Genomic DNA, 54,315 nt, shown 5'->3' on the forward strand with positions numbered 1-54,315 from the left:
CGCGGGCAGCCCGGCCCCGTTCGCCGACGGCAACCCGGCCATGGTCCACTACGCCGACCTGCGCAAACTGGTACTGCCCGCGCCGAAGGGCGCCACGGCTGATCCGGCGCTCGCGGGCGACCACGGATGGGTGAAGCCGGAGGTGTTCCTCGCGGAATACGCGAGCAAGGACGACCGGGACAGTCTCCAGGGAGAGCTCATCGACCGCGGCCTGAGGCATGTCGCCGCGCGCGGCTGGACCATGCCGGACGGCACCCGGACCCGGATCTACCTGCTCCAGTTCGAGACCGGCCTGATCGCCGGCCAGGTCCAGAGGGACGAGTTCTCCGGCTACGACGACCCGTCTCACGTCCTGCGCGGGGCGCCCTACAACAAGAGGGACGACTCGTTCCCCGACGCCGGCACCCTGGGGCACAGCGAGCTGAACGCCTACGCGGAACAGAAGCCGTACGGCGCCGAGCAGGTCCGGCAGGCCTATATCAACTCCGGCGACGTCGTGGGGATCGTCGTGCAGTCCCGCAAGGGCGGCGCGAAGGAGATCCCGTTCCAGCAGACGGTGGTCCTGCAGGTGCAGCTGCTCGACTGAGATTGCGGGGGCCGGAAGGGTGAGCTCCTGACGGCCCACCTCGTCAAGAGCGTCGGCGCCCGGCCGCGTAAGCTGGGCCCCGGCCCTGTCGTATGCCCACCCTCGCTCAAGGAGCACCCGTGGAGATCTTCTTCGAAACCCTGCTGGTCCTGGTCTGCGTCGGCGTGCTCGCCTTCGCCGGTCTGACCGTGAAGAAGCTGTACCAGGGCCAGCGCTGAACCACCTCTAGGAAGTTTCCCTCATGATCGAGATCCCGTCCGACCTGCACAAGGACCTGGTCCCGCTCGCCTTTCTGCTGGGCAACTGGGCCGGTGCGGGCGTGCACGACTTCCCCGGCTCGCAGAAGTGCAACTTCGGGCAGGAGGTCAGCTTCACCCACGACGGCCGGGACTTCCTGGAGTACCACTCGCACACCTGGGTGCTGGACCAGGACGGCAACAAGGTCCGCCCGCTGGAGTCGGAGTCCGGCTTCTGGCGGATCGACGCCGACCGCAAGGTCGAGGTGACGATGACCCGCGACGACGGTGTCATCGAGATCTGGTACGGCGAGATGGCCGACAAGAAGCCGCAGATCGACCTGGTCACGGACGCCGTCGCCCGGACGGCCGCCTCGCAGGCGTACAGCGGTGGCAAGCGGCTGTACGGGTATGTGAAGAGCGACCTGATGTGGGTCGGCGAGAAGCAGACCCCCGAGGTCGAGCTGCGCCCCTACATGTCGGCCCACCTGAAGAAGGTCGTCACCCCGGAGGACGTCGAGCGCTGGGCCAAGGCCCTGCCCGACGACATGCCCGACGACGGCATCGCCTTCTTCAGGTGAGCCGGACGTGAGCCGGCCGGTGCCCCGCCGGAAGGCGTACGGCGCCTAGGAATCCGTGGGACCCACCCGGCCCAGGAGTTCACCCGCGAGACCTCCGATGAGACCTTCTTCCGGGTCCATCTCGTCTTCGGCAGCCTTTCTTTGAGCCTCGGCGTGCCTGCTGGGTCTGCTGTGCCTGCTGTCAGCGGCAGGCGCAGGCAGGTCGGCCGTAGGGGCCGACCGGTCGGCCGTGGGGCCGGGCCGGTCGGCGACGGGTCCGGGCCGGGTCGCCGCGGATGCGCCGCTCATGCCGATCGCGGCGAGCAGGATCGGGGTGGTGATCGCGATGGCCAGGGCTCTGCGTGCGCGCATGGCTTCCTCCTCAGCTGGGACAACGAGTCGCGGCCAAGCTACCCCGGCATTCCCCCCGAATAACCGCTTATCGAACCAACCGCACGTACGGCAGAAAAACTGTCAGATTATCCCTTGAACTCAAGGCGCCCAGGCGAGTCCGGACCCGTCGGTCCTAGACTTGGCCACGTGGTGAGCACCGACTGGAAGAGCGACCTCAGGCAGCGCGGCTACCGGCTGACGCCGCAGCGCCAGCTTGTCCTCGAAGCCGTCGACACCCTTGAGCACGCGACCCCCGACGACATCCTCGGCGAAGTGAGGAAGACGGCGTCGGGGGTCAACATTTCCACGGTCTACCGGACGCTGGAGCTGCTGGAGGAGCTGGGCCTGGTCAGCCACGCCCACCTCGGGCACGGTGCGCCGACGTACCACCTCGCCGACCGCCACCACCATCTGCACCTGGTGTGCCGCGACTGCGAGAACGTGATCGAGGCCGACGTGGACGTGGCCGCCGAGTTCACCGCCAAGCTGCGGCAGCGGTTCGGGTTCGACACCGACATGAAGCACTTCGCGATCTTCGGCCGGTGTAAGGACTGTTCGCTGAAGAGTTCAACTACCACGTCGTAGGCTGGCGGTATGAAGAGCCCTCTGCTGTCCCTGCCCGGCGCCGTCCCCGCCGAGGGTGTGGACGAAGGTGTCGCCGCCCACTACGGCGACCTGTTCCGCGAGCAGCGCGCCCTCGCCGACGGCACCGGTTTCGTCGACCTGTCCCATCGGGGTGTCGTCACCGTCAGCGGTGAGGACCGGCTGAGCTGGCTGCACCTCCTGCTCACCCAGCACGTCAGCGAGCTGCCGCCCGGTGAGGCCACCGAGGCGCTGATCCTCTCCGCGCACGGGCACATCGAGCACGCGCTGTACCTGGTGGACGACGGCACGACCGTCTGGGCGCACGTGGAGCCCGGTACGCAGGACGCGCTGATCGCCTACCTGGAGTCGATGAAGTTCTTCTACCGCGTGGAGGTCGCCGACCGGACGGCCGACTTCGCGGTGGTCCACCTGCCCGCCGGGTCCATCGCCGAGGTGCCGGAGGGCGTCGTCGTACGCGAGACGCCGTACGGCCGTGATCTCTTCCTGCCGCGCGAGGATCTGGAGTCCTTCGCGGCCGCGCACGGGCCCGCCGCCGGCCTCCTCGCCCATGAGGCGCTGCGCGTCGAGCAGCACCGGCCCCGGCTCGGCTTCGAGACCGACCACCGGACGATCCCGCACGAGCTCGGCTGGATCGGCACGGCGGTGCACCTCCAGAAGGGCTGCTACCGGGGCCAGGAGACGGTCGCCCGCGTCCAGAACCTGGGCAAGCCGCCGCGCCGGCTGGTCTTCCTCCACCTGGACGGCAGCGACGTCCATCTGCCGGTGCCGGGCACGGAGATCCGGCTCGCGGACGAGGGCCCGGAGGGCCGCAAGATCGGCTTCGTGACGACGTCGGTACGCCACCACGAGCTGGGGCCGGTGGCACTGGCCCTGGTCAAGCGGAACGTGCCGCTCGATGCGCGGCTCCTGGCCGGAGAGACGGCGGCGGCGCAGGAGGTCGTGGTCGAGCCCTAGCCGGGGCGTGTCTCCTGGGTGCGCCGACCGCGCCCTAGATCTCCAGCAGCACCGTGAACGGGCCGTCGTTCGTCAAGGACACCCGCATCCTCGCGCCGAACCGCCCCGTCGCCACCGTCGCGCCCAGCGCCCGCAGCTGGGCCACCACCTCGTCGACCAGCGGCTCGGCGACATCGCCCGGCGCCGCCGCGTTCCAGGTCGGGCGGCGCCCCTTGCGGGCGTCGCCGTACAGCGTGAACTGGCTGATGACGAGCAGCGGGGCGTCGATGTCGCTGCACGACTTCTCGTCCTGCAGCATGCGGATCGACCAGAGCTTGCGGGCCAGCTGCGCCGCCTTCTCCTTGGTGTCCTCATGGGTCACCCCGACCAGGACGCACAGCCCCTCGCCCTCGATCGAGCCGACCGTCTCTCCGTCCACGACGACGCTCGCGCCGTCCACCCTCTGCACCACCGCACGCATGCGAACCATCATGCCGGGTGCCCGGTACGCGGACACAGAGCGCCCATCATAGATCCCTTATGGATCCCTTAACGCCCATCTGGGGCCGTTCGGGGGCACTCGGTCACATAGTGGCCAGTTGGGGTGGCACGATGCTTCCACACGCCGGTCGAGGGGACGGTCAGAAGCACATGAGCACACCGAGTATCAGCGGGCCGGTGGGGACACAGGGGACGTACCGGCCGCCGGCCCAGCGCGCCGACACCCCGCCGGCGCCACCGGCCCCGGCGGGCACCGCGCTGCCCGCCGAGCCGCCCGAGCCCGAACTGGCCCGGCTGAGCCTGCCCGAACTGCGCACCCTGCGCCGCGACGCCCAGCGCGACGAGGCGGACCTCAGCTATGTGCGGCGGTTGCTGCAGGGGCGGATCGACATCCTGCGCGCGGAGCTGTGCCGGCGCGGCCGCGCGTCCCTGCCGGCGCCCGCGGACGCCTCCGTGGTCGACCGGCTCCCGGAGATCCTCAAGGACGCCCCGGCCCGGCACCGCTCCTCGGCCCGCCATGTCACGCTCGGCACCCCGCACAACGAGGAGTACCGGCAGCTGGCCGCCGAGATGCTCGCCGAGGTCGAGCTGTCGGACCTCCAGGCGCGAACGGATCTCGAACTGACCACGGCCATGGGGCGCCTGGTCCGCTACGAGCAGGAGGTCTCCGAGCGCCGTCAGCGCCTGCAGCGCACGACCGACGACTGCAGCGCGGAGATCGCCCGCCGGTACCGGGAGGGCGAGGCGCAGGTGGACGACCTGCTGATCTGATCCGCTCCGAGCCGCTCCGGCGGGAAAACGGGAGGACGCCCGGTGGGTGGGTCACCTACCGTGGCCCCATGAGCGACGTCCGGATCGTCACCGAGGCCGACTTCGAGGACTGGCAGCGCGCGCTGGCCACCGGCTTCACCCGCCCACCGGTCCTGGCGCGCGAGCAACTCGACGCCCGGCGGCGGCTGTTCCGGCCGGGGCGCTGGCGGGGTGCCGTCGACGGCGACCGGTGGGTGGCCACCTTCCGTTCCTTCCCTCAGGAGCTGACCGCGGTGGGCGGCGGCCTGGTGCCCGCCGACGCCATCTCCGGCGTCACTGTGTCCCCCACCCACCGCCGCCGTGGGCTGCTCAGCCGCATGATGGCGCAGGACCTGGCGGCGGCGAAGGAGCGCGGTGACGTCGTCGCCACGCTGATCGCGGCCGAGTACCCGATCTACGGGCGGTACGGCTTCGGTCCGGCCACCTGGTCGACCGAGTGGACGATCGAGGTGCCCCGTGCGGGCCTCGACCCGCGCTGGTCGGGCCCCAAAGACGGCGGCCGGATCGATCTGGTGGACGGCGAGGACGTGCGCAAGCTGGGTCCGGAGCTGTTCGAGCGGTTCCGTCGCGCCCAGCCCGGCGCGATCGACCGGGACGAGCTGTGGTGGCAGGTGGCCACCGGTGTGGTCCGCATCCACGCCGACTGGACCGAGCCGTTCCACGCCGTCTACCGCGCGGCCTCCGGCGAGGTCGAGGGCCTGGTGACGTACACGTGCGACGACAGGTGGGACGGCAAGCAGCCCGACCAGACCGCCACCGTGCGGGGGCTCATCGCCACCACGCCGGCCGCCGAGCGCGCCCTGTGGCACTACCTGTGCTCGATCGACTGGATCACGAAGGTCAGGACCGGCTTCCGCGGCCCCGACGACCTGCTTCCCCTCCACCTCCCGGACCCGCGCGCGGCCCGGGTCACCGGGCACGGGGACTGGCTGTGGGTGCGGATCCTGGACGTCGTACGGGCCCTGGAGGCGCGGACGTACGAGGGGTCGGGGGTGCTCGTCCTTCACGTCGTGGACGGCGCCGGGACGGCCGGCGGACGGTTCCGGCTGGAGGCCTCGCCGGAGGGGGCGTCCTGTGTGCCGACGGGCACCGGGAGCGCCGATCTGACGCTGGACATCGGCGACCTGGCCTCGGTCTGGCTCGGTGGTGAGTCGCTGCTGCGGCTCGCGGCGCTCGGCCGGGTCCAGGAAGAACGAGAGGGCGCCGCCCGGAAGGCCGACGCCCTGTTCCGCTCGCCCGGGCTTCCCTGGTGCCCGGACATGTTCTGAAGTCTCCTCTCTCTTCGGCGACACCGACTGTGCATCCGTAGCGAGCTGTTCAGTTGTGGCTGTGCTGACGGTGTTCAGTTGTGGCTGTGCGATGACGTGTTCAGTTGTGACTGTGCGCTTTCGTCGGCCGTCCCCTGTCCGGGCTCCCGGCTCCCCTCCGGAAGGGAGCCCGGTCGGCCAACCACCGGGAAGCTTGACCATGTCATGCAAGTTGGCAGCCAACTTCACTGTACTTATCTCCGTTGGGAAGCGGCTCATAACCAGCTGTCGACGAACTGCCGCAACTTGGCGGGAAGTTGTAGTGTTTGTCCGTGGACCTGGAGCACGCCTCCGCCAGTGGACGGACGAGGCCACAGCGGCCCCACACGTCCCATCGCGACATCGCCGACGAACTGCGCAGCCGGATCAGGACCGGTGTGCTGCGGCCGGGCCAGCGCATGCCCACGCAGGCGGAGCTGGCCGTGGAGTTCGGCGTCGAACGCGGCGCCGTGCGCCAGGCCCTGCGCATCCTGCAGTCGGAGCACCTGCTCACCGGCGTTTCCAAGGGCAGCCCGGCCATCGTGGCGGCGGTGCCGGGGCCGGCCCGGCTGCCGGCCGGACCGGGGGCGCCGCCGCAGCCCACGACGGTCGGCCTCGCACCCCGGATAGCGCAGGCCTTCGCCGCCCCCCACGTGCGGATCGACGCGCTCTGCCTGACCTCGGTCTCGCTCACGCTGGCCGTCGGCGAGCCGCTCAGACAGATCCACGCGGGACGGCTGGAACCGGCCAAGATCGACGTGCGGGTGCTGCTGCCCAGCCGTGACATCGACCTCGCCTTCCCGACCCCGGTGGCCGCCGACGACCACGGCCTGCTGCACCGGCGCTGGCTGGCCCAGCGCAACGCGCAGGGCATGGTGCTGCGGCAGAACCTGCTGGCCCTGCGCACCACGCACGGCGTCGACGTCCGGGTCTCCTTCCGTGCCCTGCCGTTCACCCCGCCGGTCAAGCTGTACCTGCTCAACGGCTCCGAGGCGCTGTTCGCGTACTACACGCTGAAGCGCCGCGAGCGGGAGATCGAGCACGAGCACCTGGAGCTGTACGACGCCGACGGCACGCGCTCGATGCTGTTCGCCTTCGAGCGGCGTGCCGGGCGGCGGGACGCCGCGTTCGTGGAGCAGTCGCGGCGGTGGTTCGACGCGCTCTGGGAGACGATCAGTTCGGATCTGCTGCTGCATTCATAGGGCCGGTCCCCGGCGGGTCACAGCGCCGGGCCCGCGAGGAGCACGGCGAGCAGGACGGCGCCGGCGGAGGTGGCCTTGTGGCTCCTGGTCTCGATGCCGCCCGTGAACAGCAGCATGCCCACGGCGCCGACGACGCCGTACTTCCACTGGACCAGTTGCTCGATGAGGAAAGCGAGGGCAGGCACGGCGGTTCCCCCTAACGAAGATTGGCCAACTCGAAAAAGTTGGCAACCAACTCCACCTAAGTTGTCCCCACTTGGTCCCAGCTCATAAACAACTTCCGGGTAACTCCCCAAAGATGGATCAAAGTTGTAGCGTTTGGTCGTGACTCAGGAGCATGTGGCAGTGAACGGCGGCAGGAGGCTCACGCCCCAGGAGATCGCCGGCACCCTGCGCGAGCGGATCCGCACCGGCGAGCTGCAGCCCGGCGAGCGGCTGCCCACCCAGGCCGAGCTGGCCGGGGAGTTCGGCGTCGAGCGGGGCGCCGTACGCCAGGCGCTGCGGGTGCTCCAGGAGGACGGGCTGCTCGCCGACGTGAGCAAGGGCAGCCCCCCGCGGGTCGCCGAACCGGCGCCCGCACAGGGGGAGCCGCAGCCGACCATGGTGGCGCTCGCGCCCCGGCTGACCGAGGCGTTCTCGGCGCCGCACGTGCGCATCGACGCCGTCTGCCTGACCGCGCAGAGCCTGATCCCCGCGCTCGGCGAGCCGCTGCGCCTGGTGCACGAGGGCCGGCTGCACCCCGAGCGGATCGACGCCCGCGTCCTGCTGCCGTCCCGCGACATCAACCTGGCCTTCCCGGTCTCGGTCGACGCCGGCAGCGAGGAGGACGACGCCGTCCACCAGCGCTGGCTGGCCATGCGCAACGCCCAGGGCCAGGTGCTGCAGTACAACCTCCAGGCGCTGCGCAGCACCCACGACATCGACGTGCATGTCACCTTCCGGGCGCTGCCGTTCACCCCTCCGGTCAAGCTGTACCTGCTCAACGGGGTGGAGGCGCTGTTCGCGCACTACATGATCGCGCGACGGGAGGAGCCCACCGAGAGCGGGACGCTTCAGATGTGGGACACCCTCGGCTCGGAGTCCCTGCTGTTCTCCTTCGAGCAGCGGGCCGGACAGCGGGACGCGGCGTTCGTGGAGCAATCGCAGAAGTGGTTCGACGCCCTCTGGGAAACCATCACCACGGACCTGACACTCTCCTAGTGACTTCTGATGCGACGCAGACTGAGACGACGCAGACCGAACAGAGCGCGAACGAGATCGAGAAGCTCCGTGATCTGATCGAAAATGCCCGGGTGGTCCTGTGGGACTTCGACGGACCGATCTGCCGTCTGTTCGCGCGGCACACGGCGGAACGGGTGGCGGCCGAGCTGGTGGAGTGGCTGGCCGGGCGCGGGCTGCACAACCTGCTCAGCGACTCCGAGCGCGACTCGCTGGACCCGCACGAGGTGCTGCGTGCCGTGGACCTCCGGCACCCCGGCAGCGACCTCGTGACCGAGCTGGAGGAACGTCTCACCCAGGAGGAGCTGCGCGCCGCCGGCTCCGCGTATCCCACCCCGTACGCCGACCCGCTGATACGCACCTGGACCGCGGTGGGCGCCCGCCTGGCCATCACCTCCAACAACTCCCCCAGAGTGGTCCGCGCCTACCTGCGGGACCGCGGTCTCACCGCCTGCTTCGCCCCTCACATCTACGGCCGCACGACCGAGCTGCACCTCCTCAAGCCCGATCCGCACTGCCTCAACCGGGCCCTGGCCGCGATGGGCTCCGCCCCCTCGGCGGCCCTGATGATCGGCGACTCGCCCTCCGACCTCGCCGCCGCCAACGTCGCCGGCGTGCCGTTTCTCGGCTACGCGCGTAACGAACGCAAGGGCAAGCTCTTGCGGGAGGCCGGGGCCGGGTGCGTGGTCGCGTCGCTGGAGCCGCTGCTGCGGACCCTGCGGGGCTGGTGACCGCCCGGAGTCTGCCGCCGGCGCGCGGGAGGTACGTACCGCGTGTGACGGGGGAGCGGGAGGACCGGGCCGGCGGCCGCGCGTTTCTCCGGGTCGCGGAGGAGCTGCGGGCGCGGATGGCCGACGGCAACTACCGTTCGGGATCTCCCGGGACACCGTGCAGCGGGCCCTGCGGGTGCTGCTCGGCGAGGGCTGGACCGAGTCCCGGCAGGGCAGGGGCACGCGGGTGGCGAGAAACCAGCGCATCCAGTCGTCGGTGCCCCGGGCGAGCCGGTCCCGGCGCGGGCTGACCCTGGGCCCGCTCAAGCCGGCTCGGGCCGTTGTCGCCCGCAGTGCGAGATGCCACACGTACCCCCCGTGCGCGCCGTCGGTGCGGGAGGGTGATGCCCGCTGGGCCGCACCCGCACACCAACGGCGCGGCGCAGACGCCCAGTTGAGCCCGGCGCCCAGTTGTCCGGCGGCTGGTTGACCCCGGCGGCCGCCAGGGACCTCGCGGCCTCGATGACCGGGGCGTGCGTGTGCACGACCGCGTCCGCGCCCCGGCTTCTCATCTGCCGGGCGCGTTCCGCCGACGGGGTGTGGCCGAGGAAGGCGGTGCCCGCGGCCCGGGCGGTCTGCAGGTCGGTGAGCTGGTCGCCGATGAGCAGGGCCTCGGCCGCCGGCAGGCGCAGGATCTCCAGGGCGCGGTGCACCGAGTACGGGTCGGGCTTCATGTGCCGCAGTTCCTGCGGATCCCGGCCCACCACGGCCTCGAACCTCGACCGCAGGCCGTTGTTCTCGAGGAACTCCCGCACCAGTCCCGCGGAGTTGTTGCTGACGATCACCAGTCGCAGCCCGAGTCCGGCCAGCGCGTCCACGAGACGTACGACGCCCCGGGTCGGCTCGGCCGCCTTGACCGCGGCGTACTCGTACCGGGTGACGATGGCCTCGGCCTCGGCCGGCGCGCGAGGGTCGCGGGGGTGGGCGGCCGGCCGGTCGGACATGTTTCCGAGAAGCCGGAGGATGCCGTGGGAGTCGTCGCACTCCTCGACATCCCGGTCCAGGCCGCCCCAGATCCCGCGTACGACGTCCTTGATCTCGTGTGCGACGGGCGCGGTGGACTCGTCGCCGAACAGGTCGGTGACCGGTCCGTCGAAGTCGAGCAGCACGGCGCGGGCGGCCACGCTGCCAGCACCGCAGGTCATGCGGGAGCGCGGGCGCGGGGCGCCGTGCGGGGCACAAGTGTGCGTCCGGTAGCTGTCCAGGGCGACCCGGTTCGATCAGTCGACGGCGTCTGACACGATGCACGCCCGTGGAAGGAGTAGCGTGCTGCCACTTCCGCACCCTCCAGCGGTGGCAAGGCGAGAGAAACGGGCAATGTCCCCCCAATCAGCTTCGGTTGCTCGACTGCACGCGGTCGAGGTGAGCGGCGACGAGAGTCTGGTCGAGGGCCCGCTCCACGGGTATCACCACGAGACGTATGTCTTCCCGCTGCTCGGTGAGGCGGGCCGGGTGCAGCCGGGGCGGTGGAAGTGCCGGGAGCCGCGGCCCGATCTGCTGTGGTTCGACCGGCGCTGCTTCGTCTCGGAGGAGCAGCTGCTGCAGGATCTCCAGGGGCGGATCCGCGGCATTCCCGAGATCGCCGAGGTCGGCGGCATCAGCCTGATGCGTTTCATCGAGGGCCGCACGCTCGGCTCCCTCCACACCTCCGGCATGCCCGTTCCGGACGTCTACCACCGTCAGATCGTCGAGCTCTTCCGGCAGCTGGCCGCCGTGGAGCCCACGGGTCTTCGGGCGGCGCGCCGGTGCGATCCGGAGGACCGCCCGGACGACGGCGACACCGAGGGCTTCCTCCAGCGGCTCGTCCATTTCACCGAGCACCGGGTCTACCGGCACAACCTCGACCGGTTCGAGGGGCTGTTCGGCGAGCTGGGTGTGGCCGACGACGCCTTCGCCCACCTGCGCAAGCACGTCTCCGGCCTCACCCGGCGGCCGTTCTGCCTGCTCCACGCCGACCTGCACCGCGAGAACTTCATCGTGGACGCCGAACAACGCCTGTGGACCATCGACTGGGAACTCGCCATGGTCGGTGATCCGCTCTACGAGCTGGCGACCCATCTCCATCTGATGCGCTACCCGGCAGGGCAGGCGCGCAGGGTGGCCGAGCTGTGGCACACCACCGTGGAGGAGGTGCGTCACGGCAGCGGGAACGGCTGGCACGACGATCTGCCGCTGCTGCTCGGCTACAAGCGGGCCCAGTCCGTCATCACCGATGTCATCCGCTGCGCCCTGATGCTGGGTGCCGCACCGGACGTCGGGTGGCGGCGGATGGCTTCCGCGGCGCTGAAGCTGCGCCGCGTCCTCGCCCTGGCCGCCGTACCGCTGGGCCTCGACCCGGTACCGGGTCCGCACCGGATCGCGGCGGCGCTGATGCGCTGGTGCCGCGAGCACGGCACCCGCCCGGAAGCCGTCCTCTGACCGGAAATGCTGCGTACCCTCGCCCCATGGGTGAGATGGGCCTGCGTGAGCGCAAGAAGCAGAAGATGTACCAGGACGTGTCGGACGTCGCCGTGCGGCTGTTCCTGGAGCGGGGCTTCGACGCGGTGTCCGTGGCCGAGGTCGCGGCGGCGGCCGGGATCTCCAAGCCGACGCTCTTCCGGTACTTCCCGGCGAAGGAGGACCTGGTCCTGCACCGGATCGCGGACCACGAGACGGAGGCCGCGCGGGTCGTGGCCGGGGCGGCCGACCCGGTGGACGCCCTGCGCCGGCACTTCCTCGCCGGTCTTGAGCGGCGCGATCCGGTCACCGGGCTGAACGACCACCCCCAGGTGCTCGCCTTCCACACCCTGCTCTACGGCACCCCGGCCCTGGTGGCGCGGGCGCACTCCCATCTGGAGCGGTCGGAGGCGGCGCTCGCCGAGGCGCTCGGCGGCGGGCTGGACGCGCGGCTGGCCGCCGGGCAGATCATCGCCGTACAGCGCATCCTCGCCCAGGAGAACTGGCGGCGGGTCGCGGCGGGGGAGCCCATCGCGGTGGTGGCACCGGACGCCGCACGGGCGGCCGAGCGGGCGTTCCGGCGGCTGGGGGAGGGGCTGACGGAGCTCCGGCGCACGGCCGTGACCGGGGACCGGAAGCATTCGTGAGACTGGGTTAAAAATGTAACTCGGTTACGTTATGGCGGTATGCTGGCGGCATGACGTCACTCGACCCCGCCCTCACGGACGCCCTGCACACCGAGCGCGCCTACCACGACACCTGCCGTACCGCCCTCGCCGCGATGGTCGAGGGCGCCGCCGAACAGGTCGTCACCGGCGAGGACGTCTCCGCCTCCGGAGCCGACGCCGAGGTCCTCGGCCACCGGTTGCGCAGCCAGGCCAAGGCGCTGCGCGAACTGCCGCCCGGCCCCCTCTTCTTCGGCCGCCTGGACTTCACCGGCAGCGACCCGGAGCACGGCGGGCAGAGCTACCACCTGGGGCGCCTGCGCATCACCGAGAACCCCGCCGCCCCACCGCTCGTCGTCGACTGGCGGGCCCCCGTCTCCCGCGCCTTCTACCAGGCGAGCGCCCGCGACCCGCGCGGCGTCGAGGTACGGCGCCGGTTCGGCTGGGCGCCGGGCAGCCGGGGCGGGTCCGCCGACCTCACCGGGCTGGAGGACGAGTACCTGGGCCGTGGCGAGTCCCGGACCGGCGACATCCTCGCCCGCGAGATCGAGCGGCCCCGCGTCGGACCCATGCGGGACATCGCCGCCACCATCCAGCCCGAACAGGACGACCTCGTGCGCGCCGCCCTCGCCGACTCGGTGTGCGTGCAGGGCGCGCCCGGCACCGGCAAGACCGCCGTCGGCCTGCACCGCGCCGCGTACCTGCTGTACACGCATCCCAAGCGGCTCCAGCGCGCCGGACTGCTGATCCTCGGCCCCAACCGCACGTTCCTGCACTACATCGCCGAGGTGCTGCCCTCGCTCGGCGAGACCGGCGTACGGCAGTCGACACTCCTGGAGGAGATCGCCCGGCACCCGGTCACCGGCACCGACCCCGCGGACACGGCGGCGCTCAAGCACGACGCCCGCATGGCCGAGGTGCTGCGCCGGGCGCTGTACGGCAGGGTCACCAGCGACGGCGTGACCGACCTCGCCGTGAAGGACGGCTCCAGCCGGTGGCGGGTGCCCGCCGGGGAACTGGCCGCCATCCTCGAGGTGGTGCGCACCGAGGAGCCGCCGTACGCCATCGGCCGCGAGCGGGTGCGCACCCGGGTCGTACAGCGGCTGCGCGAGCGGGCCGAACGGCGCTCCGGGGTGCTGCCCGCCTCCTGGGTGCGCCGCATCGAACGGGCCGGCCCGCTCACCGAGCACCTCGACCTCGTCTGGCCCAAGGTCCGCCCCGAGGAGGTGCTGGCCCGACTCCTCACCGACCCAAGGGAGTTGGCCCGGTCGGCCGACGGCCTGCTGGACCCGGACGAGCAGGCGGCGCTCCTGTGGTCCCGCCCGCCCCGCTCGTACAAGTCGGCCCGCTGGTCGGCCGCCGACCTGGTCCTGCTGGACGAGCTCTCCGGCCTGATCGAGCACCCGGAGGGGTACGGCCACATCGTCGTCGACGAGGCACAGGACCTCTCGCCCATGGAGTGCCGGGCCATCGCCCGCCGCGCCGCCTTCGGCTCACTGACCGTCCTCGGCGACCTCGCCCAGGGCACCACCGTGTGGGCCGCCCGCGACTGGTCCGTCCAGCTGCGCCACCTCGGCCGGCCGGACGCGGCCGTGGTCCCGCTGACCACCGGCTTCCGGGTGCCCGCGGCCGTCGTGGACCTGGCCAACCGCCTGCTGCCCCGCCTGGGCGTGTCGGTACCCCCGGCCCACTCCCTGCGCGCGGACGGCGAGTTGAGGATGCGCCCGACCGACGACGTGCCGGGCACGGCCGTGACCGCGGTGCGCGAGGCGCTGGCCCACGAGGGCTCGGTGGGCGTGGTGGCGGCCGACGCGGACCTGGACGCCGTGCGATCGGCCCTCACCGCGGCGGGCCTGGACCCGGCCGGCCCGGACGCGCTGGGCGCCCGCCTGACCCTGGTCCCCGCGAGCATGGTCAAGGGCCTGGAGTACGACCATGTCGTGGCGGTGGAACCGGCGGCGGTGGCGGAGGCGGAGGAGCGCGGCGCGCACCGCCTGTACGTGGTCCTGACCCGGGCGGTCTCCCGCCTGGACGTGGTCCACGCCCGCCCGCTCCCCTTCTGACGGGGGACAGCGTGCACGCACGGTGAGCTGCCGGTGCCTCGAAGCCGCGTCGGCTGCGACTTCCCAGGGGCGCGGGGAACTGCGCGACCAGCCCACCACGCACCGGCACCCGGGAGACGATCCTCGGCTCAACGGCGCTTCCCCCTCACGCCCCCACGTACTCGGCCAGGTGCTCGCCGGTCAGGGTCGAGCGCGCCGCGACCAGGTCCGCCGGGGTGCCCTCGAAGACGACGCGGCCGCCGTCGTGGCCGGCGCCGGGGCCGAGGTCGATGATCCAGTCGGCGTGGGCCATGACCGCCTGGTGGTGTTCGACCACGATGACCGACTTGCCGGAGTCGACCAGGCGGTCCAGCAGGGCGAGGAGCTGTTCCACGTCGGCCAGGTGGAGGCCTGTCGTCGGCTCGTCGAGGACGTAGACGCCGCCCTTGTCGGCCATGTGCGTGGCCAGCTTCAGGCGCTGGCGCTCGCCGCCGGAGAGGGTGGTGAGCGGCTGGCCCAGGGTGAGGTAGCCGAGGCCGACGTCGGACATGCGGTCGAGGATCCTGTGGGCCGCCGGGATGTGCGCCTCGCCCGCGGCGAAGAACTCCTCCGCCTCGGTCACCGACATCGCCAGCACCTCCGCGATGTCCCGCCCGCCGAAGGTGTACTCCAGGACGGAGGCCTGGAACCGTTTGCCCTCGCACTCCTCGCACGTCGTGGCGACACCCGCCATCATCGCCAGGTCGGTGTAGATGACACCGGCGCCGTTGCAGGTGGGACAGGCGCCCTCGGAGTTGGCGCTGAACAGCGCCGGCTTGACGCCGTTGGCCTTGGCGAACGCCTTGCGGATCGGCTCCAGCAGCCCGGTGTACGTCGCCGGGTTGCTGCGCCGCGAACCGCGGATCGGAGTCTGGTCGATGGACACGACGTCCGCGCCGGCCGGCATCGACCCGTGCACCAGCGAGCTCTTGCCGGAGCCGGCCACCCCGGTGACGACACAGAGGACGCCCAGCGGGATGTCCACGTCCACGTGCTGCAGGTTGTGCGTCGTCGCGCCCCTGATCTCCAGGGCCCCTGCCGGCTTGCGCACCGTGTCCTTGACCGCCGCCCGGTCGTCCAGGTGCCGGCCGGTCAGGGTGCCGCTGGCCCGCAGCCCCTCCAGCGTGCCCTCGAAGCAGACGGTGCCGCCCGCCGTACCGGCGCCGGGACCGAGGTCGACCACATGGTCGGCGATCGCGATCGCCTCCGGCTTGTGCTCCACGACCAGCACGGTGTTGCCCTTGTCGCGCAGGCGCAGCAGCAGCTCGTTCATCCGCTGGATGTCGTGCGGGTGCAGGCCGATGGTCGGTTCGTCGAAGACGTACGTCACGTCGGTCAGCGACGAGCCGAGGTGGCGGATCATCTTCACGCGCTGGGCCTCGCCGCCCGACAGCGTGCCCGCCGGCCGGTCGAGCGAGAGATAGCCGAGGCCGATCTCCACGAACGAGTCGAGGGTGTGCCGCAGGGAGGCCAGGAGCGGCGCCACCGTCGGCTCGGCCAGCCCCCGCACCCAGTCGGCCAGGTCGCTGATCTGCATCGCGCAGGCGTCGGCGATGCTGACGCCGTCGATCTTCGAGGACCGGGCCGCCGCGGTGAGCCGGGTGCCCTCGCACTCGGGGCAGACGGTGAAGGTGACCGCACGGTCCACGAACGCCCGGATGTGCGGCTGCATGCCCTCCTTGTCCTTGGCGAGCATCGACTTCTGGATCCGCGGGATCAGACCCTCGTAGGTCATGTTGATGCCCGCGATCTTCATCCGGGTCGGCTCGCGGTGGAGGAAGTCGTGCAGCTCCCGCTTGGTGAAGGCGCGGATCGGCTTGTCCGGGTCGTACAGGCCGGACTCGGTGTAGAGGCGGTAGTTCCAGCCGCCCGTCTTGTAGCCGGGGATGGTGAGCGCGCCCTCGTTGAGGGAGAGGGAGTCGTCGTAGAGCTGGGTGAGGTCGAGGTCGGTGACCGTGCCCCGGCCCTCGCAGCGCGGGCACATGCCGCCGGTGATGCTGAAGCTGCGCCGCTCCTTCACCTGCTGCCCGCCGCGCTCCACGGTGACCGCACCGGCACCGCTGATGGAGGCGACGTTGAAGGAGTACGCCTTGGGCGAGCCGATGTGCGGCGTGCCGAGCCGGCTGAACAGGATGCGCAGCATGGCGTTGGCGTCGGTGGCGGTGCCGACCGTGGAGCGGGGGTCGGCGCCCATCCGCTGCTGGTCCACGATGATCGCGGTGGTGATCCCGTCGAGGACGTCGACCTCGGGGCGCGCGAGCGTCGGCATGAAGCCCTGTACGAACGCGCTGTACGTCTCGTTGATCAGCCGCTGGGACTCCGCGGCGATCGTGTCGAACACCAGCGAGCTCTTGCCGGAGCCCGACACGCCGGTGAACACGGTCAGCCGGCGCTTGGGCAGCTCCACGCTGACGTCCTTGAGGTTGTTCTCCCGGGCGCCGTGCACACGGATCAGGTCGTGGCTGTCGGCTGCGTGCGGTGCGGTGGCGTCGTCCATGCCGGTCACGGTAGCGGGGCCGGTCCGCCCGGCGCTTCTCCAATCCTGACGACAGTCGCGACGACCCGACGACCCGACGAGCCGGGTGTCACACCCGGGAGCCCGGCGGTGTCTTCATGGCGAACCGGTCAGCACATGAGGAGGACACCATGACGCTCCGCATACCGAAGGCGGAACTGCCCGCAGAGCTGAGCAAGGCCGTGATCGAGCAGTTCGGCACCGTGCCCGAACCCCTCCAGGCCACCTGGCACAACCCCGAGGTCGCCGAGGCGGGCCAGGAGATGGGGGCCCGGGTGAACGCGTGGGATGTGGCCGACGAGAACCTGAAGTCGTTCGCGCACATGGCCGTCGCCGCACTGGTCGGCTGCAGCTGGTGCCTCGACATCAACTACTTCCAGGTGCAGAACAAGAACCTGGACCTGACCAAGGCCAGCCAGGTGCCGCGCTGGCGGGAGTCGGACGTCTTCACCCCGCTGGAGCGGGACGTGATGGAGTACGCCGAGGCGATGTCGGCCACGCCGCCCACCGTCACCGACGAACTGTCCGCGCGCCTGCTCGACCGGCTCGGCGTGGCGGCGCTGGTCGAGATCACCGCGTCGATCGCCTTCGCCAACTTCGCGACCAGGAACAACACGGCTCTCGGGGTCAGGTCCCAGGGCTTTTCGGACGCCTGTGAGATCCCCCTGGCCACCCGTGCGGAGAAGCCGGCCTCATGACCGAGGATCCCTTCGTCGCCCACCGCGGCCTGCTCTTCACGGTCGCCTACGAGATGCTCGGCTCGGCGGCCGACGCCGAGGACGTGCTGCAGGAGTCCTGGCTGCGGTGGGCCGGCGTCGAACAGGCCGACGTGCGCGACGCGCGGGCGTACGTGGTCCGGATCGTCACCCGGCAGGCGCTCAACCGGCTGCGCAGCCTGTCGCGCAGCCGCGAGGAGTACGTCGGCGAGTGGCTGCCGGAACCGCTGCTGACCAGCCCCGATGTCGCCGAGGACATCGAACTCGCGGAGAGCGTGTCGATCGCGATGCTGACGGTCCTGGAAACCCTCGGGCCCACCGAGCGGGCGGTGTTCGTGCTCCGCGAGGTGTTCGAGCTGTCGTACGGGGAGATCGGCGAGGCGGTCGGGAAGACAGCGGCCACGGTACGGCAGATCGCGCGGCGCGCCCGCGAGCACGTGGCGGCCCGGCGGCCGCGCGTCAGGGTGAGCCGCTCCGAGCAGCAGGCCGTGGTGGACCGCTTCCTGGCCGCACTGCGCACCGGGCAGCTGGGGGAGCTGCTGGAGATCATGGCGCCGGACGTGGTCATGGTCACCGACGGGGGCGGGGTGGTGGCCGCCGCCACGACGCCGTTCCACGGTGCCGCCGTGGTCGCGGACGTGCTCGCGCGCGCACACCGGCTGGTGGACACGCTGGAGACGACGGCGGTGTGGCTCAACGGCGCCCCGGCCGGCCGCGTCGACTTCGACGGCGAGCCCAGCGCGGTGAGCCTCACGGTGGAGGACGGCCGGATCACCCGGATCCACGTGGTGCGCAACCCGCACAAGCTGACCCGCCTGGACGAGCCGGCCGCTCTCACCCGGTGAGCGGGCTCAGGCCGGGTGAGCCGGACGGGAATCGCCTGTGGTGAGGTGCCGCGTGTCGTTGAGCAGCTGCACCGACGCGGCGCCGTCCGCCCGGTAGGCCACCGCCGAGAGCGAGGCCGCCGCCAGTTCCATCCGGAACAGCGACTCGGGCGGTGCGCCCAGTGCCAGCCGTACGAGGGTCCGCAGCGGGACGACGTGCGAGACGACCAGCACGGTCTGCCCGGCGTGCTGGGCCAGGAGCCGGTCGCGTGCCGCGGACACCCGCCCGGCGACCGACTCCAGCGGTTCACCGCCCCCGGTGGGCGGGACCCCGGGGGACGCCAGCCACGCGGCCAGGTCGTCGGGGTGGCGTTCGCGGACCTGGGCGAAGGTCAGCCCCTCCCAGGCGCCGAAGTCCGCCTCCCGCAGCTCGGGGTCGATGCGGGGGTGCAGGCCGAGCCGGGCGGCGACCGTCCGGGCCGTTTCCCGGCAGCGGCGCAGCGGCGAGGTGACGACCGCCCGCACGCCGCCCTGGGCGGCCAGCAGGTCTGCCGCCGCGCGGGCCTGTCGCCGTCCGGCCTGCGACAGGCCCAGGTCCGTGCCGCCGCTTCCGGAGATCCGTTTCTGGGCCGTCAGCGGTGTTTCGCCGTGCCGCAGCAGCAGGAGCGTGGTCGGTGTGCCCGTGCCGGTGGGCCGGCCCGAGGGGGCCACCGCTGCGGCCCCCTCGGTCGTGTTCGTCGCCCGGTTCACCGCCGGCTACTTCTGCGGTGCGGCGAAGTGGTCCCGAACGGAGTCGGTCTGCTTCGCCATCATGGCGATGATCGCCTCGACGACCTCGGGTTCGGCGTCGTCGGCGATCACGAGTTCCCGCGACCAGTCGAAGAAGCTGCGGCCCGGCTCGTTGGTGATCGGCCGGACCCGGATGGTGGCGGCGTAGCTGTCGACGCCCATGGTCGGGGCGACGGCCCGGTAGGTGGAGGAGCGGTCCACCTCGTTGCGTCCGGCGACCTCCTGCTGGACGAGTCCTTCGTTGAACACGAGGGTGAAGTCGTAGCGCGCCGGGACCCGGTCGGCCGAACCGCCCTCGGCCCAGCCGACGTTCTTCACCGCCGGCCCGGACACGATCCTCACGACCTGCATGGGGTCGCGGACGACGGACCAGACGAGGTCGGGGTCGGCGTCGAGAACCGTCGAGTGGTACATGCTGTGTTTCCGCTTGATCTCCACCTGGGGAGCTCCTTGTCAGTAGTCGACGCGGTCGGCCTTGGCCACCCACGCGTCGAACGGTGCGGTCCGGTTGGGCAGGTCCAGCCGTTCGACGGCCATCGGCCACATCGAGGCGGGCTTCTTCTCGAACAGGTCGTAGAACCTGCGGTCGTCGAACCCGGCCACCGCGGCGTCGTGCCGGTCGGCGGCGAACACGACCCGGTCCACGCGCGCCCAGAGCGCGGCGGAAAGACACATCGGGCACGGCTCGCACGAGGTGACGAGGGTGTAGCCCTGCAGCATGAACACGCCGAGTTCCTGGCAGGCGGCGCGTATGGCGCTGACTTCGGCGTGCGCGACCGGGTCCAGGGTCGAGGTGACCCGGTTGTTGCCGGTCGCGATGATCTCGCCGTCCTTGGCGATCAGCGCGCCGAACGGGCCGCCGCCGTTGGCCACGCTGGTGGTGGCCAGCTGGATCGCCTCTGCCAGCCAGGCCTTCTCGAGCTCCTGGACGCCGGTCTCTTGGGTGTACGCGGTCATGACTGCTCCTTCTGGGGAGGGTGGGTGTGGGTGTGGCGGGCCGGGGGCGGGTGCGGCCGCCCCCGGCAGGGGTCGGCCTGTGGGGTCAGGCGACGGCTGTGACCTCCGTCTTGCCGACGAGGTGGTTGCCGAGCATCATGTGGTCGATCTCGGTGGACAGGAAGCAGTTGACGGCGTCGGCGGGGCTGCACACGATCGGTTCGCCCGCGACGTTGAACGAGGTGTTGATCAGGCACGGGACCCCGGTCAGGGCGGTGAAGCGGCGCAGCAGCGCGGCGAGCCGGGGGGTGGCGGAGTCGGTGACGGTCTGCACCCGGGAGGTGCCGTCGACGTGGGTGGCCCCGGGGATGACGTCCCGGTACTCGGGTCGTACGGGGAAGACGAACGTCATGTGGGGCGAGCTGGTCTTGCGGCCCATCTCGAAGACCAGGGACGCGTCCGCTTCGAGGACGAGCGGTGCGAACGGGCGGAACGGCTCGCGGTGCTTGACCCGGGTGTTGATGACGTCCTTGATGTCGGGGAAGCCGGGGTTGGCGAGGAGGCTGCGGTGTCCGAGTGCGCGCGGGCCGTGCTCGAGCCGCCCCTCGAACCAGCCGATGACGACCTTCCCCGTGAGCAACTGCGCGACCTGCTCGACCACTTCGTCGTCCTCGAGCCGGCGCCAGGTGATCCGGTCGCCGGCCTCGCGCAGGGCCTCCTCGATCGCTGTCTCGTCGTATGCCGGTCCGAGGTACGGCGTCACCGCCGGCGCGGCCCGCCTGCCGCTGCGGCCGGTGCTGCCGGACCGCTCGAGCCAGGCGTGCGCCGCGGCGCCGATGGCGATGCCCGTGTCGCTGGCGCCGAAGCTGACGTGCATGTCGGTGAACCGTGAGCTCTCGAACAACGGCGTGTTGTTCAGGCAGTTCAGCGCCACCCCGCCCTCGAACAGCAGACGGTCGCAGTCGGTCCTCGCTTCGAGCGCGCGCAGCTGGTGTCCGGTGACCACGGCCAGCATCTGCTGCGCCGCGGCGGCCACCCGGGCCTTGTACTCGACGGTGTCCCGGACGGGCCCGAAGTGCTGCTCGAACAGGGCGTCCAGGCCGCGCGGGTCGTCCGTGGCCAGCGGCCGGCGGAAGGTGTAGCGGCCGTCGTCGTGGAGTGCGACGAGGTGCTCGAGGAACGGGTTCGGTGTGGGCGGGGCGGCGAATCCGGCCAGTCCCATGACCTTGTACTCGTCGTTGTTCGGTACGAACCCCAGGAAGCGGGTGATCGCCGCGAACAGCAGGCCGATCGAGTGCTCCGCGCCGATGACCGACTCCTCGAACACCGTGATCCGGCCGTCCCGGATCTCACCGGTCAGCGAGGAGTACCGTTCGGCGCGGCCGTCGCTGATCAGGAACGCCGCGTCGGGCATGCCGGCCAGGTAGTAGCCGGTCGTCGCGTGGGCGAGGTGGTGCGGTACGAACACCACCTTGTCCGGGTCGGGTGTGAACCCGGTGCGCGCCGCGAAGTCGGCGAGGATCGCGTCATGGCTGACGGCCCCGGTGTACAGGGCGCCGATTGCGCCGATGAGGTCGAGCTTCGCCGCGGGCGGCACCGGCGCGGCCGTGATGTCGGACAGCATCCCGTCGAAGACGCCGGTGGAGAAGTCCCACGGGACGGCGATCAGGTCGACGTCGGCGAGCTTCACCCCCGCCTCGGCGAGACACCACTCGATGGCGGCCGAGGGGAAGTCGGTGGTCTTCTTCTCCCGGTTCAGGCGTTCCTCCTCCACGGCCGCGACCAGTTCGCCGTCGACGAGGAGCGCCGCGCCCGCGTCGTGGCCGAGGAGGTAGTGCCGTTCGGTGCCGACCGCACCGAAGCGCTCGGCGAAGATCCGGGAGACGCCGCTGAAACCGTTGCACCCCAGAACAATCACGGTCGGTTCCCTTCTGTCCGGGGCTGCTTGCCGGTCACGAGATCACGGACGGTCTCTCCTGCCGCGGGCGCCTGGCACAGGCCCTGGCCGGAGAACCCCGCCGCGTACACGAAGGGGCGGGCGGGATGCCGGCCGATGATCGCCGCGCCGTCCGGGCTGCCGTCGAACGGTCCGCTCCACCCCCGGTGCACACGGATGCCGTCGAGCGCCGGGTAGGTGGTGCCGAGCTGCTGCGACAGCCGCTTCAGCCACGCCCGGCGCGACTCGTCCGGGCGGGGGCGGCCCATGCCGATCAGGATGCGGTCCTTCCAGGACCTGATCCGCAGGCCCGACGCGGCGTGCAGGGTCATCGGCAGCGTGCCCGGATGCGGGGCGGGCGGGTCGGTCAGCAGCAGCTCGATCGGGTACGAGGTGACGGGCAGGTGCACGTCGGCCATGGCGGCGACCTGCCCCGCCCACGGCCCGGCCGCGCACACGATCGTGTCGGCGGCGATGCTGCCCAGGGGGGTGTGCACCCGCCCGGCGGGCTCGATCCCGGTCACCGGGGCCTCCGTGCACAGCACGGCACCGGCCTCCTGCGCGGCGGCGGCGTAGCCCCGCACGATCGCGGCCGGATCGCAGGCGTACGCCTGCGGCGACCACGCGGCGGCGAGGATGCTCCGCTCGCAGAGCAGCGGGTTGTGCCGCACCGCCTCGGCCGGGCCGATCAGCTCGACCTCCACCCCCGCCGCACGCTGCGCGGGCCGGGTGCGGTGGAACTCCTCCACCTGCTCCTCTTCCGTGAACAGGACCAGGAAGCCGACACGCTCCAGACCGAGGGGCGTTCCGGTCCGCTCGGCGAACGTCCGGTACGCGGCCATGCTGCGCACGGCCAGGCCGCCGGTGTGCGGGTCGCCGGGGAAGTAGGTGCGCAGCACGCCCGCCGTCGCCGCCGACGCCCCGGAGCCGAGCGTGCCGCGCTCCAGCAGGACGGTGCCGACGCCGGCCTCCGCGAGATGGCATGCGATCGACGTGCCGACGACTCCCCCGCCGATCACGACGACGTCGGTGCGCGGTGGCAGCCCGCTCACGGCCGGCCACCCGTGGTGGCGGGCCGCTGCTGCCGCAGGTGGTCGCCGGTGTCCCAGGGGAACAGGTGCAGGTTCCATCCGCCCAGGCAGTTGATGTAGAGCGCCATCTGGTGGGCCACCGCGTGGAAGTCGTCGCGGTCGAGCCGGTCGAGGCAGTCGAGGAAGCGCTGCGTGAACGCCCACAGCTTCTCCAGCCCGCAGTAGCCGAGGAACTCGGCCGGGACACCGACCAGCAGCCGGGCCATCTGGCGCAGCGACTCGGTCGGCATGCCGGTGTGCACGGCGCGGACCAGGCCGCCGTAGGAGGCGTAGCCGAGCGGGCGGGTCTCGCCGTTGACGAACAGCAGCGTGGGCAGAACCGTCTCCAGGGTTCCGGCGCCGGACGGGATCAGGCCCCGGTGCAGGTCGCCCAGCTCGGCGGGTTCGGCGAGCCAGATCCGCTCCGTCTCGGCGTGGAGGTCGGCGATCAGCCGCCTGGCGTCCGCGTCGGTGGCCGCCAGCCGCGGGATGCGGTGGCCGCCCGGCTCGCCCGCCCTGCGGACCTCGGCCAGGATCGGCTTCTTCGTGGAGTACACCGCGTCCCACACGGCGCGCCCGGCCTCGTTCAGGGCGGGCAGGTCCGCCTCGCGGATCTGTCCCACGGGGGAGGCGTACATCGGCTCGGTCAGGGTGCCGTACTTGATGCCCAGGTGCTGGAGCGCGGAGCAGAACACGGTGCCGTCGGGGGCCTCGCGCCGGTCGATGCGCGTGGCACCGTGCAGGTGCAGCAGCGAGGGTATCGGCGCCGCGTGATAGAGGTGATGGCCGGCGACCAGCGCGTGCCCCTGAAGGCTCTGGTAGGGCAGCGACTCCCACAGGGCGTCGGCCAGCACGGTGTTGCGGTCGTCGAGTTCGGCGGTGACGGTGATGTCCAGGCCGGGCCAGGCGATCTCGATACGACGACCGGTCAACGACTTGCTCAAGGCTCTTCTCCCTCGTTTGACGAAAGGTCAGGGGGTCGAGCGCAGTGGTCGGCCGACCGTGGTCCATGTCGGTGGCAGCCCTCACGCCGGTACAGCCCGCGATGCAACACCGCGTGCCATGCCGGGCCCTCGCCTCCAGCGGCCCGTCGAAGGGCATGGCTGGAGGCGGCGCGCGGCAGCGATCCCCCGTTCGCTGCAACTCGCCTTGCTCCGTCGCAACTTGTTACGAGGAGTACACAGGCAGCCCGGTGCGGTCAGCTAGGAATGGAAGATATGAAAGGCTCCGCAGGCTACGGCCGGGTCTTTGTCGGTTCCTACGAGAGCCGGTCGCTCACGCTGCGTCAGGAAACTCCGAGGGGCCCCGAGTCGCTCCAGCCACCCGGCACACTTTTGCAAGCGGGTGCTTGCAATTGTTAGCGAAGGTGAGGCATGGTGGAGCCATGGCATCGCTGAACGTCGGCAATCTCGGTGAGTATCTGCGCGAGCAGCGGCGGAACGCGCAGCTGTCGCTGCGGCAGCTCGCCGACGCCGCCGGCGTGTCCAATCCCTACCTGAGCCAGATCGAGCGCGGGCTGCGCAAGCCCAGCGCGGAGGTGCTCCAGCAGGTCGCCAAGGCCCTGCGCATCTCCGCCGAGACGCTGTACGTCCGCGCCGGGATCCTCGACGCCGAGCGGGACCGGGACGACGTGGAGACCAGGGCGGTCATCCTCGCCGACCCCTCGCTCAACGAGCGGCAGAAGCAGGTGCTGCTCCAGATCTACGAGTCCTTCCGCAAGGAGAACGGATTCGGGATCGGCGAGCCCGCCGACGACGAGGACGGCGCACAGGGAGCGGACACCGACGGCACCGCCGTGCCCGGCACCGGCACGGCCGGCGGACACGATGCCGATGCAGGCCCGCGGCGGACGGCCGGATAACCGGACCAGGGCGCCGGCTCCCACCGCGGACCACACCAACCTCAGCCGAACGCGAATCCGGGAGGACCAGATCACCATGGCCATCACCGACGACCTGCGCAAGACCCTCAGCGACCCGACTCCGCTCTACTTCGCCGCCGGCACCGCCGACCTCGCCCTCCAGCAGGCCAAGAAGGTGCCCGCCCTGGTCGAGCAGCTGCGCGCCGAGGCGCCGGCCCGCATCGAGGCCGTGCGCAACACCGACCCCAAGGCCGTGCAGGAGAAGGCCGCCGCCCGGGCCAAGGAGGCGCAGGAGACCCTCCAGACCAAGGTCAACGAGTTCATCGGCACCCTCGACGTCGACCTGAAGAAGCTGGGCGAGCAGGCCCAGGACCTCGCCCTGCGCGGTGTCGGCGTCGCCGCCGAGTACGCCGTCAAGGCCCGCGAGACCTACGAGAAGGTCGCCGAGCACGGCGAGCAGGCCGTGAAGAGCTGGCGCGGCGAGGCCGCTGAGGAGATCGAGGACTTCGCGATCGCCGTCGAGGGCAAGCCCGAGCCGGCCGAGGCCGCGGACGAGCCGAAGCCGGCCGGGGCCGCGGCCGAGCCCGCCGAGAAGAAGCCGGTGGCGAAGAAGGCGCCGGCCCCCCGCAAGTCCACCCCCGCGAAGAAGACGACCCCGCCGGCCAAGTGACCGGCGGCGGGATCGCGACGAGATGACAGCGGGCCGGGCACCTTGGGGGTGTCCGGCCCGTTGTACGGGTACGGTGGCTTTACGGAGGACTCGACTCGGGTGGTGGGCATTGTGCTGATGACGGCAGTCGGCGGAGTGATGTGGCTGATCTTCACCGCCATGCTGGCGCTCGCCATCGTGGCGTTCGTGATGGCGGCGATCTTCCGCGAGGACGCGTACCGCGCCGCGGACAAGCAGAACAAGGGCTTCTGGCTGATCATCCTGGGCATCGCGGTCGCCGTGAACCTGTTCGTGCCCATGCTGTTCCTGCAGCTCGCGGGCCTGGTCGCCTCGATCGTCTTCTTCGTGGACGTACGGCCCGCGCTCCAGCAGGTCTCGGGCGGGAAGGGCTTCCGTCGCCGGGGACGCGGGAGCAGCAGCGACGGTCCGTACGGGCCGTACAACGGAGGCCGCTGAACCGCCCCGAAGGAGTGCGGGGGCCGTATCGACCTGCGGCTCCGCCGCGTGGGCGCGAGCGGCCGCAAACGCACCCGCACCCGGCGACGGCGAAGAACCCCGGCGGTGAGACCCCGGACTACGGCATCCGGTCCAGCAGCACAACCGCCACGTCGTCGGTCAGTTCCCCGCCGTTGAGGTGCCGCACCTCACTGACCGCGGCCCGCAGCAGCTCCTCCCCGCGCAGCCCCTCGGAGAGCTGCCGGCGGATCATCGAGACCATCCCGTCCTGGCCCAGCCGCTCGCCGCCCTCGCCGACCCGGCCTTCGATCAGGCCGTCGGTGTAGAGCATCAGGCTCCACTCGGAACCCAGCTCCACCTGCATCCGCGGCCAGCGGGCGCCGGGCAGCAGACCGAGGGCGGGGCCGTTGTTGTCGTACGGCAGCAGACGGGCCTGCCGGCCGGGGCGGGCGAGCAGCGGGGCCGGATGGCCGGCCAGGCACAGGCCCGCGCGGCGGCCGTCGGGCGCGATGTCCACCGTGCACAGGGTCGCGAAGATCTCCTCGTCGGCCCGCTCGTGCTCCAGCACCTCCTGGAGGGTGCCGAGCAGCTCGTCCCCGCACAGCCCGGCCAGCGTCAGTGCCCGCCAGGCGATGCGCAGCTCCACGCCGAGCGCGGCCTCGTCCGGGCCGTGGCCGCAGACGTCGCCGATCATGGCGTGCACGGTGCCGTCCGGGGTGCGGACGGCGTCGTAGAAGTCGCCGCCGAGCAGCGCGCGGGAGCGGCCGGGGCGGTAGCGGGCGGCGAAGCGCAGCGAGGAGCCCTCCAGCAGGGGCGTGGGCAGCAGCCCGCGCTCCAGCCGGCGGTTCTCCTGCGCGCGCAGCCGGCCCTCGGCCAGCCGCCGCTCGGCCGTGTCGGAACGTTTCCGCTCCACCGCGTACCGGATGGCACGGCTCAGCAGCCGGCCGTCCAGCTCGTCCCGGAAGAGGTAGTCCTGCGCGCCGACGCGCACGGCCTCGGCACCGCGCTCGGCGTCGGCGGAGGCGGTCAGCGCGAGCACGGCATGCCGGGGCGCGAGCTTCAGCACGTGCTTGAGCACGGCCAGCTCGTCGTCGGCGTCGCTGCCGCCCGGCGCCGACAGGGCCAGGTCCAGCAGGATGCAGTGGACGTCGTCGGTGAGCAGCCGCTCGGCCTCGGTGAGGTTGCGGGCGGTACGCACACGGATCGGCTTGCCGGCCGAGTCCAGCAGGTCGGGCACGATCGGCGAACCGGCCGGATCGTCCTCGATCAGCAGCAGGGTGAGAGTGGCGCCGGTGCCGGTCGTGGGCGCGGCGTCGCGGTGGGCCTCTTCCTTGAGGGGGCCGCCGCCTGTGGTGGCGGCCTGCGCCTGACCGCTCTCCACGGCCGGGATCGCTCTCTGCCGCGGTACGGGTACGGGCATCTCTTGGGTTCCTTCCCTCCCCCCGAGGGCATGGTGGCGCCGAGGGTCTCGATGCCACCGACGGGGACCATAGCGGGTGCTCCCGCCCCGATGGAATGGTGTGAGCCGCGTCGCTGAGGCGCAGGCCGTCGTCATATGCCGCGTTCTATGGCGCAGTTGGACAGGCCGCCGGGCGAGCGGGAATGACGAAGCTCACGTCCGGCCCGGGTTTGGGCGGGGGTTGATGGTGGAGTGGGTCACATGGCGCACATCACGCCGGCATGGCCGGAGATGACCTGGCTCACGCGTCCGGGCGTACGACCCCCAGGATCGGCATCGAGCCGGCGCCCGCGACCGTCACCGTCCGCCCGGGGCGCGGGGCCTGGATGATCGCGCCGTCGCCGACGTAGATGGCGACATGGCTGGCGTCGTCGAAGTAGATGATGAGGTCGCCGGGGCGCATGTCCTGGATGTCCACGTGCTTGAGCTGCTGCCACTGCTCCTGCGAGGTGCGCGGGATGGGGTGGCCGGCCGCCGCCCAGGCCTGGGAGGTCAGGCCGGAGCAGTCGTAGGACTTCGGGCCCTCGGCGCCCCACACATAGGGCTTGCCGAGCTGGGCGGCGGCGAACGCGACCGCCTTCTCGCCCTGGGCGGACGCCGTGCCGTGGATCTTCTTGAGGATGCCGGTGTCCAGCCAGTTGGTCTGTGCCTTCAGCGCGGCCTGGTCCTCCAGCCTGGCGAGCCGCTCCCGGTCCTTCTTCTCCAGCTCGGACTCCAGCTTCTCGGCGGCCGCGATCTGCTGCTGGATCTTCTTCTTGGCGGTCGCCTTGGCCGTGCTCTCGGCGTCCAGCTTCTGCCACTGCGCGGCCGCGTCGTCGGCGTAGGCCTGCAACTGCTGCTGGGTGCTGGTCAGTTCGCTCATCAGCGACTTCGTCGCCCGCTGGCCCTGGAGCAGCAGTCCGGCCCCGTCCAGGACCTGTCCGGGGTCGTCGCTGAGCAGGAACTGGGCGGTGGGCGGGATGCCGCCGGTGCGGTACTGGGCGCGGGCGGCGGCGCCCGCCTGGTCCTGGAGTCTCGCGAGCCTCTGCTGCCCCTGGTCGATCTTCCTGGCCAGCGCGACGATCTGGGCGGACTGCTGCTTCGTCTTCTCCTCGGCCGCGTTGTAGGCGTCGGTGGCGACGGCCGCGGCGTGGTACAGCTGGTCGAGCTTCTCGCGGACCTTCTCGAGGTCCTTGCTCGGCGGGGGAGTCGGGGACGTGCTCGGGGTGGGCGCCGGGTCGGCGAAGGCCGTGCCGGGCGCCGCCAGCACGGTCACCGCGCAGACCACGGTCACGGCGGCCGAGAGGATGCTGCGCTTGCCCCAGCCCATCACAGATGCCCCCAAAGCTGATTTACCGTCAGTAACTTACGGTGCCCCGGGGATGGTGCCATGTCACGACGAAAAACGACAGAGGCAGGTGTTCCCCCCTGCGTCCGCCCCGCTATGACGCTCTCCCCGCCGGTGTGACGAACGAAGCGCGGAGATCGTTCCGTTCCGGCTTCCCCGAACGGGTGAACTCAGCCGCGCGGCGCCAACGCCTCCCACGCCACCGTCACTTCGCCCTGCCGCCAGCGGGCGGGGGAGTCCGTCACCGGCCAGTCGGTCCTCAGCTCCCGTACCGTGCGCAGCCAGCGCTGCCGGGCGCCGTAGGAGGCGTAGGGCGCGGCGGCGGCCCAGGCGCGGTCGAAGTCGCGCAGGAACGCGTGCACCGGCTCGCCGGGGACGTTCCGGTGGATCAGTGCCTTCGGCAGCCGTTCGGCGAGGTCGGAGGGCCGCTCCAGGGAACCCAGCCGCGTGGCGAAGGTGACGCTCCGCGGCCCCTCCGGGCCGAGCGCCACCCACACGTGCCGCCGCCCGATCTCGTCGCACGTGCCCTCGACCAGCAGACCGCCGCGCGAGCCGCCGCCGGCCGGGGCGAGTCGCGCGCACAGCCGCTCCCAGACGGCGGCGACCTCGGCCTCGTCGTACTGGCGCAGCACGTTGGCGGCGCGGATGAGCATCGGCCGCTCCGGCACGGGCACCTCGAAACCCCCGTGCCGGAAGGTCAGCCCCTCCCGCTCGTACGGCCGCGCGGCCGCGACCCGCTCCGGTTCGATCTCGATGCCGACGACCCGGGCGCGCGGAGCGGCCGTCCGCAGCCGGCCGAGCAGTTCGACGGCCGTCCACGGGGCGGCGCCGTAGCCGAGGTCGATCGCCAGCGGCTCCCCGGCGCGCCGCAGCTCGGCACCGTGCGTCGCCGCGATCCAGCGGTCCATGCGGCGCAGCCGATTGGGATTGGTCGTCCCGCGCGTCACCGTTCCCACGACGGGGCTCCCCCCGCTCGAGCGAAGCCGAGAGCGGGGGAGGGAGGCTGCGCGGGCTGTCATGCCTACGAGGGTAAGCGGGCACCGGGCGGCGCCGACCCGGGCGGGGCCGGGCGCGGGCGGGGCCGGGCGCCGGGCGCGGGCGGTGGTGGCGGGTGACCGGGGGAGCGCGAGTGGCGGGTTGGGCGGCGGTGTCGGTGGCGGGTGTTGATCGGGCCGGGCGGCCGGTCAGGGCGGGCGCGGGTGTTGGGCGGCGGGGGTGTGGGTGTCGGGCGTCGGCTGGGCGGGGTGGTGGTGTCGGTGGCGGGGTCGGCCGGGTGCGGCGGGCCGGTCGGCGCGGGGGTCAGGCGGGGCGGTGGTGGCGGGTGACCGGGGGAGCGCGAGTGGCGGGTTGGGCGGCGGTGTCGGTGGCGGGTGTTGATCGGGCCGGGCGGCCGGTCAGGGCGGGCGCGGGTGTTGGGCGGCGGGGGTGTGGGTGTCGGGCGTCGGCTGGGCGGGGTGGTGGTGTCGGTGGCGGGGTCGGCCGGGTGCGGCGGGCCGGTCGGCGCGGGGGTCAGGCGGGGCGGTGGTGGCGGGTGACCGGGGGAGCGCGAGTGGCGGGCTGGACGGTGGCCTGGTCGGCAGCGGTGTCAGGGGCGGGCGGCTGGTGCGGTGGCCACGGCCGTTCACCAGGTTGGCCGGGGTCTGCTTCAGGGCCTGCTCGGCGGTCAGTCCGTCCGGACGGCGTGGTTTCCGATTCCCGGCGTCGCCGCCGGGCAGTTCCTCGAAGTGGATCGCCAGGGAGCCCCGGCGGCGCATCCGGGAGCCGGGGGCCGGACGCCGGGCGGTGACCACCCAGGCTCCCGGCCAGGTCGGCGTCGCTGGGCCCCTCCAGGTCATGTCACCCTCCGGCGGCCGGTCGAGCGGAGGTCATGATTGAGTAAAGCGGCCTGGTGCGGAAATGGCACGGCCCCCTCCCGCTGTTGCACCTGCGTGGAGGGCGAGGTCGGTCCTCCGTCCGGCATGCCCGCAGCAAGGAGAGGACCGCCAGGTGAGCCAGTACGTCAGCAGGCTCGGGCGACGCTCCCCGTCAACCGCGTCACGGCTACGACTGCACCGCCGCCCCCGCCGCGTCGCCATGCTCTCCGTCCACACCTCCCCGCTCCATCAGCCCGGCACCGGCGACGCCGGCGGCATGAACGTCTACATCGTGGAGCTGGCCCAGCGGCTCGCCGCCCTGGGCATCGAGGTCGAGATCTTTACCCGGGCCACGGCCGGCGGACTGCCCCCGACGGTCGAGCTGGCCCCCGGTGTCCTCGTCCGGCACGTCGACGCCGGCCCCTACGAGGGTCTCGCCAAGGAGGACCTCCCGGCCCAGCTGTGCGCCTTCACGCACGGCGTCATGCAGGCCTGGGCCGGTCACCGCCCCGGCCACTACGACCTCGTCCACTCCCACTACTGGCTCTCCGGCCACGTCGGCTGGCTCGCCGCCCAGCGCTGGGGCGTCCCCCTGGTGCACGCCATGCACACCATGGCCAAGGTCAAGAACGCCAACCTGGCCGAGGGCGACACCCCCGAGCCCGCCGCCCGCGTCATCGGCGAGACCCAGATCGTGGCCGCCGCCGACCGGCTCATCGCCAACACGGCGGAGGAGGCCGACGAGCTGGTACGGCACTACGCCGCCGACCCCGAGAAGGTCGCCGTCGTCCACCCGGGCGTCAACCTCGACCGCTTCCGCCCCGCCGACGGCCGCGCGGCGGCCCGCGCCCGCCTGGGGCTGCCTCCGGACGCCCTGATCCCGCTCTTCGCGGGCCGCATCCAGCCCCTGAAGGCCCCGGACATCCTGCTGCGCGCGGTGGCGGTGCTGCTGGACGAGCGCCCGGAGCTCCGCTCGCGCATCCTCGTCCCGGTCGTCGGCGGCCCAAGCGGCAGCGGGCTCGCCAAGCCGGAGGGGCTGCAGAAGCTCGCCGCCCGGCTCGGCATCGCGGACGTCGTACGGTTCCGCCCGCCGGTCGGCCAGGAACAGCTCGCGGACTGGTTCCGGGCCGCGTCCGTGCTGGTCATGCCGTCCTACAGCGAGTCCTTCGGCCTGGTCGCCATAGAGGCGCAGGCGGCCGGCACGCCGGTGCTCGCGGCCTCGGTCGGCGGACTGCCGGTGGCCGTGCGCGACGGCGAGACCGGCTTCCTGGTCCAAGGCCACTGTCCCGCCGACTACGCGCGCGTGCTGAGCCGTTTCGTCGACGAGCCGTCACTCCCGGCGAGCATGGGCGCGGCCGCCGCCCGGCACGCGCAGTCCTTCGGCTGGGACCGGGCGGCCGCCGAGACCGCGGACGTCTACACGGCCGCGACCCAGTCCCACCGCCGTCGCGTACGCTCCCACCATGGGTGATGTCGAGAAGGCCGGGCAGGTCCTGGAAGGTGTCCTGAAGGACGCCGAACTGGAGTGGGAGAGCCCCGAGCCCGGGAACTACGTGGTCAAGCTCCCCGGCACCCGCAAGCTCTCCACGACGGTCTCCTTCCTCGTGGGCCGCCACTCCCTGTCGCTCAACGCCTTCGTCGTCCGCCACCCCGACGAGAACGAGGCGGGCGTCCACCGCTGGCTCCTGGAGCGCAACCTCAAGCTGTACGGCGTGAGTTACGCCGTCGACCGTCTCGGCGACATCTACGTCACCGCCCGCCTGCCCCTCGCCTCCGTCACCCCCGACGTGATCGACCGCCTCCTCGGCCAGGTCCTGGAAGCGGCCGACGGCGCCTTCAACACCCTCCTGGAACTGGGCTTCGCCTCCTCCATCCGCAAGGAGTACGCCTGGCGGGTGTCCCGGGGCGAGTCCACGCGCAACCTGGACGCGTTCAGGCATCTGATCGACCGTCCCGCTGACTGACTTACGGTACGACCCCTTCCCTCTGCTGCCGGGGCGGTGGCATGCTCACCGCCGAGGCGATCCTGAACGTCGTTCATATGCGTGAATATGAAGGGGCGGATGGGCATGAGCAGTACGCATCTCACGAGACGGACCCTGCTGACCGCCGCCACGGCCGCGGCGCTCGGCGCGGCCACGGCCGGGACGGCGGTCAGGGCGGCAGCCGCCGAAGAGGGCGAAGTCCCGGAAATCTGGGGTGAGTTCGTCCGCTCGCCCGTCACCCACCCCCAGATCCCCTACGTCGGCCGTGCCGGCTGCCGAGGCGGAGCCCCGCGCTTCCCCCGCCCCCGCCACTTCGCCGACGTCACCGACCACGGCGCCGTACCCGACGGCACCACCGACTGCGCCCCCGCGATCAACCGTGCCATCGCCGCCGCCGGAAGGGCCGGCGGTGGCACGGTCACCATCCCGCCCGGCACCTTCCGCATCGACGACCTGATCCGCATCGGCGACTCGGGCGTCGTCCTGCGCGGCGCCGGCAGCGGCCGTACGACGCTGTACGCGACGAAGTCCCTCACCGAACTGATCGGCGTCTACGGCTCCCGCTACGGCGGCGACAAGTCGGCGTGGTCCTGGGCCGGCGGCCTGATCTGGCTCGCGCCCAGGGCGCGTTGGGACTCCCTGGTGGCGGCGATCCGGTCCCGGGCCTGGCCCTTCGAGGGCTGGACCGGCAACAGGCGGGACGAGTGGGCGCCGCTGACGGCGGTGGAACCGGCCCGGCAGGGCTCGTGGACGGTCACCGTCGCCGATCCGGAGGGGCTGCACCCCGGCCGGCTCGTCCTCCTCCGCCTCTCCGACGACCCCGCGCACACCCTGCTCCAGCACATGGCGGGCGGCGGCCCGGGCCCGGCGTCGTACTCCTGGGACGACAAGACCAAGCTGCTGTCGTACGTCCCCTACGAGTGGCCGGTGCGCATCGCCCGCGTCCGGGGCCGCCGGATCACCCTCGAACGCCCTCTCCCGCTCGACATACGCCCCGAGTGGAACCCCCAACTGACGACCCACGTCCCCGAGCTGACCGGATCGGGAGTCGAGGGCCTCACCCTGCGGGCGGTCGAGACCCCGCAGTCCCCGCACCTGCTCGACAAGGGCTACAACGGTGTGGTCCTGCAGTGCGCCTACGACTGCTGGGTGGACGACGTCACGGTGACCGACGTGGACAACGGCTTCGGCCTGGTCGCCGCCTCCGCCTGCACCCTGCGCCGCACCCGGGTGGCCGGCCGCGGCTCGCACCACCCGTACTTCTGCCGCGAGGGCTCCCACGACAACCTGATCGAGGACTTCACCGTCGAACAGCGCACGGTCCCGGCCCCGCCGAACACCCAGCTGCACGGCATCAACGTCGAAGGACTCTCCTCCCACAACGTCTGGTCGCGCGGCGAGATGCAGATGGGCACCTTCGACAGCCACCGCGGCCTGCCCTTCGCCGACGTCCGCACGGACATCACGGTGAACAACAACGGCCGCCACGGCGGAGACGCCAACGCGGGCCCGCTGTTCGGCGCCCGGTTCACGCACTGGAACATCCGGGTCACCAACGGCCGCGCGGGCCTGATGAAGATCGACGGCCTGGCCCCGTACTCGGCGACCGTCGGCCTGAACACGGTGACCGAGTTCGACCAGACCGACGTCCCGGACTTCCCCGGCGACCTGCACTCCCGCCTGGAGCTGTACGGCACCACGGACGCCGTACGCCCGCGCAATCTGTACGAGGCTCAGCGTGAGCTGCTGCGATAGCGCCCCGGGGGCACTCCGACCAGCTTCTTGAAGTGCCGGGTGAGATGGGCCTGGTCGTAGAACCCCGCGGCCGAGGCCACCTCGCCCGGCGCCAGCCCGTCCAGCAGCAGCCGCCGCGCCTGCCCGACCCGGCGCGACATCAGGTACTGGTGCGGGGCGATGCCGTACGCCCCGCTGAACGCCCGCACCAGATGGGCGGGATGGGCGTGCAGCAGGCCCGCGGCCTCCTCCAGCGAGACGCCGTCGACGACACGGGCGTCGAGCAGCTCCCGCAGCGAACGGGCGAGCACGGGATCCGGGCGGGGAGCCGTGCCGGCCGTCCGCCGCAGATGGCCGCGCAGCCGCTCCCCGACGAGGGTCAGCCTGCTCTCCGCCTCCAGTTCGTCTCCCGGCCGGGCGAGCGCGGCGTGCAACTGACCGACGCGCCGCCGCAGCACCGGATCCCGCAGATCGGGCGTGTCGACGGCGCGCCCGATGAGATCCTCGCCGAGACGGCTGCTGTCGAGGTAGACGACCCGCTTGCGGAAGCCGTCCGGGGTGGCCGGGGAGCCGTTGTGCGGCACGTGCGGCGGGAGCAGCGTGACGGTGTCGTGCGGGGTGCCGTGCTCGTGCCGCTCGAGGTCGTACCGCACGGCCCCGTCGTCCACGATGAGCAGCGTCCAGGCGTCGTGGACGTGCATCGGATAGGCGTACTCGGTGAAGCGGGCGTGGAAGACCTCGGTGACGCCCGGCACGCGGGGGCGCCACGCGCTGACCTCCTGCCGGGTGTCCTCGCGCCGGGTGCCTTCCCGCCGGACCGCCATGCAAAGAACGTACAAGACGGCGTCGTACGGCGGTCGGCAGTCTCGTTCCATGAGCGCTGAACCCATCCGTTTCGACACGAAGATCGCCGTGCTGCTGCGCGAGGACCTGGAGCCCTGGCAGCGGCTCAACGTCACCGCGTTCCTGGTCAGCGGCCTGGGCGCGACGGTCCCCGAGGTGATCGGCGAGCCGTACGAGGACGCGGACGGGGTGTCGTACCTGCCCATGTTCCGCCAGCCGGTGCTGGTCTTCGAGGGCTCCAAGGAGACCCTGAAGGCGGCCCACGGCAGGGCACTGAGCCGTGCCCTGCCCCGTGCCGTCTTCACCTCGGACCTGTTCGCCACGGGCAACGACCGCGACAACCGCGCGGCGGTCCGCGCCGTCCCGACGGCGGAGCTGGACCTGGCGGGGCTGGCGGTGTACGGCCCCCGCAACGGCGTGGACAAGGTCCTCAGGGGTGCACGGATGCACCCCTGAGGACCTTGTCGCGGCTCAGTCGAACATGCCGGGCTGGTAGTCGCCGGCGGGCTGCTGGACGATGACGTTGACGCGGTTGTAGGCGTTGATCAGGGCGATCAGCGCGACGAGCGCGGCGAGCTGGTCCTCGTCGTAGTGCTTGGCGGCGTTCGCCCAGACCTCGTCCGGGACGCCGCCGGCCGCGTCGGCGATGCGGGTGCCCTGCTCGGTCAGCTCCAGCGCGGCGCGCTCGGCCTCGCTGAACACCTTGGCCTCCCGCCAGGCGGCGACCAGGTGCAGCCGCTGCGCCGTCTCCCCGGCGGCCGTGGCGTCCTTGGTGTGCATGTCGGTGCACATCGCGCACCCGTTGATCTGGCTGGCCCGGATCTTCACCAGTTCCTGCGTCGCGGCGGGGAGGGCGGAGTCCGAGACGATCTTCCCCGCCGAGTTGATGTGCTTGAAGAACCTGCCGGTGACCGGGTTGGTGAAGAGGTTCAGGCGAGCGTCCATGGTGTGCTCCCGTGTGGTCTGCGCGTGGTTTCCGATGGCTACACCTCCCTGACGGATCGCTCCGGGGAGATGTGACGGGGCCGTGTGTGACCTGGGTCACCGGCTGGTCGGGGCGGGCTCGCCCAGGTGCCCGCCGCGACCCGGCCCGAGGGGCGAATTCATCTGTGAACCGAATCTGCACAGCGCGTCCGCAACCGCGCGCCCGGCGGATTCCGTTGGTGTGGAGTTGTCCTGGTCGGCGTGGCGCCGGCAAGAGCTGTGCCCTCCCTGTGTGGCGCCGCATGTGGAGGAACTGGCCCCAACGCGTGACCGTACCCGCACGGATGAGTCACCTGCCGGGGCCAACTGGACCGGGGCGAGCGATGGTTGACTGGATGCCCGGCAGGCTCCGTGGTTTGATCGCTCGCACCGCCGGGATCGCGCCACGTGTCCTGAAAAGGATGGCGCACGCCTGCGGCCGCGGCCCGCCGTCTGTCCCCCAGCGGGGCCGCTTCCCCTTGTGGTCCACCCATGCGAAGGGCAGTTTCACCATGAACGCCGCTCACCAGATCCAGACCCTCGAGATCTCCGACGCCGAGCTCGACACCGTCTCCGGTGGCCTGAGCCCCGAGGCCAGCCTCACCGCCGACTCCACCACCCTGAGCAGCGCCGACGCGCTGTCCCAGCTCGGCGCCGTCCAGGGCGTGGTGCTGGGCGCCCTTGGCCAGCCCCACCAGATCGGCGTCAACCTCGCCTTCTGAGGGTTCTGATCGCTCCGATCCTTCCGATCGCTGCACGAGCCCCCTGCCGGTGGAGAAGTCCAGGTGGGGGGCTCGGCCATATCCCGGCTTCTCCCCGGCCGGGGGCTCCGACACGGCTGGGCGCCATGTGCGCCGCCTGTTCGAGTGCTTGTATGCACGGCACCGCTTCTCGGACGGGGGCCGGCGGCATACCTCTGGCGACCGCAAACCGACCGAAGGAGACGCTTATGCGTGCACGTACCGTGCCGGCCGCCATCGCTCTAGCCGGAACCGTTCTGCTCGGAGGCGCGGCCCAGGCCCTCGCCGACGACAACGACGGCATGGGGAACGTCGGAGGGACGAGCAGCGCCGGAGGTGAATTCGGGAACACCTCGCACGGCTCGTCCGATCCCGGCCAGGGCATGTCTCCCGGCAAGGGTTCGTCCGGTTTCGGCCAGGGCATGTCTCCTGGCCAGGGTTCGTCCGGTTTCGGCCAGGTCGGATCCATTTTCGACCGGACCGACGCCCGCTGACGGCCACGCCGCGCCCCACTCCCCGCTCCGCCCCGGTGCGGGGCGGGGCGGGGAGTGGCGGGGATTCCCATGGACAGGCCGTGAGCCCGGCCCGGTGGAGGTGCTGGGGCCGGAGGCTGGGCGTTGGCCGCCCGAGCCCTCAAGGCGGTACGGGCGCTCTCCAGGCGGTAGGGACGAGTCTGCCGGGCGGTACGGACGCTCTCAGGCGGTACGGAGGAGTCTGTCAGGCGGTACGGACCTCGGGGCTCCCGGTGTCCGCCCGCGGGGCCGCCATCGCCGGGCTCTCCGCCGGCAGCCCCCGCATGAGCACCCCGTACCCCACCCCCGCGACCGTCCCCACCATCGCGCACATCCCCCACAGCCACTCCGCCCCCCAGCGGTCGATCACCGCGCCGGACATCAGCGGGGCGACCAGCGCGGCGACGGACCAGGACAGCGTGTACACGCCCTGATAGCGGCCGCGCCCGTGCACGGGGGACAGGCGGACCACGAGTCCGGTCTGGGTCGGCGCGCTGACGATCTCGGCGAGGGTCCAGACGCAGACGGTGACCATGAAGACGCCGACCGAGCCGGCGAAGGCCGTGAGCCCGAAGCCGTAGCCGGCGAGCAGCGAGGAGACGACCAGCAGGGTGCGCGGGTCGCGGTGCTCGATGAACCGGGTGACCGGGATCTGCAGAGCGACGATCAGGATGCCGTTGACGGCGATGGCGACACCGTAGTCGGCGGGTGAGAACCCGGCCCGCCCCATGGCCACCGGCAGCCCCACGGACCCCTGCTGGAAGACGAGGGCGACCAGGAAGGACAGCCCGACGACGGCCATGTACCGGCCGTCCCGCAGCACGGTGCCGAGGCTGACGGCGGCGTCCTTCTCCTTCACGTGTGCCGACGGCCGGGACTCGGGCACCTTGAGGAAGACGACGAGCGCACAGGCCAGGGTCATCCCGGCCTCGATGAGGAAGCCGGCCAGATAGCTGTACTCGGCGATGAACCCGGCGGCCATGGAGGAGACGGCGAACCCGAGGTTGATGGCCCAGTAGTTGAGGGAGAAGGCCCGGACCCGGTCCTCGGGCCGGACGATGTCGGCCATCATCGCCTGTACGGCGGGCCGGGAGGCGTTGGAGGCCATGCCCACGAGGAAGGCGACGGCGGCGATGGCGACGGGGTTCGCCATGAAGCCGAGCACCGCGACGGAGACGGCCGTGGCCGACTGGGCGATGAGCAGCGTCGGCCGCCTGCCGAGCCGGTCGGCCATCACCCCGCCCCCCAGCGAGGAGACGACCCCGCCCAGCCCGTGCAGCGAGGCGACGAGACCGGCGTACGAGGCGGAGTAGCCGCGGTCGAGGGTGAGGTAGAGGGCCATGAACGTGGCCACGAAGGCGCCGAGCCGGTTGACGAGGGTGCTGGTCCACAGCCACCAGAACTCACGGGGTAGCCCGGACACGCTCTCCCGGGCGGCACGTCGGAGACGGGTGGCGAACATGACAAGACCCCCAGTGGTAAGTGGCTTGCGCGGCAGGCACAACTTACAGGCGGGGTGTTTCGCCGGCCGCTCAATTAACAGATGCCGTCAACGGTCCACCCACCGGTCGGCCGGGACGGCGCCCCGAACGCGTGGATTACGCTCTGACTCATGGCCGACGCACCGTACAAGCTGATCCTCCTCCGCCACGGCGAGAGCGAGTGGAACGCGAAGAACCTGTTCACCGGCTGGGTGGACGTCAACCTCAACGAGAAGGGCGAGAAGGAGGCGGTCCGCGGTGGCGAGCTCCTGAAGGACGCCGATCTCCTCCCCGACGTGGTCCACACGTCCCTCCAGAAGCGCGCGATCCGCACGGCCCAGCTGGCCCTCGAGGCCGCGGACCGCCACTGGATCCCGGTCCACCGCAGCTGGCGCCTGAACGAACGCCATTACGGTGCCCTCCAGGGCAAGGACAAGGCGGCCACGCTGGCCGAGTTCGGCGAGGAGCAGTTCATGCTCTGGCGCCGCTCCTACGACACCCCGCCGCCCCCGCTCGCGGACGACTCCGAGTTCTCCCAGTTCGACGACGCGCGCTACGCCACGCTCCCGCCGGAGCTGCGCCCGAGGACGGAGTGCCTCAAGGACGTCGTCCACCGGATGCTTCCGTACTGGTTCGACGACATCATCCCCGACCTCCTGACCGGCCGCACGGTCCTGGTCGCGGCCCACGGCAACTCGCTGCGCGCCCTGGTCAAGCACCTGGACGGCATCTCCGACGCCGACATCGCGGGCCTGAACATCCCGACGGGCATCCCGCTGTACTACGAGCTGGACGAGAACTTCAAGCCGGTCACCCCCGGCGGCAAGTACCTCGACCCGGAGGCGGCCGCAGCGGCGATCGAGGCGGTCAAGAACCAGGGCAAGAAGAAGTAGGTTTTGTGATCATGCCTCCCACCTGCGCATATAGCGCGAGTGGGAGGCATTTTCGTGCCCCTTCGGCGTCAGCCCCGGGTCCGAGTGTCCGGGGTACTCCGCGAGGGCGTCGGGCTGCTTGTCGGCCCGTGGCCATCGGGCCATTGAATGCCGCGAGCCCGGGGGCATGTCACGAAACCGGTAACCGGGGGCCCCTTATCGTTCGGCACGTGTGACGCCCCCACGCGACCTGCGGAGACGCCGCGGTCACTCCGTCCTTGGTCTTCCAACTCTCCCCGGACAAAGTGAAGTTGATCAGCTAGAGTGGGGTGCGGCGAGGGGATCAGTGTGCCCTCGTGACGACATAGCTCCTGTCCTGCCGGACGGGAGCTTTTTCATGCCCACGAAGGCCCTGCGCTCCTCAGCGCGGGGCCTTTTGTGTTTTCCGCACCGAGGAGTCCCGTGTCCGTCCTGCTGTCATCGCTCGATCCGCACGTGCTGCTGCTGGTCATGAGCGGCCTGCTGGGCATCACCCTGATCAAGGCATGCCTGAAGTACGCCATCACCCGGATGGTGCTCAAGAAATTCACCGACGGTCAGGACCTGGCGCGCGTTCTCATCGCACTCGCCCAGCTCTTCGGCGTTCCCGCCCAGCCGGATCCCCTGCCGCCGACGTCGTCGGCGGAGCAGAGTGAGAACCAGGACGGGACTTCTGGAGGTGCGGCATGACCCGGCGCAGGGCAGTGCCCGACACGTTCGCGGAGGACCGGGCCGTACGGATCCTGTTGGCCGAGCAACTCGACTCGGTGCTCGACACGCTCAGCGAACGCGAGGCGCACGTGGTCACCGCCCATGTCGCGTTGTGCGTCCTGGCCCATGTGATCGCCCAGGAACTGGGCCTCACCGTCCACCGCGTCCTGCAGATCAGCTCGAAGACGATGTCGAAACTGCGGCACAGGTCCCGCAGCCAGGTGCTCGCGGATTATGACCTTGGAGGCGGGGGCGACGGCCCCCTCTCCGCACCCTCCGGAAAGGTGCAGGAGATCGCCGGTACCTACGGCGAGAAAGCCCTCATCCCCTGTGCGTATGGACCCTGCAGGATGCGGTTTCTCGGACGGCCGCCGGGACAGGTCGGCCGCCCCAGAAAGTACTGCTCGGACGCCTGCCGCCAGAACGCATGCCGAGCCAGGAGGCGAGCCGGAGGACAGGAACCGTGACGGGGGGTGACGATCCATGGAAGCGTCCCCTTCGCTCAACTGCGGTGTCGTTTAGGTATGTTCAGGTGATCACCCTGAGAAGGGGCATGGAGAACGAGGGGGAGCATGGACACGGCAACCGTCATCGCGCGGCTGGAGGGGGCACGTACAGCCGATTCCAGAACGCGCGACCGCATCTGCGATGAGACGGCCGCGGAGTTGCTGGCAGCGGGAACCGCGCCGTTCTTCGAGGTGTCTTCCGCCGACCTTCGTACCGATCCCTACTTCATGTGTGCCGACCGCTACTGGCGCGGCCGCTTCCTGGAGCGGCCGACAGCCAGGACAGCCTTTGAGTGCGCACGATGGATGTCGGACCACGTGAGGGACGAGAGCTGGGGCGTCGTCGCCGAGCAGTGGGCACTCGGCAACGGCTTCCTCAACCGGGGCACCGTGGAGGCCGCGGATGCCTTCGCGGAGGCGGTGGGAGAGAGCGGTGCGGACGCCGCAACAGAGCGCACCGCCTTCTTCTTCACCCTGTTCCACGCGGGCAAGCTGCGGGCGAACTTCTGCTTCGACGAGTTGCATGCCTTCCTTACGTTCTCGCCCTCGTCCGTGGCTTCCGGTTCCCTCCGCAAAGAACCCGTCTTCGTGGCACTTCAGTCGTTCGCCGCCTTCGGCAGCAGGACGTTGACCGTCACGTACGCTTGCGAGCTGCTCGAGCAGGCTTGGTCCGCGGCGGGCCGGACCCGGCACACGACGGACATCTGCCTCAACGGGGTTGCGTTCGCCCCTCCCTTCGAAGGGCAGGGAGAACTCCTGCGCAGCTACGCGGAGGAGGCTGTCGAGGCCTATCCGGACGACCACATGTTTCACGCGCGCCTGGCCACGGGGTTGCACATGTGCAGCCGGCACGACGCGGCGCTGGAGAGCATCGACACTGCTCTTGCCTTGCTCGCCGCCAGTCCCACGGCCAGCCTCGGCATTCTGCAGAACCAGTACCTGACGAAGCGGGACGCAATCCAGGAAGGACGTCTGCGGGCCCTGCGAGAGGCTGAGCAGCAACGCCGCTGGGAACAACAGGCGGAGGCCAACAGGCAGTTGGAACGCTCCTTGCATACGTCCTCGGTCCGCGCCGTCGAAGTCGTCGCCGTCTTCACGGCCGCCATCGCCTTCGCCGTCGGATCCCTTCAGGTCACCCTCACCGGCAGACTCCCGCTGTCCGATCGTCTGTGGCTCCTGGCCGCACAAGGCGCAGGCCTGGCTCTCTTCGCGCTGCTGATAGTCGGCGGGACATGGCTGATCACCCGGAGCCATCGCCCACAAGATCGTGGGACCCAGTGACGTGCGGAGACACGACTCGGTCTCACCGGCCGGAGCCGGCGGCCTCGCACCGCGGCCGGCTCAAGCCCCCTGCCTGCCGTTGTCATCGTGGCCGACCGTTGTAGGCTGAGGTTCTTGCCGCAGCGAAACCCCAGGTCAGTGGCAGAATCGGGTGTTCCCGTACGGATCTGTGCCGACGGCCACAGCCAAGGGGGATGCGCGTAGGCTCATACTGAGTCATGACAAAGCCTGCTGCGCCGAAGCGTCATCTGCCCACCAGCCCCTTCAAAGCCCCGGTCACACCGCCTCTCAAGCACTTCGCCGTGGGCGACCAGGTCACACACGACATGTACGGCCTCGGCCGAGTGATCGGGATCGAGGACGGAGTCGCGGCGCTCGTGGACTTCGGCTCGGCGCAAAAGCGGATCTTGAGCCCGTACGCCAAGATGACCAAGCTGTAGGACCGCTGTGCCCGGTCACGGCACACCAGGCCCCATCTCAGGGACCTGTAACGAAAGAGAGTCCTCCCATCGATCTGACGTCACTGTTCTCTGCCCTGGAGGGGCAACCCCGCTGCTCCACCGCGGCATCCCCGCCTCCGGCGACCAACCCCTTCCGCGCCCCCGACTTCGGGGAAGACGAGACCTTCCCGCTCGAGGACGCACAGGAGCCCGCCTCGGGCATGCGTGCGGCGCGGCCCAAGGGAGCTCGGCTCCCTGAATGACGGAACGCAGGTGAACGGCGCTGCCCGGACCTGGCACTCGGCTCAGGTCCGGGCAGGGCTCTGAGGGCGCTCAGCTGGCGCTCGGCCCGCCGGTGTTCGCACCACCGGTGTTCGCGCCGCCAGTGTTCGCGCCACCGGTGTTCGCACCCCCGGTCCCCGGCGCGCTGGGCGCTCCGGTCTCCGTGGCGCCACCGGTCGGTGCGCTGGTGGTCGCCCCACCGGAGGTCTGCCCGGTGGTCGGCGTCCCGGTGGTCGGTGCGGCGGAGCCCGAGGTGGGGCTCGAGGTGGGGCTCGAGGTGGGGCTCGTCGTCGGCGGCGTGGAGCCTGTCGTGGGTGAAGCCGTGGTCGGTTTCGGCGAGGTCGTGGTCGGCGCCGGCGACGTCGTGGTCGGGTTCGGCAGCGACGGTACGACGATCACCGTCGGGGGATTCTTCGGCGTGGGAACCTGCACGAGGACGATCACGATGAAGTCGCCACCGTTGTGGTGGACATGCCGCTTCCTGACCTCGTAGCAGACGATTTTCTTCGGATTCTTGTGCGTTCGGTAGCACTTGATGACCTTGGCGGTGGGTGTGCGGGCGGGTGCCTTCGACGCCGCACCGGCGTCCGTCGCCGAAATGCCCCAGGCGCCCGCCGCAAGGCAGGACGAGGCCGTCACCGCGACACAGATGTTCCTGAGTTTGTTGTCCATTTTTCCAAACCCTGGTTTCGGTTCACACGGGACGTACACGAGGATCGCTGCCGGTCCGTGGAACCTCCAGAGGCAGAACAACCCAGCCGGTGTGGGGAGAACTACCCCTCCTCGGCCGGTTCCACGGCCGCCATCCCCCGCCTCAGCGCTAGCCGCGTGAGATCGGCCCGGCGGCGGTAACCGGTCTTGCTGCACAACCGGTCCAGATGGGAATGCACGGTGTGTTCGCTGATATTCAATTCGGCGGCGATTTCCCGGTCGGTGGCACCGTTCGCGACGAGTCGCAGGATCTCTTGCTCCCGGTCGGTGATGCGCGGCGCATTTCTGCGCACATCGAAGTCACCGAAAAAGTTGGTGGAGAAATAGCTGCGGCCGGAGGCGACCGTACGCAGCGCGGCCAGCAGCTCCTCCTCCTCCGCCCACTGACTCACGTACCCCCTCGCCCCGGCCTCGAGGAGCAGCACGAGGTCGGTCTGCGTCGCGGCGGCCGACAGCACGACCACCCTGCGGCCCTTCTCGTGCAGCCGGACCACCTGGTCGCAGATCTCCCGGACGGGGACCCGCAGATTGAGCAGGACCACCTCCGCCTCGCCGACCTCGTGCGGCGGTGCGCCGCCGGTGCCCGCCCCGAGCAGTCGCCGCAGCTCCGGCGCACCGTCGACGACGCGGATCAGGCCGTGCAGAAGGAGCGGGCAGTCGGAGACGACCGCCACACACGTCGGTTCTCGGCTCATCCAGGTCCCCGTGGTCAGGGGGCCGGCCACGGGCGGACGCCGGCTGGGCAACCGGGTGGCAGGCCACGGTCATCCCCAGCATCCGGGGCCGGGACCGCCCCCGCCCGCCGGACTGACCCAACCGGAGGCCCGTACCGGGTGGTTTCTCCCAGGGGTGGGAACCCGGAGTGTGGAGCAGTCGGTCCGGGGGTGGCGGACGGGATACTGGTGGGTCATGTGTGCTGAGGCGCGCCGCGACGGGGGTGATGACCATGGCGCCCGAGCGGTCGGAACAGCCGGCCGGTGACGGTGTGCCGCCGGACGGCAGGGCACCGCTGTGGGTCCGTGAGACGCTGGCCGCCGCGGCGAGGGGCACCGATGACCCGCACGCGATACCGGGCGCGCTGTGCCAGGCGTGCGTACGGCTGCTGCCCATCAGCGGTTCCTCGGTGTCGATCTCCGGAGGGAGAGGCGTACGCGTCACCTGGTGCGCCAGCGACCGGGTCGCCGCCCGGCTCGCCGAGCTGCAGTACACCGTGGGGGACGGGCCCTGCCAGACCGCTCTCGACCGGGGCGCTCCCGTCGTCGCGGCCGACCTCGGCGACGGCCCCGACGCCCGCCGCTGGCCGATCTTCGCGCACGAGGCCGTGGCCCTCGGCGTCCGGGCCGTCTTCTCGCTGCCGCTCGGTGTCAGCGGTGCCGCCATCGGCACCCTCGACCTGTACAGCGAACGGGCCGGCGGGCTGACCGAGCAGGACATGCGGACCGCGCTGTGGGTGCGCGACGCGGTCACCTATGCGCTGGTGAGCCTGCAGGAAGTCGGCCACGACATCGCCGAGGCGGACACGGAGGACGGGGTGGCGTCCTGGGTGGCGGCCTCCGAGGCCGACCACACCGAGGTCTACCAGGCGGTCGGCATGGTGATGGTGCAGCTGGACCTGGACCCCGAGCAGGCCCTGGACCGGCTGCGGGCCCGCGCCTACGCCGAGGGTCGCACGGTCAGCCAGGTGTCCCGCGAGGTCCTGGCGCGCAAGCTCCGGTTCCAGGAGGAGACGGAGGCGGACGACGGTGCCCGGAGGAACTACGCGGGCGAGGACGGCCGCGACGGCGGGGACGAGGGAAGGGAGGGTGAACGGTGATGGGCCGTGAACAACAGCTCGCCGAGGCGCTCGTCGGGCTGGCCGACTCCCTGGCCGACGACATCGACCCGGTGGTGCTGCTCGAGCGCCTGGCACGCAACTGCATCGACATCACCGGAGCCGACGCGGTCGGCATCCTGGTCGTCTCCGGCCGCGGTGGTCTGCGCACCCTGGCGGTCACCGAGGAGGACGCGGAGGCGCTGGAGTTCTTCCAGCTCCAGGCCGACGAGGGCCCCTGCCTGGAGAGCTTCCGCGAGGGCCGCCGGATCGACGCCCCGGACCTGAGGCACAGCGGCGAGCGCTGGCCGCAGGTCGCCCCCTTCGCCGTACGGCGCGGGTACCACTCCCTGCACGCGCTGCCGCTGCGTGTCCACCAGCAGACCGTCGGCGCCGTCAACCTCCTGCTGCGCCGGCCGGGCGGACTGCCCCCGCTGGACCTGGAGCTGGCCCAGGCGCTCACCGACGTCACGGCCGTCGCGCTGGTCAACTGGCGCCCGGAGCGGCTGCGCCCGAGCGACGTCAGCAACCGCGTCCAGGCCGCTCTCGCCGCCAGGGCCGCCGTCGACATGGCCACCGGGATGCTCGCCGAGGCCGGTGAACTCTCCCCGGCCGAGGCCCGCGCGGCCCTGCGCGCCTACGCCGACGGCCACCACCGCCGCCTGGTGGACACCGCGCACGCCCTGGTCCGGCGGGCCCTGCGCCCCGACGCCGTCCTCGCCACCGAGGCTTCGACCGAAGCAGAGACCGAGGCTGAGACCGGAGCAGAGACCGAGGCTGAGACCGAGACGGAGACCTAGAGGGCCGGCGCCCCTCCTCCCGCGATTTTCGCTCCCTGTTCCCGCGACTTACGCTGGGAGAGGGGCCGAGCCGCGGGACCCGGGCGGTCCTGTGGCGTGCAGGCAGGGGCCCGAGATGGAGCACTTCACCTGCCGGACCGTGGCGGAACTGGCCATGCCCGGGCTGGCGACCGGCAGGCTGACCGTACTCGCGCTGTCCGGCGACGCCGACTCCGGTGCCGAACTGGACACCGCGCTGCACGCCCCCGGCCCCACCCAGCTCGTCCTCGACCTGAGCGGACTGCACCGGCTGTCACCCGCCGCCGCGCGGGCCCTGTTCCGGTTCGCCGAGGGTGCCGCCGGACAGGGCCGCATGCTCTTCCTCGCCGCCTGCCCCGCCGAGGCCGCCGCCGCTCTGGCCGGGGCACGGCCGCCCGGCGGTACCGGGTGCGGGCTGTACCCGACGGTGTCCGACGCCCTGAGCGTCTTCCTCATCTCGGCCTCCGCGCCGGAGGGCCCCCGTCTGCGGCCGTACGCCGTGGAACTGCGCCACGAACTGCTCGCACACGCCCTGGTCGCCCGCGCGCACGGCATCCTCATGGAGCGGTACGGCCTGCGCAGCGCCCGCGGCGCCGCCGCCCTGCTCCAGACGGTGGGCCGCGCGCACGGGCTCGGCACCGTCCGGCTCGCCGTGGCCCTCGCCGAGGCGCCGCCGCCGCGTGCCGGCGAGCCCTGGTTCCCCGGCCGTATCCGGCTTCCGCCGCCCGCCGTCGGCTTCGTCGGCCGGACGGGGGACCGGCCGCCGTCGCTGCCGGTGTTCCTCGACGCGCTCCGGGACGCCGTCTGCGCCATCACCTGCACGGGCATGGCCGATGTCCAGCTCATCGACGCGAGTGACAACACGCTGTGGCTGGAGTCCCACTGCGGCTTCCCCACCGAGTTCGTGCACTTCTTCGCCGTGATCGACGACACCTCCACCGCGTGCGGGCACGCCGCGCGCAAACGTGAACGGGTCGTCGTCGACGACGTCGCCACCGCGCCGGACTTCGACGAGACCTCCCGTGCCGTGATGCTCGCCGCCCACAGCCGCTCGCTGCAGTGCACCCCGATCCCGGGCTCGGCGGGCCGGCCCCAGGGCGTGTTCTCCACCCACCACGACCAGCCCGGGCACGCCTACACCGGGGCCGAACTCGGTGCGCTGGACCGGGTCGCCCGGGAGGCGGGAGCGTGGCTGGACTGGTACCGGACGACCACCGTCCGGGACGCCCTGGAGGATCTGCACGGCCGTGCGCAACGGCCGTGACCGGGCTCCGAGCGCTGCCGCCGTACACGGAAAGGGCCGGTGTGAATCGGGTTCACACCGGCTCCATGCCACCGGCTCTCTGACACTGGCCCTACGACACAGGTCTACGACACCGGTCTACGACGACGTAACCGCCCTCAGCCGCACTGGCAGGGGGCGCCCGACTGGCAGCCGCAGCCGCAGCCCGAGCCGCAGCCGCACGCGCCGATCAAGGGAAGGCTCCTGGTCTCGGCGGCCTGGTCGGTCTCGCGCTCCTGCGTGGGGTCGGGCGTGGTGCTGGGGGATTCGGCCATGGGTCCCTCCTAGACGCTGGGGCAGGGGTGCCCTCGCCTATTGCATGCCCGCTTCCCCGGGCGCATCAACGGCGCACGGAGGCGCCTCCGCGCCCCCGCGCCCCGTCCCCGGCGGGATTACGCGCCCTCGACCCCCGTCACCGGCTGGATGTCCGCCTGCAGCTCGTCCGCGTGCTCGCCCGTGACCAGGTAGACGACGCGCTTGGCGACGGCCACGGCGTGGTCGGCGTAGCGCTCGTAGTAACGGCCGAGGAGGGTGACGTCCACCGCGGTCTCGATGCCGTGCTTCCAGCGCTCGTCGATCAGGTGCTGGAACAGGGTGCGGTGCAGCAGGTCCATCTCGTCGTCGTCCTGCTCCAGCTGCAGCGCGAGGTCGACGTCCTTGGTGATGATCACCTCGGCGGCCTTCGCCATCAGGCGCTGCGCGAGCTGGCCCATCTCCAGGATCGTGGCGTGCAGGTCGCGCGGCACCGCGCGCTCGGGGAAGCGCAGCCGGGCCAGCTTCGCCACGTGCTGGGCGAGGTCGCCGGACCGCTCCAGGTCGGCGGACATGCGCAGCGAGGTGACGACGATCCGCAGGTCGGTCGCCACCGGCTGCTGCCGGGCGAGCAGGGCTATGGCCCGGGCCTCCAGGTCGTGCTGGAGCTCGTCGACCTTCTGGTCGGCCTCGATCACGCTCTCGGCCAGCTTCAGGTCGGCGTCCAGCATGGCGGTCGTGGCGCGCCCGATCGCCGACCCGACCAGCCGGGCCATCTCCACCAGACCGTCGCCGATCGAGTCAAGTTCCTCGTGGTACGCGTCCCGCATCAGGGTTCCCTCTCATAGGTGTGCTTGGTCCCCACGCTCCCACGTTCTGCTCCGCACGCGTCCGTTTCCGCCACCCCAAATGAACCAATCCTGGCCCCAAGGTGAACTCTGGGCGACGAGTGTCCGAGGTCCCACCTGGACGGCTGTGGTCATGTCGTAGGGCCTGCTTAACCTGGAGGCATGGACGTGAACGCGGCGGTCGCCGCAGCGGCAGCGATCGCCGGAGTGCTCACCGGCGTCATCGCCATGCTGGCGTTCCGTTGGAGCGAACGCGACCAGAAGCGACCGACCAGGACTTCTTTGCACACCGATCCCGTACTCCCGCCCGGCGTGGACACCGTACTGTCCGTGCTCCGCTCCTCGGCCGTCGTCCTCGACGAGGCCGACGCCGTCGTCAAGGCCAGCTCCGCCGCCTACGCCCTCGGGCTGGTCCGCGGCGGCAAGCTCGCCATCGAGCCCATGCTGCAGATGGCCCGGGACACCAGACGCGACGGCGAGATACGCCAGGTCGAGCTGGACCTGCCCCGGCGCGGCACCGGACGGGGCGAGGCCCTCGCCGTCTCCGCGCGCGTGGCCCCGCTCGGCTCCCGCCTGGTCCTGCTGCTGGTCGAGGACCTGACCGAGGCCCGGAGGATCGAGGCCGTACGACGCGACTTCGTGGCGAACGTCAGCCATGAGCTGAAGACGCCCGTCGGCGCGCTCTCCCTCCTGTCCGAGGCGGTCATGGACGCCTCCGACGACCCCGAGGCCGTACAGCGCTTCGCGGGCCGCATGCAGATCGAGGCGACCCGCCTGACCAACCTGGTCCAGGAGCTGATCGACCTCTCCCGGGTGCAGAACGACGACCCGCTGGAGGACGCCGAGCCCGTCCGCGTGGACGAGCTGGTCGCCGAGGCCGTCGACCGCTGCCGCCACCAGGCCGGCACCAAGCAGATCACCATGGCCGCGGGCGGCACGGCCGACCTGCACGTCTGGGGCAACCGCGGCCAGCTAGCGGCCGCCCTGGGCAACCTGGTGGAGAACGCCGTGAACTACTCCCCTGCCCGCACCCGCGTCGGCATAGCCGCCCGCCGGGTCAGCGCACCCGGCGGCGACATGATCGAGCTCGCCGTGACGGACCAGGGCATCGGCATCTCCGACAAGGACAAGGAGCGCATCTTCGAGCGCTTCTACCGCGTCGACCCGGCCCGCTCGCGGGCCACCGGAGGCACCGGCCTGGGTCTCGCGATCGTCAAGCACGTGGTCGCCTCGCACGGCGGGGAGGTCACGGTCTGGAGCGCCGAAGGCCAGGGCTCCACGTTCACCCTCAGGCTGCCGGAGGCGGGCGCGGCCCGCGACCGCGCACAACAGCACCCCGACCTCGACGAAGATGACGAGGACGGCGGCGCCCCCGACCCATCCCCGTACGAACCGCTTCCCGCCCCGGAGGTCCTTCCGTGACCCGAGTGCTCGTCGTCGAGGACGAGGAGTCCTTCTCCGACGCCCTGTCGTACATGCTCCGCAAGGAGGGCTTCGAGGTCGCAGTGGCGGCCACCGGGCCCGACGGACTCGACGAGTTCGAGCGCAACGGCGCCGACCTCGTCCTCCTCGACCTGATGCTGCCGGGTCTGCCCGGCACCGAGGTGTGCCGCCAGCTGCGCGGCCGCTCCAACGTCCCCGTGATCATGGTGACGGCCAAGGACAGCGAGATCGACAAGGTCGTCGGCCTGGAGATAGGAGCCGACGACTACGTCACCAAGCCGTTCTCCTCCCGCGAGCTGGTCGCCCGCATCCGTGCGGTGCTGCGCCGCCGCGGCGAGCCGGAGGAGGTCGCCCCGGCCGCGCTGGAGGCGGGCCCGGTCCGCATGGACGTCGACCGACACGTGGTCACCGTCTCCGGCTCCAAGGTCGACCTCCCGCTGAAGGAGTTCGACCTGCTGGAGATGCTCCTGCGCAACGCCGGCCGCGTCCTGACCCGCATGCAGCTCATCGACCGCGTCTGGGGCGCCGACTACGTGGGCGACACCAAGACGCTCGACGTCCACGTCAAGCGTCTCCGGGCCAAGATCGAGCCTGACCCGGGCGCGCCGCGGTATCTGGTGACGGTCCGGGGGCTGGGCTACAAGTTCGAGCCGTGATCGAACCGATGCGGGGAACGCTCCCTGTCCGGCCGGACGGAGTTCGGCGCAGCAACCCGATGCCCGCGCAGCGGTGCGAGGGGTGCGTGGGGGAGGGGGCGCTCGACGTCCACGTCAAGCGTCTCCGGGCCAAGATCGAGCCTGACCCGGGCGCGCCGCGGTATCTGGTGACGGTCCGGGGGCTGGGCTACAAGTTCGAGCCGTGATCGAACCGACGCGGGGAACGCTCCCTGTCCGGCCGGACGGAGTTCGGCGCAGCAACCCGATGCCCGCGCAGCGGTGCGAGGGGTGCGTGGGGGAGGGGGCGCTCGACGTCCACGTCAAGCGTCTCCGGGCCAAGATCGAGCCTGACCCGGGCGCGCCGCGGTACCTGGTGACGGTCCGGGGGCTGGGCTACAAGTTCGAGCCGTAAGCCGTATCCACCGGGCATCCACCGGCCGCACCGGCTGTACGACGAAGGGCGGCACCCCGAGCCGGGGTGCCGCCCTCGTACGTGTGCTGCCGTTCAGCGGCTCGTACGGCTGCTCACTGACCGGTGGCCGACTGCGAGGCGGAGTCGCTCGGGGTCGCGCCCGCGCCGGCCGTCGCGTTCCTGCTCGCGGTCGCCGACGGGGTGGCCTTGCCGTGCTTGCCCGGCTTGGCGCGGCCGGAGGCGGTGGCGCCGGGGGCCGGGGAGACGGACGCCGGGGCGGACGGGATCTGGCTCGGGCCCCACTTGTCGAAGTAGCTGGTGGCCGGCACCACGAAGGCGCGCAGGCTCACGTCACCGGTCGTGCTGAAGGTGAAGGTGATCTTCTGGGCGTTGCCGTCCTGGACGGCCTGCCGACCGCTCGGGATCTCGGCGGACGCGTTGCCCTGGCCGCCGAGGGTCAGCGAGCCGTGCGCCGGGACGGTCAGGCTCTGGCCCTTGGCGGGGGTCAGCTTCACGGTCTCGGTGGAGCCCGCGATGCTGATCGACTGCAGGGTCTCGGGGTCCTTGAAGGAGTTGAAGATCGTCGCGGAGATCACCGCCGGGCCCGTCGACTTCAGGTCGGGCTGGGTGATGATCGTGGCGTTCTGGACCTTGATGTTGCCGACGCTGGTCGCCGCGTTGTCCGGCTTGACCTGCAGAGTCTGCGAGTCGTTGCCGGCGCCGCAGGCGGCGAGCGAGGCGATCGAGAAGACGATGGCGGAGGCGGCGAGGGCGCCGCGTCGAAGGCTGCTGCTCACGGCGGCGGCAACTCCTTGAACGCGCGGGCGGCTCCCCTGATAAAGCCACCCTAAGTGTCTGTCAGCGGCCTTAGGTTACCGAGCCGTTCCTGGGCCACCGCACCCGACCCTCCCCAAGCCCCCGGCTTCCCTCCGGCTGGAGGTACCGGGAACCCTTCGTCACTGCTGTCACAAGTGACTCTCCAGTCACTTTGCGGAGCGCCCGTCCACCATTCACATAACCCCTCGCAAAATTTCCGTGAAGGAATGCGCGACCCCTCGATGAGCACCCCGATGAGCACCCCGATGACCGCCCCGATGACCGCCCTCGATATTGATCACGCGCACGCCTCCCGGCAGCCGTTGATCAATTCCGGATTCGGCCCGGATCGGCCTCGGGTCACCGAACGGAGTAGCGGAAGTCGTACGCTTGGAAGCGGACAAATCGGGACGTTCATCCACTTGGAGGCGGCTCCCGGAGTAGGTGACGTACGTGTTTCACCCCGCCCGAAGAGCCCCTCCCACCTGCGAATTCCCGCTTGCGCAGGCCCCTCGCAGCACGTTCCTGTCGCAGTTGTCAAGCCCCGAGATATGCCCTGACCTGCGAAAACGCCATTCAGAAGACGCCGTATCCGTGTTACCCTGGATAGCCACGGAAGGGGTACCTGTCACATGACGTTCAAGGTTGGCGACACCGTGGTCTATCCCCATCACGGGGCCGCGCTGATCGAGGCCATCGAAACTCGCCAGATCAAAGGCGTGGACAAGACCTACTTGGTGCTGAAGGTCGCCCAGGGTGACCTGACGGTACGTGTGCCAGCGGACAATGCTGAGTTCGTGGGCGTGCGTGATGTGGTCGGTCAGGACGGGCTGGACCGGGTCTTCGAGGTGCTGCGCGCGCCGTATGCCGAGGAGCCCACGAACTGGTCCCGTCGTTACAAGGCAAACCTGGAGAAGCTCGCCTCCGGCGATGTCATCAAGGTCGCGGAAGTCGTGCGTGACCTGTGGCGTCGTGAGCGCGAGCGAGGGCTCTCCGCCGGTGAGAAGCGCATGCTCGCCAAGGCCCGCCAGATCCTGGTGAGCGAGCTGGCTCTCGCGGAGAACACGAACGAGGACAAGGCCGAGGCCCTGCTCGACGAGGTGCTCGCCTCCTGACGCGCCACGGCGGCGAACCTTCGCCTCCGACACGCTCAGCACGACGCTCAGCACAGTGAAATGCCGCGGTGCCCGATGACACGGACCATGTCGCCGGGCGCTGCGGCATGTTCGTCCCCGCGGGCGGGCGTGCCTCGGGGAGGCCGGTGGAGCCCAGTGGAGAAAGCCCCCGATACTTGACGTGCCGGGCCCGGGCGGATGGCTCGACCAGGGTCACGGAAAGGGTCCGGTCAAGGCGTCGCGCCCGGCACTCCTCCAGGCCATACCCACCTAGGTCGAGCACACAAACCTGACAGGAACCGATGTCTGACGAATCGCGCCCTTCGCCCGCGCAGACCCCCGTCGCCGCCGTGATTCCCGCCGCCGGCCGGGGCGTACGCCTCGGTCCGGGCGCCCCCAAGGCGCTCCGCGCGCTGAACGGCACGCCCATGCTCATCCACGCGGTCCGCGCGCTCGCCGCGTCCAACCATGTCTCCCTGGTGATCGTCGTGGCCCCGCCGGACGGCGCCGCCGAGGTCAAGTCCCTGCTCGACGCGCACGCCCTGCCCGACCGCACCGACTTCCTGGTCGTCCCCGGCGGGGACACCCGCCAGGAATCGGTCAGGCTCGGCCTCGACGCGCTTCCCCCCGAGTACGGCATCGTCCTCGTCCACGACGCGGCCCGCCCGCTCGTCCCGGTCGACACGGTCGACGCCGTCATCGAGGCCGTACGCGCGGGCGCCCCCGCCGTCGTCCCCGCGCTCCCGCTGGCCGACACCGTCAAGGAGGTCGAGCCCGCCGCCGAGGCCGGCGAGCCGGAGCCGGTCGTCGCCACCCCGGAGCGGGCCCGCCTGCGGGCTGTCCAGACACCCCAGGGCTTCGACCGGGCGACCCTGATCCGCGCCCACGAGACGATCACCGACGACGTCACCGACGACGCGAGCATGGTCGAGCAGCTGGGCCTGACGGTCGTCGCCGTCCCCGGGCACGAGGAGGCCTTCAAGGTGACCCGCCCCCTCGACCTGGTCCTCGCCGAGGCGGTCCTGGCCCGCAGGAGGCTGAACGATGGCTTCTGAGGCATCGGATGTC

At 71.4% G+C, this 54,315-nt stretch carries 60 protein-coding genes and 1 pseudogene (2 of these 61 running past the window's edge); 39 read left to right on the forward strand and 22 right to left on the reverse strand.

The genetic code is table 11. The features are described 5' to 3' along the window. On the forward strand, positions 1-586 hold the 3' portion of the coding sequence (locus ACWDEN_RS02230; protein WP_450856757.1) for a hypothetical protein. It extends 299 nt beyond the left edge of the window; the window shows 586 of its 885 coding nt (coding positions 300-885); its start codon lies beyond the left edge, outside the window; the stop codon is at positions 584-586. A gap of 241 nt (positions 587-827) precedes the next feature. Continuing rightward, on the forward strand, positions 828-1,403 hold the full coding sequence (locus tag ACWDEN_RS02235; RefSeq protein WP_351601785.1) for an FABP family protein: 576 nt from the start codon (positions 828-830) through the stop codon (positions 1,401-1,403). 45 nt (positions 1,404-1,448) lie between these two features. On the opposite strand, the gene ACWDEN_RS02240 is transcribed toward ACWDEN_RS02235, so the two are convergent. Further along, positions 1,449-1,754: a hypothetical protein gene (locus ACWDEN_RS02240; RefSeq protein WP_450856759.1), complete on the reverse strand. Its 306-nt coding sequence runs from the start codon at positions 1,752-1,754 to the stop codon at positions 1,449-1,451. A 168-nt stretch (positions 1,755-1,922) separates the two neighbouring features. Here ACWDEN_RS02240 and ACWDEN_RS02245 point away from each other — a divergent pair, with 168 nt between their 5' ends. Further along, positions 1,923-2,360, forward strand: coding sequence for a Fur family transcriptional regulator (locus ACWDEN_RS02245; protein ID WP_351601779.1), 438 nt, complete (start codon positions 1,923-1,925; stop codon positions 2,358-2,360). A 9-nt stretch (positions 2,361-2,369) separates the two neighbouring features. Further along, on the forward strand, positions 2,370-3,335 hold the full coding sequence (ygfZ, locus tag ACWDEN_RS02250; RefSeq protein ID WP_351601777.1) for a CAF17-like 4Fe-4S cluster assembly/insertion protein YgfZ: 966 nt from the start codon (positions 2,370-2,372) through the stop codon (positions 3,333-3,335). Between the two features lie 34 nt (positions 3,336-3,369). On the opposite strand, the gene dtd is transcribed toward ygfZ, so the two are convergent. Beyond that, positions 3,370-3,795 (reverse strand): D-aminoacyl-tRNA deacylase, encoded by a 426-nt coding sequence (gene dtd / locus ACWDEN_RS02255; protein WP_450856762.1) that lies wholly within the window; start codon positions 3,793-3,795, stop codon positions 3,370-3,372. A gap of 170 nt (positions 3,796-3,965) precedes the next feature. Between dtd and ACWDEN_RS02260 the strand changes: the two genes are divergently transcribed. The 3 genes from ACWDEN_RS02260 (at position 3,966) to ACWDEN_RS02270 (ending at position 7,113) form a co-directional block, all read left to right on the forward strand. Beyond that, positions 3,966-4,586, forward strand: a complete 621-nt coding sequence (locus tag ACWDEN_RS02260; RefSeq protein ID WP_351601773.1) for an RsiG family protein — start codon at positions 3,966-3,968, stop codon at positions 4,584-4,586. 68 nt (positions 4,587-4,654) lie between these two features. Further along, complete coding sequence (locus ACWDEN_RS02265; protein WP_450856764.1) at positions 4,655-5,893, forward strand: GNAT family N-acetyltransferase; 1,239 nt, start codon at positions 4,655-4,657, stop codon at positions 5,891-5,893. Positions 5,894-6,198: 305 nt separating this feature from the next. Further along, positions 6,199-7,113, forward strand: a complete 915-nt coding sequence (locus ACWDEN_RS02270; RefSeq protein ID WP_450856766.1) for a GntR family transcriptional regulator — start codon at positions 6,199-6,201, stop codon at positions 7,111-7,113. Positions 7,114-7,130: 17 nt separating this feature from the next. Here ACWDEN_RS02270 and ACWDEN_RS02275 read toward each other — a convergent pair whose 3' ends face one another. Then, a complete protein-coding gene (locus ACWDEN_RS02275; protein WP_228624419.1) occupies positions 7,131-7,298 on the reverse strand; it encodes a hypothetical protein in 168 nt (55 codons plus the stop codon). A 133-nt stretch (positions 7,299-7,431) separates the two neighbouring features. Here ACWDEN_RS02275 and ACWDEN_RS02280 point away from each other — a divergent pair, with 133 nt between their 5' ends. Together ACWDEN_RS02280 and ACWDEN_RS02285 are read left to right on the forward strand one after the other, a co-directional pair. Then, complete coding sequence (locus ACWDEN_RS02280) at positions 7,432-8,313, forward strand: winged helix-turn-helix domain-containing protein (RefSeq protein WP_351601763.1); 882 nt, start codon at positions 7,432-7,434, stop codon at positions 8,311-8,313. Further along, positions 8,313-9,062, forward strand: coding sequence for an HAD family hydrolase (locus ACWDEN_RS02285; RefSeq protein ID WP_351601760.1), 750 nt, complete (start codon positions 8,313-8,315; stop codon positions 9,060-9,062). The genes ACWDEN_RS02280 and ACWDEN_RS02285 overlap by 1 nt, the downstream gene beginning before the upstream one ends. A gap of 302 nt (positions 9,063-9,364) precedes the next feature. Here the strand turns inward: ACWDEN_RS02285 and ACWDEN_RS02290 are convergent, their stop codons facing one another. Beyond that, positions 9,365-10,225: an HAD family hydrolase gene (locus ACWDEN_RS02290; protein WP_450856769.1), complete on the reverse strand. Its 861-nt coding sequence runs from the start codon at positions 10,223-10,225 to the stop codon at positions 9,365-9,367. 193 nt (positions 10,226-10,418) lie between these two features. On the opposite strand from ACWDEN_RS02290, the gene ACWDEN_RS02295 reads away from it, so the two are divergent. The 3 genes from ACWDEN_RS02295 to ACWDEN_RS02305 are packed head-to-tail and all read left to right on the forward strand — an operon-like array spanning position 10,419 to position 14,265. Next, the gene (locus tag ACWDEN_RS02295) at positions 10,419-11,519 is read left to right on the forward strand and encodes a phosphotransferase (protein WP_450856771.1); all 1,101 of its coding nucleotides are present in this window, start codon (positions 10,419-10,421) and stop codon (positions 11,517-11,519) included. Positions 11,520-11,545: 26 nt separating this feature from the next. Then, entirely contained in the window at positions 11,546-12,184 is a 639-nt protein-coding gene (locus ACWDEN_RS02300) for a TetR family transcriptional regulator (protein ID WP_351601751.1), read from the forward strand. A 50-nt stretch (positions 12,185-12,234) separates the two neighbouring features. Then, positions 12,235-14,265: a HelD family protein gene (locus tag ACWDEN_RS02305; protein WP_450856773.1), complete on the forward strand. Its 2,031-nt coding sequence runs from the start codon at positions 12,235-12,237 to the stop codon at positions 14,263-14,265. A 145-nt stretch (positions 14,266-14,410) separates the two neighbouring features. On the opposite strand, the gene ACWDEN_RS02310 is transcribed toward ACWDEN_RS02305, so the two are convergent. Then, on the reverse strand, positions 14,411-16,780 hold the full coding sequence (locus ACWDEN_RS02310; RefSeq protein WP_450856775.1) for an ATP-binding cassette domain-containing protein: 2,370 nt from the start codon (positions 16,778-16,780) through the stop codon (positions 14,411-14,413). 149 nt (positions 16,781-16,929) lie between these two features. On the opposite strand from ACWDEN_RS02310, the gene ACWDEN_RS02315 reads away from it, so the two are divergent. After that, positions 16,930-17,496 carry a carboxymuconolactone decarboxylase family protein gene (locus ACWDEN_RS02315; protein WP_450856777.1) on the forward strand — a complete coding sequence of 189 codons (567 nt, stop codon included), beginning with the start codon at positions 16,930-16,932 and terminating at the stop codon, positions 17,494-17,496. Further along, positions 17,493-18,359: an RNA polymerase sigma-70 factor gene (locus tag ACWDEN_RS02320; RefSeq protein ID WP_450856779.1), complete on the forward strand. Its 867-nt coding sequence runs from the start codon at positions 17,493-17,495 to the stop codon at positions 18,357-18,359. The genes ACWDEN_RS02315 and ACWDEN_RS02320 overlap by 4 nt, the downstream gene beginning before the upstream one ends. A 6-nt stretch (positions 18,360-18,365) precedes the next feature. On the opposite strand, the pseudogene ACWDEN_RS02325 reads toward ACWDEN_RS02320, so the two are convergent. The 6 genes and pseudogenes from ACWDEN_RS02325 to ACWDEN_RS02350 all read right to left on the reverse strand — a co-directional run. After that, a pseudogene (locus ACWDEN_RS02325) lies at positions 18,366-19,091 on the reverse strand (histidine phosphatase family protein); the annotation flags it as partial. Between the two features lie 3 nt (positions 19,092-19,094). Further along, positions 19,095-19,565 (reverse strand): SRPBCC family protein, encoded by a 471-nt coding sequence (locus ACWDEN_RS02330; protein ID WP_351601737.1) that lies wholly within the window; start codon positions 19,563-19,565, stop codon positions 19,095-19,097. Between the two features lie 15 nt (positions 19,566-19,580). Then, a complete protein-coding gene (locus ACWDEN_RS02335; RefSeq protein WP_351601734.1) occupies positions 19,581-20,084 on the reverse strand; it encodes a nucleoside deaminase in 504 nt (167 codons plus the stop codon). Between the two features lie 85 nt (positions 20,085-20,169). Further along, a complete protein-coding gene (locus ACWDEN_RS02340) occupies positions 20,170-21,981 on the reverse strand; it encodes a carbamoyltransferase family protein (RefSeq protein WP_450856782.1) in 1,812 nt (603 codons plus the stop codon). After that, entirely contained in the window at positions 21,978-23,051 is a 1,074-nt protein-coding gene (locus ACWDEN_RS02345) for an NAD(P)/FAD-dependent oxidoreductase (RefSeq protein ID WP_351601728.1), read from the reverse strand. The genes ACWDEN_RS02340 and ACWDEN_RS02345 overlap by 4 nt, the downstream gene beginning before the upstream one ends. Further along, complete coding sequence (locus ACWDEN_RS02350) at positions 23,048-24,013, reverse strand: cucumopine synthase-related protein (RefSeq protein WP_351601725.1); 966 nt, start codon at positions 24,011-24,013, stop codon at positions 23,048-23,050. Before ACWDEN_RS02350 ends, ACWDEN_RS02345 begins: the two co-directional genes overlap by 4 nt. Positions 24,014-24,453: 440 nt before the next feature. Between ACWDEN_RS02350 and ACWDEN_RS02355 the strand changes: the two genes are divergently transcribed. The 3 genes from ACWDEN_RS02355 (at position 24,454) to ACWDEN_RS02365 (ending at position 26,056) form a co-directional block, all read left to right on the forward strand. Next, on the forward strand, positions 24,454-24,930 hold the full coding sequence (locus ACWDEN_RS02355) for a helix-turn-helix domain-containing protein (protein ID WP_351601722.1): 477 nt from the start codon (positions 24,454-24,456) through the stop codon (positions 24,928-24,930). Positions 24,931-25,006: 76 nt separating this feature from the next. Continuing rightward, positions 25,007-25,600, forward strand: a complete 594-nt coding sequence (locus tag ACWDEN_RS02360; RefSeq protein ID WP_351601720.1) for a hypothetical protein — start codon at positions 25,007-25,009, stop codon at positions 25,598-25,600. Positions 25,601-25,717: 117 nt separating this feature from the next. Next, on the forward strand, positions 25,718-26,056 hold the full coding sequence (locus tag ACWDEN_RS02365; RefSeq protein ID WP_450857007.1) for a DUF2516 family protein: 339 nt from the start codon (positions 25,718-25,720) through the stop codon (positions 26,054-26,056). A 118-nt stretch (positions 26,057-26,174) separates the two neighbouring features. Here ACWDEN_RS02365 and ACWDEN_RS02370 read toward each other — a convergent pair whose 3' ends face one another. The 4 genes from ACWDEN_RS02370 to ACWDEN_RS02385 all read right to left on the reverse strand — a co-directional run bounded on the left by ACWDEN_RS02370 (position 26,175) and on the right by ACWDEN_RS02385 (position 30,677). Next, complete coding sequence (locus ACWDEN_RS02370) at positions 26,175-27,476, reverse strand: PP2C family protein-serine/threonine phosphatase (protein WP_351601718.1); 1,302 nt, start codon at positions 27,474-27,476, stop codon at positions 26,175-26,177. 280 nt (positions 27,477-27,756) lie between these two features. Further along, the gene (locus ACWDEN_RS02375) at positions 27,757-28,824 is read right to left on the reverse strand and encodes an NlpC/P60 family protein (protein WP_450857009.1); all 1,068 of its coding nucleotides are present in this window, start codon (positions 28,822-28,824) and stop codon (positions 27,757-27,759) included. Positions 28,825-29,012: 188 nt separating this feature from the next. Beyond that, on the reverse strand, positions 29,013-29,798 hold the full coding sequence (locus tag ACWDEN_RS02380) for a class I SAM-dependent methyltransferase (RefSeq protein ID WP_450856786.1): 786 nt from the start codon (positions 29,796-29,798) through the stop codon (positions 29,013-29,015). Positions 29,799-30,236: 438 nt separating this feature from the next. Continuing rightward, positions 30,237-30,677, reverse strand: a complete 441-nt coding sequence (locus tag ACWDEN_RS02385; RefSeq protein ID WP_450856788.1) for a hypothetical protein — start codon at positions 30,675-30,677, stop codon at positions 30,237-30,239. A gap of 151 nt (positions 30,678-30,828) precedes the next feature. Between ACWDEN_RS02385 and mshA the strand changes: the two genes are divergently transcribed. The 3 genes from mshA to ACWDEN_RS02400 all read left to right on the forward strand — a co-directional run bounded on the left by mshA (position 30,829) and on the right by ACWDEN_RS02400 (position 34,435). After that, entirely contained in the window at positions 30,829-32,166 is a 1,338-nt protein-coding gene (mshA, locus tag ACWDEN_RS02390) for a D-inositol-3-phosphate glycosyltransferase (RefSeq protein WP_450856790.1), read from the forward strand. Beyond that, complete coding sequence (locus ACWDEN_RS02395) at positions 32,159-32,659, forward strand: type III secretion system chaperone family protein (RefSeq protein WP_351601710.1); 501 nt, start codon at positions 32,159-32,161, stop codon at positions 32,657-32,659. Before mshA ends, ACWDEN_RS02395 begins: the two co-directional genes overlap by 8 nt. Positions 32,660-32,758: 99 nt before the next feature. Continuing rightward, positions 32,759-34,435, forward strand: a complete 1,677-nt coding sequence (locus tag ACWDEN_RS02400; protein ID WP_450856792.1) for a glycosyl hydrolase family 28-related protein — start codon at positions 32,759-32,761, stop codon at positions 34,433-34,435. Here the strand turns inward: ACWDEN_RS02400 and ACWDEN_RS02405 are convergent. After that, a complete protein-coding gene (locus ACWDEN_RS02405; protein ID WP_351601705.1) occupies positions 34,414-35,238 on the reverse strand; it encodes a helix-turn-helix transcriptional regulator in 825 nt (274 codons plus the stop codon). The genes ACWDEN_RS02400 and ACWDEN_RS02405 overlap by 22 nt on opposite strands. Between ACWDEN_RS02405 and ACWDEN_RS02410 the strand changes: the two genes are divergently transcribed. After that, positions 35,237-35,713, forward strand: a complete 477-nt coding sequence (locus tag ACWDEN_RS02410) for a DUF2000 domain-containing protein (protein ID WP_351601702.1) — start codon at positions 35,237-35,239, stop codon at positions 35,711-35,713. The two genes, ACWDEN_RS02405 and ACWDEN_RS02410, sit on opposite strands and share 2 nt — an antisense overlap. Before the next feature lie 15 nt (positions 35,714-35,728). On the opposite strand, the gene ACWDEN_RS02415 is transcribed toward ACWDEN_RS02410, so the two are convergent. Continuing rightward, on the reverse strand, positions 35,729-36,202 hold the full coding sequence (locus ACWDEN_RS02415; RefSeq protein ID WP_450856795.1) for a carboxymuconolactone decarboxylase family protein: 474 nt from the start codon (positions 36,200-36,202) through the stop codon (positions 35,729-35,731). A gap of 530 nt (positions 36,203-36,732) precedes the next feature. Between ACWDEN_RS02415 and ACWDEN_RS02420 the strand changes: the two genes are divergently transcribed. Further along, on the forward strand, positions 36,733-36,942 hold the full coding sequence (locus tag ACWDEN_RS02420; protein ID WP_351601697.1) for a hypothetical protein: 210 nt from the start codon (positions 36,733-36,735) through the stop codon (positions 36,940-36,942). 227 nt (positions 36,943-37,169) lie between these two features. Then, the gene (locus tag ACWDEN_RS02425; protein ID WP_450856797.1) at positions 37,170-37,454 is read left to right on the forward strand and encodes a hypothetical protein; all 285 of its coding nucleotides are present in this window, start codon (positions 37,170-37,172) and stop codon (positions 37,452-37,454) included. A gap of 223 nt (positions 37,455-37,677) precedes the next feature. Here the strand turns inward: ACWDEN_RS02425 and ACWDEN_RS02430 are convergent, their stop codons facing one another. Continuing rightward, positions 37,678-38,934 (reverse strand): MDR family MFS transporter, encoded by a 1,257-nt coding sequence (locus tag ACWDEN_RS02430; protein ID WP_450856799.1) that lies wholly within the window; start codon positions 38,932-38,934, stop codon positions 37,678-37,680. Between the two features lie 150 nt (positions 38,935-39,084). Between ACWDEN_RS02430 and ACWDEN_RS02435 the strand changes: the two genes are divergently transcribed. From ACWDEN_RS02435 to ACWDEN_RS02460, 6 genes are all read left to right on the forward strand, one after another. Further along, the gene (locus ACWDEN_RS02435; RefSeq protein WP_351601688.1) at positions 39,085-39,846 is read left to right on the forward strand and encodes a phosphoglyceromutase; all 762 of its coding nucleotides are present in this window, start codon (positions 39,085-39,087) and stop codon (positions 39,844-39,846) included. 441 nt (positions 39,847-40,287) lie between these two features. Next, a complete protein-coding gene (locus ACWDEN_RS02440) occupies positions 40,288-40,554 on the forward strand; it encodes a hypothetical protein (protein WP_351601685.1) in 267 nt (88 codons plus the stop codon). After that, complete coding sequence (locus ACWDEN_RS02445) at positions 40,551-41,042, forward strand: hypothetical protein (RefSeq protein ID WP_450857025.1); 492 nt, start codon at positions 40,551-40,553, stop codon at positions 41,040-41,042. Before ACWDEN_RS02440 ends, ACWDEN_RS02445 begins: the two co-directional genes overlap by 4 nt. Positions 41,043-41,147: 105 nt before the next feature. After that, positions 41,148-42,362 (forward strand): hypothetical protein, encoded by a 1,215-nt coding sequence (locus ACWDEN_RS02450; protein WP_450856802.1) that lies wholly within the window; start codon positions 41,148-41,150, stop codon positions 42,360-42,362. Positions 42,363-42,580: 218 nt separating this feature from the next. Beyond that, positions 42,581-42,802, forward strand: a complete 222-nt coding sequence (locus tag ACWDEN_RS02455) for a hypothetical protein (protein WP_351601681.1) — start codon at positions 42,581-42,583, stop codon at positions 42,800-42,802. 400 nt (positions 42,803-43,202) lie between these two features. After that, positions 43,203-43,577, forward strand: coding sequence for a hypothetical protein (locus ACWDEN_RS02460; protein ID WP_450856804.1), 375 nt, complete (start codon positions 43,203-43,205; stop codon positions 43,575-43,577). A 280-nt stretch (positions 43,578-43,857) separates the two neighbouring features. On the opposite strand, the gene ACWDEN_RS02465 is transcribed toward ACWDEN_RS02460, so the two are convergent. Continuing rightward, entirely contained in the window at positions 43,858-44,469 is a 612-nt protein-coding gene (locus ACWDEN_RS02465; RefSeq protein WP_450856806.1) for a response regulator transcription factor, read from the reverse strand. 272 nt (positions 44,470-44,741) lie between these two features. Here ACWDEN_RS02465 and ACWDEN_RS02470 point away from each other — a divergent pair, with 272 nt between their 5' ends. The 3 genes from ACWDEN_RS02470 (at position 44,742) to ACWDEN_RS02480 (ending at position 47,687) form a co-directional block, all read left to right on the forward strand. After that, positions 44,742-45,608 (forward strand): GAF and ANTAR domain-containing protein, encoded by an 867-nt coding sequence (locus tag ACWDEN_RS02470; RefSeq protein WP_450856808.1) that lies wholly within the window; start codon positions 44,742-44,744, stop codon positions 45,606-45,608. Beyond that, positions 45,608-46,405 (forward strand): GAF domain-containing protein, encoded by a 798-nt coding sequence (locus tag ACWDEN_RS02475; RefSeq protein ID WP_450856810.1) that lies wholly within the window; start codon positions 45,608-45,610, stop codon positions 46,403-46,405. The genes ACWDEN_RS02470 and ACWDEN_RS02475 overlap by 1 nt, the downstream gene beginning before the upstream one ends. Before the next feature lie 115 nt (positions 46,406-46,520). Continuing rightward, entirely contained in the window at positions 46,521-47,687 is a 1,167-nt protein-coding gene (locus ACWDEN_RS02480) for a GAF and ANTAR domain-containing protein (RefSeq protein WP_450856812.1), read from the forward strand. 137 nt (positions 47,688-47,824) lie between these two features. On the opposite strand, the gene ACWDEN_RS02485 is transcribed toward ACWDEN_RS02480, so the two are convergent. Further along, positions 47,825-47,980, reverse strand: a complete 156-nt coding sequence (locus ACWDEN_RS02485; RefSeq protein ID WP_450856814.1) for a hypothetical protein — start codon at positions 47,978-47,980, stop codon at positions 47,825-47,827. A gap of 117 nt (positions 47,981-48,097) precedes the next feature. Then, complete coding sequence (gene phoU, locus ACWDEN_RS02490) at positions 48,098-48,787, reverse strand: phosphate signaling complex protein PhoU (RefSeq protein WP_055706922.1); 690 nt, start codon at positions 48,785-48,787, stop codon at positions 48,098-48,100. Between the two features lie 180 nt (positions 48,788-48,967). Here phoU and ACWDEN_RS02495 point away from each other — a divergent pair, with 180 nt between their 5' ends. Genes ACWDEN_RS02495 through ACWDEN_RS02510 form a run of 4 tightly spaced genes read left to right on the forward strand, consistent with a single transcriptional unit; the run spans position 48,968 to position 51,316 of the window. Further along, positions 48,968-50,227 carry a sensor histidine kinase gene (locus tag ACWDEN_RS02495; RefSeq protein ID WP_351601663.1) on the forward strand — a complete coding sequence of 420 codons (1,260 nt, stop codon included), beginning with the start codon at positions 48,968-48,970 and terminating at the stop codon, positions 50,225-50,227. Continuing rightward, positions 50,224-50,904, forward strand: a complete 681-nt coding sequence (locus ACWDEN_RS02500) for a response regulator transcription factor (RefSeq protein ID WP_076087010.1) — start codon at positions 50,224-50,226, stop codon at positions 50,902-50,904. The genes ACWDEN_RS02495 and ACWDEN_RS02500 overlap by 4 nt, the downstream gene beginning before the upstream one ends. Before the next feature lie 59 nt (positions 50,905-50,963). Then, the gene (locus ACWDEN_RS02505; RefSeq protein ID WP_450856817.1) at positions 50,964-51,110 is read left to right on the forward strand and encodes a winged helix-turn-helix domain-containing protein; all 147 of its coding nucleotides are present in this window, start codon (positions 50,964-50,966) and stop codon (positions 51,108-51,110) included. Positions 51,111-51,169: 59 nt separating this feature from the next. Next, a complete protein-coding gene (locus ACWDEN_RS02510; RefSeq protein ID WP_450856817.1) occupies positions 51,170-51,316 on the forward strand; it encodes a winged helix-turn-helix domain-containing protein in 147 nt (48 codons plus the stop codon). Positions 51,317-51,429: 113 nt separating this feature from the next. Here the strand turns inward: ACWDEN_RS02510 and ACWDEN_RS02515 are convergent, their stop codons facing one another. Next, the gene (locus ACWDEN_RS02515; RefSeq protein WP_450856819.1) at positions 51,430-52,113 is read right to left on the reverse strand and encodes a DUF461 domain-containing protein; all 684 of its coding nucleotides are present in this window, start codon (positions 52,111-52,113) and stop codon (positions 51,430-51,432) included. Between the two features lie 651 nt (positions 52,114-52,764). On the opposite strand from ACWDEN_RS02515, the gene ACWDEN_RS02520 reads away from it, so the two are divergent. The 3 genes from ACWDEN_RS02520 to ispF form a co-directional block, all read left to right on the forward strand. Continuing rightward, positions 52,765-53,247 (forward strand): CarD family transcriptional regulator, encoded by a 483-nt coding sequence (locus tag ACWDEN_RS02520; RefSeq protein WP_003953493.1) that lies wholly within the window; start codon positions 52,765-52,767, stop codon positions 53,245-53,247. A gap of 302 nt (positions 53,248-53,549) precedes the next feature. Next, positions 53,550-54,302, forward strand: a complete 753-nt coding sequence (gene ispD, locus ACWDEN_RS02525; protein WP_351601653.1) for a 2-C-methyl-D-erythritol 4-phosphate cytidylyltransferase — start codon at positions 53,550-53,552, stop codon at positions 54,300-54,302. Next, positions 54,292-54,315 carry the 5' end (the start) of a 2-C-methyl-D-erythritol 2,4-cyclodiphosphate synthase gene (ispF, locus tag ACWDEN_RS02530; RefSeq protein ID WP_351601650.1) on the forward strand. The gene runs 495 nt beyond the window's last position, so 24 of the gene's 519 nt are visible here — the first part of the coding sequence; the start codon lies at positions 54,292-54,294; its stop codon lies off the right edge, out of view. The genes ispD and ispF overlap by 11 nt, the downstream gene beginning before the upstream one ends.

This window comes from Streptomyces sp. NPDC001153 (genome assembly GCF_053598315.1).

Coding starts and splice junctions, on each gene's coding strand:
- ACWDEN_RS02235 (WP_351601785.1), top strand. CDS start 828: ATGATCGAGATCCCGTCCGACCTGCACAAGGACCTGGTCCCGCTCGCC.
- ACWDEN_RS02240 (WP_450856759.1), bottom strand. CDS start 1,754: ATGCGCGCACGCAGAGCCCTGGCCATCGCGATCACCACCCCGATCCTG.
- ygfZ (WP_351601777.1), top strand. CDS start 2,370: ATGAAGAGCCCTCTGCTGTCCCTGCCCGGCGCCGTCCCCGCCGAGGGT.
- dtd (WP_450856762.1), bottom strand. CDS start 3,795: ATGCGTGCGGTGGTGCAGAGGGTGGACGGCGCGAGCGTCGTCGTGGAC.
- ACWDEN_RS02260 (WP_351601773.1), top strand. CDS start 3,966: ATGAGCACACCGAGTATCAGCGGGCCGGTGGGGACACAGGGGACGTAC.
- ACWDEN_RS02265 (WP_450856764.1), top strand. CDS start 4,655: ATGAGCGACGTCCGGATCGTCACCGAGGCCGACTTCGAGGACTGGCAG.
- ACWDEN_RS02295 (WP_450856771.1), top strand. CDS start 10,419: ATGTCCCCCCAATCAGCTTCGGTTGCTCGACTGCACGCGGTCGAGGTG.
- ACWDEN_RS02300 (WP_351601751.1), top strand. CDS start 11,546: ATGGGTGAGATGGGCCTGCGTGAGCGCAAGAAGCAGAAGATGTACCAG.
- ACWDEN_RS02305 (WP_450856773.1), top strand. CDS start 12,235: ATGACGTCACTCGACCCCGCCCTCACGGACGCCCTGCACACCGAGCGC.
- ACWDEN_RS02310 (WP_450856775.1), bottom strand. CDS start 16,780: ATGGACGACGCCACCGCACCGCACGCAGCCGACAGCCACGACCTGATC.
- ACWDEN_RS02315 (WP_450856777.1), top strand. CDS start 16,930: ATGACGCTCCGCATACCGAAGGCGGAACTGCCCGCAGAGCTGAGCAAG.
- ACWDEN_RS02320 (WP_450856779.1), top strand. CDS start 17,493: ATGACCGAGGATCCCTTCGTCGCCCACCGCGGCCTGCTCTTCACGGTC.
- ACWDEN_RS02335 (WP_351601734.1), bottom strand. CDS start 20,084: ATGACCGCGTACACCCAAGAGACCGGCGTCCAGGAGCTCGAGAAGGCC.
- ACWDEN_RS02355 (WP_351601722.1), top strand. CDS start 24,454: ATGGCATCGCTGAACGTCGGCAATCTCGGTGAGTATCTGCGCGAGCAG.
- ACWDEN_RS02360 (WP_351601720.1), top strand. CDS start 25,007: ATGGCCATCACCGACGACCTGCGCAAGACCCTCAGCGACCCGACTCCG.
- ACWDEN_RS02365 (WP_450857007.1), top strand. CDS start 25,718: ATGACGGCAGTCGGCGGAGTGATGTGGCTGATCTTCACCGCCATGCTG.
- ACWDEN_RS02370 (WP_351601718.1), bottom strand. CDS start 27,476: ATGCCCGTACCCGTACCGCGGCAGAGAGCGATCCCGGCCGTGGAGAGC.
- ACWDEN_RS02375 (WP_450857009.1), bottom strand. CDS start 28,824: ATGGGCTGGGGCAAGCGCAGCATCCTCTCGGCCGCCGTGACCGTGGTC.
- ACWDEN_RS02385 (WP_450856788.1), bottom strand. CDS start 30,677: ATGACCTGGAGGGGCCCAGCGACGCCGACCTGGCCGGGAGCCTGGGTG.
- ACWDEN_RS02395 (WP_351601710.1), top strand. CDS start 32,159: ATGGGTGATGTCGAGAAGGCCGGGCAGGTCCTGGAAGGTGTCCTGAAG.
- ACWDEN_RS02400 (WP_450856792.1), top strand. CDS start 32,759: ATGGGCATGAGCAGTACGCATCTCACGAGACGGACCCTGCTGACCGCC.
- ACWDEN_RS02410 (WP_351601702.1), top strand. CDS start 35,237: ATGCAAAGAACGTACAAGACGGCGTCGTACGGCGGTCGGCAGTCTCGT.
- ACWDEN_RS02405 (WP_351601705.1), bottom strand. CDS start 35,238: ATGGCGGTCCGGCGGGAAGGCACCCGGCGCGAGGACACCCGGCAGGAG.
- ACWDEN_RS02415 (WP_450856795.1), bottom strand. CDS start 36,202: ATGGACGCTCGCCTGAACCTCTTCACCAACCCGGTCACCGGCAGGTTC.
- ACWDEN_RS02420 (WP_351601697.1), top strand. CDS start 36,733: ATGAACGCCGCTCACCAGATCCAGACCCTCGAGATCTCCGACGCCGAG.
- ACWDEN_RS02425 (WP_450856797.1), top strand. CDS start 37,170: ATGCGTGCACGTACCGTGCCGGCCGCCATCGCTCTAGCCGGAACCGTT.
- ACWDEN_RS02430 (WP_450856799.1), bottom strand. CDS start 38,934: ATGTTCGCCACCCGTCTCCGACGTGCCGCCCGGGAGAGCGTGTCCGGG.
- ACWDEN_RS02435 (WP_351601688.1), top strand. CDS start 39,085: ATGGCCGACGCACCGTACAAGCTGATCCTCCTCCGCCACGGCGAGAGC.
- ACWDEN_RS02445 (WP_450857025.1), top strand. CDS start 40,551: ATGACCCGGCGCAGGGCAGTGCCCGACACGTTCGCGGAGGACCGGGCC.
- ACWDEN_RS02450 (WP_450856802.1), top strand. CDS start 41,148: ATGGACACGGCAACCGTCATCGCGCGGCTGGAGGGGGCACGTACAGCC.
- ACWDEN_RS02455 (WP_351601681.1), top strand. CDS start 42,581: ATGACAAAGCCTGCTGCGCCGAAGCGTCATCTGCCCACCAGCCCCTTC.
- ACWDEN_RS02470 (WP_450856808.1), top strand. CDS start 44,742: ATGGCGCCCGAGCGGTCGGAACAGCCGGCCGGTGACGGTGTGCCGCCG.
- ACWDEN_RS02475 (WP_450856810.1), top strand. CDS start 45,608: ATGGGCCGTGAACAACAGCTCGCCGAGGCGCTCGTCGGGCTGGCCGAC.
- ACWDEN_RS02480 (WP_450856812.1), top strand. CDS start 46,521: ATGGAGCACTTCACCTGCCGGACCGTGGCGGAACTGGCCATGCCCGGG.
- ACWDEN_RS02485 (WP_450856814.1), bottom strand. CDS start 47,980: ATGGCCGAATCCCCCAGCACCACGCCCGACCCCACGCAGGAGCGCGAG.
- phoU (WP_055706922.1), bottom strand. CDS start 48,787: ATGCGGGACGCGTACCACGAGGAACTTGACTCGATCGGCGACGGTCTG.
- ACWDEN_RS02495 (WP_351601663.1), top strand. CDS start 48,968: ATGGACGTGAACGCGGCGGTCGCCGCAGCGGCAGCGATCGCCGGAGTG.
- ACWDEN_RS02505 (WP_450856817.1), top strand. CDS start 50,964: ATGCCCGCGCAGCGGTGCGAGGGGTGCGTGGGGGAGGGGGCGCTCGAC.
- ACWDEN_RS02510 (WP_450856817.1), top strand. CDS start 51,170: ATGCCCGCGCAGCGGTGCGAGGGGTGCGTGGGGGAGGGGGCGCTCGAC.
- ACWDEN_RS02520 (WP_003953493.1), top strand. CDS start 52,765: ATGACGTTCAAGGTTGGCGACACCGTGGTCTATCCCCATCACGGGGCC.
- ispD (WP_351601653.1), top strand. CDS start 53,550: ATGTCTGACGAATCGCGCCCTTCGCCCGCGCAGACCCCCGTCGCCGCC.